This window comes from Microtetraspora fusca (genome assembly GCF_001570365.1).
Lineage (GTDB): Bacteria > Actinomycetota > Actinomycetes > Streptosporangiales > Streptosporangiaceae > Microtetraspora > Microtetraspora fusca.
Window position 1 is genome coordinate 1 of record NZ_BBYK01000042.1, and the last position, 57,671, is coordinate 57,671.

Consider the following 57,671-nt stretch of genomic DNA (forward strand, 5'->3'; position numbering starts at 1 on the left):
TGAGCCTGCTCGTCCACAGAGAAGGGTGGTTCCCGCAGGGGAGCCGCCCTTCTCTGCGTCCTGGGGACGTGCCGTCCCTTTCGGGGCCGTCTCAGCCGACCTTCTCGGTGAGCTTGCCGCCGTCCACGTCGACCACGAGGCACTTGACCGAGGGGTCCCGCTTCCAGGAGGAGGCGTCGGGCGGATAGAGGGAGAAGCTGGCGAGCCGGTCGAGCTTGGGGCTGTCCGACAGGATGCGTGCCAGCCGCTTCTCGCATTCGGACGTCGCCTTGTCGCCCGCCGCGTCCGTGCCCGGCCACGAGTCGGCGGACAGGACGAACTGCGTGATCACCTCGGCGTCGTGCGGCTCGGAACACGGCGTCGCGGTGACGGTGTACGACACCTTGCCGTCGGCGATGCCGTTGAGGCAGTCGCCCTCCCGCAGCTCGGCCACGTTCATGAAGCCGCGACCGGTGATCTCGCCGGAGTCGTCCCGCTTCACCGACGTCATCGCCCCGACGGCCATGATGAGCGTGACGAGCAGCACCCACACGCCGGAGACCGCGAGTCCCGCGATGGCGAAGGCGCGGCCCTGCTCGCCCCGCTTCCTGATCTGCACCAGCGCGATGACGCCGAGGGTGACGGCGATCGGCACGCCGCCGAGAACCCCGAAGACGAGCGACGCCACGGCCAGGCCGTTGGTCTTCGCCGAGGGAGCGCCGTAGGGCGGGGGGTTCCCCGGCGGGTACGCCCCGGGGCCGTAGGGAGCGCCGGCGTAGGGAGCGCCGGCGTAGGGAGCGCCGGCGTAGGGCGGCGGGCCGTACGGGCCGGGCCCGTAGCCCTGGCCTGGTCCGCCCGAGCCGGGCGCCGAAGGATAAGGGGGACCGGAACCGGGCGCCGGTGGATGAGGGGGACCGGAACCGGGCGCCGGTGGATGAGGGACGCCCGAGGCCGGGGGAGGACCCAGGGGAGATTCGTTCACGCGACCCCATGGTGGCCTGCCGTCCTTATCCGCGGCAAGCGGTGAATGTCAGGCACGCGGTCAGGAAGCGCGGTCCACGGCGCCCCTGACGGCCCTCTCGGGTCAGAACCGGGTCGGCACGGCGGCCGCGCAGACGTCCCGCCTCCGTGCCAGCACCTCCGGCACGCGGTCGTTCAAACGCGCCCAATCGGCGATGTCCGCCGACAACAGGTCGAGCATCCGGAGGATGGACGCGTGATCGGCAGTGAGGTGGCGCTGGTGAACGGGTTCATGATGCGCGATCCGGTTCCGGAGCTTGCGGAGGTGGTACAGGTTCACGTGGAGTGGCTTGCGCAGTCCCCGATAGCCGGGAAACACGCGATGGAGAGCGGGTCGCCAGAGCCGCTCCTCGTAGCCGTTGTGGCCGCCGAGTAGGGTGACCCAGAACCCGAACGACAGCTCCGCTATGACATGTCCAGGAACGACCCGTGAACGGCCCTGTTCGGCCAGGGACTTGGCGTCGCGGATCTTGGAGGTCGTGATGGCGTCGAAACGTGCTGATGGGGAGTCCCACCAGTCTCGCCGCTCGTAAAGATCGGTGAGTTCGCGATCGATCGCGTTGCGAAGAGTGATCTCAAGGCAATGCAGCGGGCCGAGAAGCGCTGCCGATATTTCGATGTTCCAGGCATAGAGCCGCAGAGCGGAGGGGAGGTCGCCACGGCTGGCGTTGAGGTAGGAGGTCAGCCTCTCTGGCGAAAGCGCCACCTGGAGCGCGGTTTCGAGGGGAACGTACATTCGCCTTTCCAATCTGTGATCGACGCGCTACTATTCGTTCAGGTGCCCCGGATGAGCCTCTGATTCAAGCTCGCCGGGGCAAGCTTTTTCTTGGGGGATCCCGTCACCCCGGGTCTCGTTCTGTGATTTCGTCGCTACATAAAGTTAGCCCCCCGAACGTGCGTTCGGGGGGCTTTTCGGGCATCCGTATGTGGGCTATCCGGCCAGCTCGGCGGGGAGGTCCTTTTCGTGGACGACGGTCAGCGACGTGACGGCGCGGGTGAGGACCACGTACAGCCGGGCCAGGCCGCGCTCCTCGGCCGCGACGATGTCGGCGGGCTCGGCGACGACGACGTGGTCGTACTCCAGACCCTTCGCGAGGGTCGCCGGGATGACGAGCAGGCGGTGGTCGCCGGTCGAATCGGGTCCGAGGACGGCGTGCTCGACGCCCGCCTCGGACAGGGCCGCCGACGTCGCGGAGACGGCGGAGTCGGCCACGATCACGCCGATGGAACCCGGCTGCGCGAGGGCCCGCTCCGCCGCGTGGACGATCTCCGCGTGCAGGTCGGACGCCCGCTGTACGGAAAGGGAGCCGGCGCCGGGGCGCAGCGAGCGCGGGACGGCGAGTTCGGGCGCGACGGAGGGGAGCAGGCGCGCGGCGTAGTCGAGCACCTCGCGCGGCACGCGGAAGCCCAGCGTCAGCTCGGTGACCTCGCCCGAGGGCTGGCCGAGGTGGTCGAGCACGTCCTTCCACGAGCGGGCGGACCAGGGGGTGGTGCCCTGGGCGATGTCGCCGAGGATGGTCGCCGAGCCGTTGCGGCAGCGCCGTCCGAGGGCGCGCAGCTGCATCGCGGACAGGTCCTGGGCCTCGTCGACCACCACGTGGCCGTGCGAGGGGGTGCGCTCGATGAGGTCGGCCAGCTCGTCGAGGAGGGCGGCGTCCGCCGCCGTCCAGCGCGCCGACTTGTGCGACCGGTACGGCTTGCGCCAGATCAGCGTCTCCTGCTCCTCCGGCGACAGGTCGGACTTGGCGGCGCGGGCGAGGAAGTCGGAGTCGGACAGCAGCCGGAACAGAACCTGCTCGGGCACGAGCTTCGGCCACACCGCGTCCATGACCTGCTTCACGGGGCGTGAGCGGGCCACGGCGTCCTGGACCCGGTCGTCGGGCGACTCGCCACGGCGCTCCATCTGCACGAGTACGGCGTTGGCCAGCCGCTGGGCGAGGGCGGCGCGGCCGGGGCCGTACCGGGTGGTGCCGCGCAGCGAGGCGACGATCTCGCGCACCTCGTAGTCGGCGACGCGGTAACGGTTGACGCCCTTGGTGTAGAGCACGCCCTCCTCGGGCTTGGTGACGTGCAGCCAGAGGGCGCGTTTCAGCACGCCGGCCATCCGGGCGTCGCCCTTGATCGCCGCCACGATCGGGTCTTCGGGATGGCCGTGGTCGCCGAGGACGCCTGTCACGGTGGACTGGTCGACCTTCACCTCGCCCAGGGCGGGCAGCACGGAGGAGATGTAGGAGAGGAACGCGCGGTTCGGCCCGACGATCATCACGCCGGACCTGGTCAGCCGCTCGCGGTGGGTGAAGAGCAGGTAGGCCGCGCGGTGCAGGCCGACGGCGGTCTTCCCGGTGCCCGGCGCCCCCTGGACGCATACGGTCACGCCCAGGTCGGAGCGGACGATCTCGTCCTGGTCCGGCTGGATGGTGGCGACGATGTCGCGCATGGGACCGGTGCGAGGGCGCTCGATCTCCTCGGTGAGCAGCCTGCTCTGCCCCAGCTCGCGCCCGTCGAGGGGTTCGTCCTCGTACGCGGTGAGCGAGCCGCCCTGGTAGCCGAAGCGGCGGCGCAGCGCCACGCCCATCGGCTCGGCCGGGCTGGCCTGGTAGAACGCGCGGGAGACCGGAGCGCGCCAGTCGATCACGAGAGCCCGGCTGTCGTCGTCGTGGACGTGCCTGCGGCCGACGTAGATGGTGTCGGGGAGGTCGTCGGCCGCCGAGCGGTTGAGCCGTCCGAAGAAGAGCGGGGTGTCGGGGTGGTCGGCGAGGGCGGCGACCCGCTGGTCGAGCAGCGCCTGGAGGACCTGCTGCGAGACCCAGTCGCCGGCCGCGTCGGAGGAGAGCGACGCCGCGTGGTCCCGCATATTCCGCAGCGCGGAGCGGGAGAGGGCCAGATGGGCGCGCTCGGCGGCGAGTACGTCGTCCGGCGTGGATATGTCGGGGGCGAGTTGGTGTCCGGGCATGCGAAACTCCTCGCGGGTCGGTGGTGGTTCGCCGCATGGTGACGGCGGGTAGCGAAACGCAGAAGTCTACCGGCGCCCGAATGGGCCCCCAACCGGTTTTCCCGGCCGCCGGTCGGCCGTGTCGGCGGCTCCCGAACGCCGTTCGTGATGATCTCCCGGTAATCGCCTCGACACAGTGCGAAATCGAATAAACCGGCATGGCATCAATGCCGAAAAAACCCCGTAAATCGCGTGTCTCGGGCTAATGATGGGGTATGCCGCGACCGGTTGTGATGGGCACCGGCCGGCGTTGCGAGGGGGTGATGCGGTTGTCCCGAGCCGACGGTATTTCCTGGACCTAAGTCGTGTCTGACAAATCACGCTCTGTTGCGTGCGGCTCGGATGGCGCCTCGCCTCGTCGCCCCACCCACGAAAAGTCCTCGCAGGTTCGGACTTTCCGCGGGGCCCGGGAACGGCGGCCGGAGGCTCTGCTCCGACCTTCTCCTCCGGCTGGTGATGCATCCATCTGGATCCGCGCTCGCTACCGGCAGCATTTGTCAGACACTTCGTGAATCGCTACGGAGCGCGACCGGACCGGACCGACCGGGACGGGTCGTGAACGAAGGGGACGGCCGGGCCGTCCCCTGCCGAGGAACTCCCGGCGAGGGTCACCTCGCCGGGTCCCCCTCCCCCTCGGCCAGCACTTCGTCGGCGTCGATGATCTGGTACGAGTACCCCTGCTCGGCGAGGAAGCGCTGCCGGTGGGCGGCGAAGTCCTGGTCGACGGTGTCGCGGCTGACCACGGAGTAGAACCGGGCGCCCCCGCCGTCGGCCTTCGGCCGGAGCACACGGCCGAGTCGCTGCGCCTCCTCCTGCCGTGACCCGAAGGTGCCGGAGACCTGGATCGCGATGGACGCCTCGGGCAGGTCGATCGAGAAGTTCGCGACTTTCGAGACGACCAGCACCTGGATCTCCTTGTCGCGGAACGCCTGGAACAGGCGCTCCCGCTCGCGCACCCGCGTCTCTCCCTTGATCACCGGCGCGTCCAGATGCTCGCCCAGCTCGTCGAGCTGGTCGATGTACTGCCCGATGACGAGGACCTGCTCGCCCGCGTGCCGCCGTACGAGGGCCTCGGCGACGCGGTTCTTGGACGGGGTCGTGGCGCAGAAGCGGTAGCGCTCCTCGGCCTCCGACATGGCGTAGGCCAGCCGCTCCTCGTCGCCGAGCGTGACTCGGACCTCGACGCAGTCGGCCGGGGCGATCCAGCCCTGGTTCTCCATCTCCTTCCAGGGCGCGTCGTAGCGCTTCGGGCCGATGAGCGAGAACACGTCGCCCTCGCGGCCGTCCTCGCGGACCAGCGTGGCGGTGAGCCCGATCCTGCGGCGGGCCTGCAGGTCGGCGGTCATCCGGAAGATCGGCGCGGGCAGCAGGTGGACCTCGTCGTAGACCACGAGCCCCCAGTCGCGGGCGTCGAACAGCTCCAGGTGCCGGTAGACGCCCTGGCGTTTGGTCGTCATGACCTGGTACGTCGCGATGGTGACCGGCCGGATCTCCTTCTTGGTGCCGGTGTACTCACCGATCTCGTCGGCGGTCAGCGACGTCCGCTTGATCAGCTCCTGCTTCCACTGGTGCGCGGAGACCGTGTTGGTGACCAGGATGAGCGTGGTCGCCTGCGCGTGCGCCATCGCCGCCGCGCCGACGATCGTCTTGCCCGCGCCACAGGGCAGCACGACGACGCCGGAGCCGCCGTGCCAGAAGGCGTCCGCCGCCTCCTTCTGGTACGGCCGGAGCGTCCAGCCGTCCTCGGCGAGCGCGATGGCGTGGTGCTCGCCGTCGACGTAGCCGGCCAGGTCGTCGGCGGGCCAGCCCAGCTTGAGCAGCACCTGCTTGATGTTGCCGCGCTCGGAAGGGTGCACCATGACGGTCTCGGCGTCGATCCGCTCGCCCACCAGGGGCTGGATCTTCTTGGAGCGCAGCACCTCTTCGAGCACCGCCCGGTCGGTGCTGGTCAGCACGAGCCCGTGGGTGGGGTGCTTCTCCAGCCGCAGCCGCCCGTAGCGGGCCATCGTCTCGACCACGTCCACCAGGAGCGCGTGCGGGACCGGATAGCGGCTGAACCCGATCAGCGTGTCCACGACCTGCTCGGCGTCGTGCCCGGCCGCGCGCGCGTTCCACAGCGCGAGCGGGGTCACCCGGTAGGTGTGAACATGCTCGGGGGCGCGCTCCAGCTCGGCGAAGGGCGCGATCGCCTTGCGGCACTCGTCCGCCCGCTCGTGGTCGACCTCGAGCAGCAGCGTCTTGTCCGACTGAACGATCAGCGGTCCGTCATTCAATGCCTGCTCCCTTGTACGGCTACCGCCTATCAAACAAGGGATCGAGCGGAATCACTCCCAGGTTGGCCCAATCGGCCGTCGGCTGGGTCGTGTCCACGAACCTTGGCCGGGTCGGTCACTTCGCCGGAGAGAACCCGCGGTCCTCGCTCCCTTCCGCTCCGCTCCCTCGATCCCGCGCGAACGTTCGCGAACAGCGCATCAGGAAGTGCCGGTCACGGCACTAGTCGAGGTAGCCGTTCACGCCGGCCCAGATGAGCACGCCGAACCCGATGACGAGCAGGACGACGTTGATGCCGATGGAGATCCACGTCCACTTCAGCAGGCGCCGCGACGCGTCCGGCTCGGTGTCGACCTTGCTGAGCGCGACGCCGGCCAGGATGGCGCCCGCGATGCCGCCGAGCGAGACGTAGCAGCTCAGGGCCAGCACGAGGCTGATGACGAGGGCCACGATCGCGTGGGTGCGCGGGCCCTCCTGCCGGGGCGGGTACCCGTAGGGCTGCTGCCCGTAAGGGGACCCGTACGGCCCGCCGTAGCCCTGCTGCCCGTACCCCTGTTGTCCGTAGCCCTGCTGTCCGTACCCCGGCTGCCCGTACGGCTGCTGCCCGTAGGGCCCCTGGCCGTACGGGGAGCCGTACTGCTGGCCGAACTGGGGATCGGTACCGTACGGGTTCTGCGGGCTCTGCCACTCCTGGGGGTTCTGGCCCGGCTGGTCTGGGGTCGTCACCGTCGGTCGATCCTTCGTCGCGTCTCGGTCCAGATTCTCGAGGTCCAGAAATATCACGGTATGGCGCTCCCCGTTCCGGTGCTGAGGACGGCATCGAAACGGGGAGCGCGACGACCACGCGGGACCGGTCGCCAATCCGGACCCACCCGGTCAGCCGGATCATCGCCAATCGGGCATCCGACGGCAACGGATTTACCGTCAGTTCACGTCCGCGATGCCGGTGATGCGGTGCAGCGCGAAGCGGTGGACCGCCGCCCTGGTCTCGTCGTACGCGGTCAGGTAGCCGCCCTCCATCCGGGCCGGCTCAAGGATGCGGCTGGTGGCGTGCCCCTGCGAGTCGAGATAGCCGATCCACACCCGCGTCCCCTGGCGTATCGCCTCCTGGAGGGCGCTGATCGTCGCGGCCGAGGGCGAGCGCGGGACCTGCCCGCGAGGCGCGTCCGTCGGCCCGCGCCGGGCGAGGTGCGCGTCGTCTCCGGCCCTGATCGCACGTACGGCGGCGGCCACCATGTCGGGGTCGGGCGCGATCGCGGCCCCGCCCCGGGCGAGCGGCTGGCCCTCGGTGCGCCGGGCGTCCGCCCGCGCCACCAGCATGTCTCCCTCCAGGGACTCGGCCACGGGCGCGTAGCCCATCGCCCGCAGCGCGTCCACCAGGGTCGCCCGTGACGTCTTGGACGCGAGCACGGTCGGCGCGAGCCTGCGCAGGCGCAGCACCGCCGCGCGCCGGTCGGCCACCACCTCGTCCAGGACCGCCGGGTCGTCGCAGCGGATGTACGCCGAGGCCGTGCCGACCCGGATCCGGCCGTGCCTGCGCGCCACGTCGGTGATCAGATAGCGCAGCGGCTGCGGGACCGGCGTGGCCGAATGCCGCTCAAGCAGCGAGAGCAACTCGTCGGCCGACTGGCCCGCGTCGAGCGCCCGGCGGATCGACCCCTCGCCGAACCGGTACACCGTCGCGCCGCCCTTGGACTCGACGTCCGCCGCCAGGGCGAGCCAGCGGGCGAGGTCGCTGACGAGCGGCCCGGGGGCCACCGCGGTCAGGTCGGCCTGCAACAGCACCCGGTCCACCGGCTCGGGCAGCAGCGGCGCGAGCAGCTCCGCCGGGCCGCCTTGCCCGGCCGCGTACGGCGAGCCGTACGGAGGGAAGGCGCGCAGCAGCGCGCGGCCGTGGCCGGACAAAACACCGAGCCCGGTGACGCCGACGTGCTCGGCCTCGCGCAGCGCGAACTCGGCCAGCCGGTCGCGCTGGGCGACCCGGCGGCGCGGCTGCTCCCAGGCGAGACGGCCGATCACCGACGCCGCCGTGGGCGCGATGCCCGGACCGGCCGCGGCGAGCACCGACAGTGTGCGCAGGCGCACCTCGGAGGCGGCCGACCGACGCAGGTCCGGGTGCAGCGCGTTGATCGGCCGGTCGCGCTCGTCCCGCTCGCCGATGAGGCCGGGGGCGCGGTCCATGCCCGCCCAGGCGGACGCGAGTAGGGCCCATCTGTCCTCGGTCGCCTTGATCCGCCACACGTCGTAGGCGGAGGTGGGCAGCCATTCGCCGTCGACCGACCCGGCGGAGGCGACGAGCCCGGCCGCGTGCGCGACCTCCACCACGAGCCCGGCCGTCCACTCGGGAAGGTCAAGGAGCTGCGCCGTCCGCTTCAGATCCCGTACGGCGAGGCCGCCCGCGCGCAGGACGCCCGGCGGGTCGTGACTCCAGAGCTCGCACAGCTCCTCGACGGTGCGGACGAAGGCGAACGCCTGTCCGGCGGCGGTCCGGTCGGCCAGCGCCTGGTCGCGGGCGACGCCGTCGATCTGGGGCGGCCCGGGGGAGAGGTCCCGGTGGAGGCGCCCCCCGCGCAGGATCAGTGCCACCTCGCGCGGCAGGGCGACGGTCTCCTCGCCGGTCGCCCCCAGGAGGCCGCGGGCGAGCAGCTCCTCGATCGGCGACCGCGCGGTGGCCGTGCGGACCTCGCGCCTGGCCCCGGCGACCCGGCCGCTCGGCGGGCCCCAGGCCAGCTCGTCCAGAGCCGCTCTCGCCTGCGGAGACACCTCGGCGACCAGCCGCTCGACGGTGCCGGACTCGGCGAGCAGCGCCGCCAGCCGCCGTACCGGAGGATCGGGCGCATCTCCCGGGGCGATGTCGGCGAGCAGGGCGGTGAGGGCCTCGGACGGGTGGTGCCGGAACACGTCGGCGGCGGGCGGCCCGAGCCCCGCCGGCGGATCGAGGGCTTCGGTGACCCCCGGCGCGGGCAGCAGCGCCTCGTCCGGGCCGAAGATCAGGCACGCCTCACGCAGCCGGTCCACCGCGTCCCGGAGCGCGGCGTCCAGCGCGTGGCCCCGCCGACGCTCCTCGGCGCGGCTCCCGTGCGGGAGCGCGCGGGCGAGGATCGCGCGCAGGTCCGGGTACGCCACGGGACCGGGCTGGAGGGTCAGCGTCTCGACCACGGAGAGGGAGAACCGGTCGAGCCGGTCGAGCGCGCGGCCGATCGCCGAGGGCGTGCCGGCGCGTGCCGCCAGCCCCTCGATGTGCGGCGGGACCGGCATGATGAGCTCCGGACGGGCCGCCACGAGGGCGCGGAGCTGCTCGTCCGCGCGGCCGCGCAGCCACGCGGTGAAATCACCGCTCATCCCGTCGCTCATCCTTCTCATCGTAGGAGTACGGATACGAGGGTTTCTCCCGTGAAGGCGGCCGGGATCGCGGTTTCCCGGCGGCCGCCACACCGGTGCCGCGCTCGTCCCGCCGCGCCCCCGGGCACCGCCGCGTGGCGGGCTGCCGGATTCAGGGTCGCCGTGTCCCCGGCGGGCTCGCCGTACCGAGGTCCGGACCGCGCCGCGTCCGTCGCGCCCAGGAGGGTCATGGTGGCCGTCGTCCACGTCGCCGACCGGCGTGTCCGCGCCCGGCCCCGCCGTACGGCGTCGGCCAGGCTATATGCCGATGCGGCGCGGTGTCGGGCTTTGGCATCCTTTGTCAGGTGAACTCGGTGGGATTCGACCTTGACCTGACTCTGGCGGACACGCGCGCGGCCATCGGGGCCGTGTATGAGGCGATGCTGCCCAAGTTGGCCTATCCCATCGACGTGGACGTGGTGATCTCACGGCTCGGGCCGCCGCTGGAGGTGGAGCTGGCCCACTGGATGCCGGAGGAGGAGGTGCCCGCCGCGGCGGATCTGTTCCGGGAGCTGTATCCGCAGATCGCGCTGCCCGCCACGGAGCACATGCCCGGGGCGCGCGAGGCGCTCGCGGCGGTCCGCCGGGCGGGCGGCCGCATCATCGTGGTCACCGGCAAGAACGCGCGCGACGCCCGGCGCACCGTGGACATGCTGGGCCTCGATGTGGACGAGGTGGTCGGATCCCTTTTCGGCGCGGACAAGGGACGGGCTCTCGCGACTTTCGGTGCCGGAGCATATGTTGGAGATCACGTAGCCGACATCGAAGCGGCGCGTGCCGGTGGCGCCACGAGTGTCGCGGTGGCAACCGGGGCGTTCACGGCGGATCAACTAGTCGATCATGGAGCTGACGTGGTGCTGGAGGACCTCACCCACTTCGCCGGGTGGTTCGACTCCTGGACCGCCGTTTCCGCGTTGTAAAACACAGCCGTCAAGGCGGTCCACAGGCGCCCTTCGCGGGCATAACCTACATCCATTCCTTTCACGACAGTCTGAACGAGGTCACCCCTGTGCCGAGTGGCAAGGTCAAGTGGTACGACGCCGACAAGGGATTCGGCTTCCTCACCCGCGACGACGGCGGTGAGGTTTTCGTGCATTCATCGGCGCTGCCCAAGGGCGTGGACGTCCTCAAGCCCGGGCAGAAGGTCGAGTTCGGAGTGGCCGAGGGCCGTCGCGGCCAGCAGGCCCTGTCGGTCCGGGTTCTCGAACAGCCGCCGACTCTCGCCAAGACCGCGCGGGCCAAGGGCAAGCGCAAGAAGCCGGACGAGATGGTCGTCATCGTCGAGGACCTGATCAAGTTGCTCGACGACATCTCGACGTCCTATCAGAAGGGGAAGCACCCCGACGCCGCGCACGCGAAGAAGGTCGCGAGCGTGCTGCGCGCCGTCGCGGACGACATCGAGGGTTGACCTTCCGCAGGCCCGGCCGGGACGGCCGCCCGCAGTACGGACTCAGTACGGATTCGTCAGGGGCTTGGTGTCGTCCCGCCGGGGCCGCAGCGGCTCGCGCGGGACGACAGGGGTGATGTCGGAGTCCTCGTGCGGCGTCCACACCGGATCCTGCGGCGTCTCGTCGTCCTGCGGGATCGTCGCGCCGTCGCCCTGGCCGCCGGCCGTCGCGGCCTCGCCGTCCGGCTCCGCCGGTGGCGTCCCGGCGGGCTCGGGGACCCGTCGCGCGGCGGTGGCGAGCCGGCGGCGCCGCCGTATCAGCAGCCAGACGAACGTGGCGGCGAGCGCGGCGGAGACCACGGCGAGCCCGGCCGGGCCGTGCGCGGACAGCGACATGACCAGGCCGGCCAGGCCGCCGAACACCCAGGCGATCTGGAGCAGCGCCTCGGTGATGCCGAACGTGGAGGATCGCACCTCCTCGGCGATCTCCCGCTGCACGATCGCGTCCAGCGCGAGCTTGCCGAGGCCCTGGGCGAAGGCCGCCACCAGCGCCACGAGCACCGCCGTCCACAGGGTGAAGAAGACCGCTGTGACGACAGTGGCGACGGTGGCCAGCACGAGCGTGCCGAGCACGATGACCTGGGGAGAGCGCGACCGCGTCCACGAGGCGACCGCCGCCCCGAGGAAGCCGCCTCCGCCGGCGGCGACCGCGAGCAGGCCGAGGGTGACGTGCGGCGCCAGGCCGGGGATGTTGCCGTCCTGCACGAGGAAGAGCAGGAAGAAGACGAGGAATCCGGCCTGCACGCGGATCGCGGTGTTCGCCCACATGGACTCGCCCACCACCGGCCCGAACTGGAGCAGCTCGCGCCGGAGCAGCCGTGGCCGGGCCTTCCGCTGAGGGCCGCCTTGACCGTGCTCGCTCGGCCCCCGGTCCGCGCCCGCGGGGCCGTCCGGCGCGTCGTACGGGTCGTCGGGGGAGTCAGGGGCGCTGGGGTCGTCGGGAGCGTCGGGGTCGTCGTGGGCGTCGGGGGCGAGGTCGGCGTCGAGATCCGGGGAGTCGACGTGCCGCGGCAGCCGTACGGCGGCGACGCCGGCGACGAGGAAGAGCGCCGTGGTGGCGCGCAGGACCCACTCGGCCCCCAGTAAGGCGGTCAGCCCGGTGGAGACCCCGGCCGCCGCACCGGCGGCGACCAGCGCGAACAGCGCCACCCGGGCGTTGGCCGCGACCAGGGTGATGTCGGCGGGCAGCACGCTCGGCATGATCGCCGCCCGGGACACGTTGTACGCCTTCGACAGGACCAGCACGGCGAGGGCCGCGGGAAAGAGCGTGAGCGCGTCGGACGGCCGGATCGCCGCCGCCATGCCCCAGCACAGAAGTCCCCGCGCGAAGAGCGTCCCCGCCATGACGTAGCGGCGGCCGGAGCGGAACCGGTCGAGCACCGGCCCCACGAAGGGCGCGACCACCGCGAACGGGATCATCGTGACCAGCAGGTAGAGCGCGACCTGGCCGCGAGCTTGGCCGACCGGCAGCTTGAAGAACAGCGCCCCCGCCAGTGCCACGGTGACGAGCGCGTCGCCCGCCGAGTGCGTGGAGGTCAGCTCGATCAGGCGGCCGAGCCCCGTACGGCCGGCCCCCTGGGCGTGGGTGAGCCTCCGTGTCGCCTGCCCGAGCCTCCGTGTCGCCCGTCCCAGGCTCCGGGATCCCTGCCCGATTTTCCGACCCGCGTGCGCGACCGACCGGCCCGCCCGCCGGGAGGCGTCGGCGGTGGCACGCGTCGCGCGATGCAGTCGGTTCCCGGCATTCCCCACGAAGAACGACTCCCTTCCCAGCCTGGGGAATTCCAGTCTTACCCACTGATCAGGGTGTCGTCCGCTCGCGGCGTGGGTGAAAATGGAGTGTGAGTCGCACCCGAACCCGAAGCACCGCAGCGGACCAGGCATGTGTTGCGGCCGTCGAACTGGCCCGCGGGGCCGCCGAGGAAATCGCCCGTCCCCAGGAGGTGGGCGAGCATCTCGGCTTCGACAGTGAGGGCGACCGCGTTGTCACGCACTTCTTCGAGTGTCTTGATCGAGCGTACAAGGGATGGCGCTGGGCCGTGACGGTCGCGCGTGCGTCGCGGGCGCGTGTCGTGACGGTGTGCGAGACCGTGCTGCTGCCCGGAAAGGGCGCGCTGCTCGCCCCGAACTGGGTCCCGTGGAGCCGGCGGCTGCGCCCCGGCGACCTCGGCGTGGGCGATCTGCTGCCGACCGAGGCCGACGACGACCGGCTGGCCCCTGGATTCACCGCCACCGACGACGACTCCGACCGCCAGATGATCTTCGAGTACGGCCTGGGCCGGGCCAGGGTGCTCTCGGCCTTCGGCCGTGATCTCGCGGTGCGCCGCTGGCACACCGGCGACTCGGGCCCGCACAGCCCCATCGCGCACGCGGCGCCGGCCCAGTGCTCCACCTGTGGGTTCTACTGGCCGCTCGCGGGCGCGTTGCGCCTCGGGTTCGGCGTCTGCGCGAACGAGTACGCCCCGGACGACGGGCGCGTGGTCGCCGCCGACCACGGCTGCGGAGCCCACTCCGAGGCCACCACGGTGCCTTCGATGATCGTCGACCAGCCGCCGCCGATCCTCGACGACCTCGGATACGACCTGCTGCCCGCCGAGGCGGAGGAAGAGGAACTCGCCCAGGGCGAGCGGCTGGGCGGCGGCCCCGCCGAATCTGAGGGCTCCGTGGACGAGACCGAGTCCGAGCCTCTCGGCCACTCCTGATCCGGGCCGCTCGGGCCTGCTCCGCCGCCCGCCTCGCGCCGTTCGGGGCCGGGCCCGACGTGCTGCCGGGCGCGGTTCGCCGCTGGTCGCCCACGCGTTTTCCGCCTGATCGCGACGGTACGTGGAAGTGGGCGCCGGTTGGCTAAGGTACGTCCGGACGTGGCGGCGAGATCTGGGACCTGGGGGCTCACGAGATGGACGACTCCTTCGGCACGGCGCGGATGCGCGACACCGTTCTCGCGGCGTGGACGGCCTCTCCCGCCCGGTTCCGCGAGGACGCCAACGCGGAGGAGGACTTCGCGCTCGGCGGTTACCGCGACCGGCTGGTCGTCGAGCTGGCGCAGAACGCGGCGGACGCCGCGCTGCGCGCCGGAGCGCCCGGCCACCTGCGGCTGACCCTGCGCGACGGCGTCCTCCTCGCCGCCAACACCGGAGCCCCGCTGGACGCCGAGGGCGTGGAGGGGCTGTCCACTCTGCGGGTGTCCGGCAAGAAGGACGAGACCGGCGCCGTGGGACGGTTCGGCGTCGGGTTCGCCGCCGTCGTGTCGGTCTGCGACGCGCCGTCGATCATCTCGCGCGGGACCGGCGGCGTCCGCTGGTCCCGTGAGGAGACGGCCGCCCTGGTCGCCGCGCGGCCCGAGCTCGTCGCCGAGCTGGCCGGGCGCGAGGGCCATGTCCCCCTGCTCCGGCTGCCCTTCCCCGCCGAGCCGGCCGACGTGCCGGACGGTTTCGACACGCTGGTACGGCTCCCGCTCCGGGACGAGGCGGCAGAGCGGGCCGTACGGCGCATGCTGCGCGAGGCGGGCCCGGCGCTGCCGCTGGCCATGCCGGCGCTCGCCGTGATCGAGGTCGAGCTGGACGGCGAGACCCGGGTGATCTCCGCCGACGGGTGGCACTCCGTCACCGCCTCCGGCTCCTTCGAGGCCGAGCAGGTGGCCGAGCTGTTCGCCGACCGGCCGACCGAGGAGCGGGCCCGGCCGTACTGGCAGGTCCGCTGGGCGGTGCCGGTGGCGGCGTCCGGCGAGCCGCGCCCGCTGCCGGAGGACGTGCCGCCCGTCGTCCACGCGCCGACGCCGAGCGACGAGCCGCTCGACCTGCCCGCGCTGCTGATCGCCACGCTGCCGATGGCCACCGACCGGCGGCACGCCGCCCCCGGCCCCCTCGCGGACTTCCTGGTCGAGCGGGCGGCCGACGCGTACGTCGAGTTGATGGCGTCGCTGCCGCGCACGCCGCGGCTGCTCGACCTGGTGCCGGGGCTCATCGGCAAGGGCGAGCTGGACGCGCGGATCCGCCGCGCCATCCTGCGGCGCCTGCCGGACGTGCCTCTGCTGCCGGCCGTCTCCGCGCCGGAGGAGGAGCCGCGGGACGGCGGGACGGACGCGGCCGCCCCCGTGCCCCGGACGGAGCTGCCGGACGGTCGCCCCGGGTGGCTGGTGGCCGGACGCGAGGCCAGGGTCGTGGCCGGTCCGCCGGAGTTCCTGGACGCGATCGCCGAGATGGTCCCCGGGCTGCTGCCCGCCGGCTGGCCGGCCCGCCACCCCGCCGTGGCGGCCCTCGGCGTACGACGGGTGGAGCTGGCCGACGTGATCGACATGCTCTCCGGCGACGCCGTGAAGGACCGGGAACCCGCGTGGTGGCGGTCGCTGTACGAGGTGCTGCCCGCGGACGACCCGGAGGCGATCGGCGCGGTTCCCGTGCCGCTCGCGGACGGCCGGCTGGTACGCGGGCCGCGCGGCACGCTGCTCCTGACCGACGGCTCGGCCGCCGGGGCGGGCCCGCTCGACCCGGCCGTCCTGGCGCCGCTCGGCCTGCGCGTCGTGCATCCGGACGCGGCGCACCCGCTCCTGCTGCGGCTGGGGGCGGCCGAGGCGACGCCGCGTACCGTCCTGGAGGATCCGCTCACGCACGCGGCGGTGACCGAGTCGCTGGACAGCGCCGATCCCGAGCCGGTGGCGCAGGCCGTGCTGGCGCTGGTCGACGCGGCCGGGCTGACGGCGGGGGAGGCCCCGTGGCTGGCGGACCTGGCGCTGCGTGGCGCCGACGGCGAGCTGTACCCCGCGGGCGACCTGCTGCTGGCCGACGGCGCGCTGGCCACGCTGATCGACCAGGACGTGCCGTTCGGCGTCGCCGCGCCCGACCTGGTCGAGCGGTACGGCTCGCGCGTCCTGGCGGCGACCGGCGTCCTGGACGGGTTCGCCGTGGTCAACGATGCCGACGTGCTGCTCGACCCCGAGGAGTGCGACCACGATCTCGACCGCGAGGACGAGTGGCTGGAGGCGGTCCTCGACCTGCTGCCCGAGCTCGACGTGCCGCCCGTGGCCCGCGAGTTCACCGCCGTCCGCGACCTCGAGTACGTCGCGGACTGGCCGGCGGCGCTCGCCCTCCTGTCCCGGCCGCCGCTGCGCGCCGCGCTGCAGCCGCTGCGCGTGCTGGTGTCGGGTGAGGTCGTCGAGGTGCCGTCGTACACCGCGTGGTGGCTGAGCGCCCACCCCGTGCTGGACGGCCGGCGGCCCACGTCCCTGCGGCTGCCCGGCGGTGACCCGCTGCTGTTCGGCCTGTACGGCGACGCGCCCGCCGGGGTGGACGAGGTTGCGCTGACCATGATCGGCGTCCGCTCGTCCCTGGCGGACCTGCTGGCGTCGCACGGCGGCCCGGACGAGCTGCTCGAGCTGATGGCCGACCCGTCGATCGAGGTGGACCGCGCGCAGCTCCGTGCCCTGTGGATCGCCCTCGCGGCCGTCGATCCGTCCCGGGTGCGCCCGCCGTCGTCGGTGCGTGCCGTACTGGAGGGGGAGATCGTGGTCGCGGACGCCGAGGACGGCCGCGTCATCGACGGCACGGGCGACGGCGGGGCCGAGAGTGCCGGGGAGCCGGTGGTGGTCGAGGCGCCCGACCTGCTCGCCCTGGTGGCGGAGCGGCCGCTGGTGCTCGCGCCGTTCGACCTGGCCGAGGCGCTGTCGGAGCTGCTCGACCTGCCGCTGGCGGGCGAACTGGTGAGCGGCGCGGTCACGTCGTCCGGCGAGGAGCGCCCGGTGCCCGCGGAGGTGCGCTCGCTGCTGCCGACGGCCCCGTCGACGTACGTCGAGCACGGCGAGCTGCTGGTGGACGGCAGGCCGGTGCCGTGGCGCTTCTACGAGGGGAAGGTCCACGCGTCCGGCGTCGAGGGGCTGGCCCGCGGGCTGGCGTGGGCGTCCGGGCAGTGGGGCGACCGGCTCGCGGTCGCCGCGCTCCTGCGCGACCCGGGGCGGGTCCCGCTGCTGCTCGCCGAGGCGGACCTGGACTCCTGAGGACCTGGATTCCTGTGGGGATGATCTTGGAGCCCCACATCCGGACTTGCTAGGGGCGTCGATCGCGGCGGCGGATGTAGGCGAGGCCGAACAGGCCGAGGCCGAACCCCGCCGCGCAGGTCCACAGCCACCGGGTCTCCTCCGGCCGTGCGATGAGCAGCACGATCAGCGCGACCAGCCACAACGTCGTACCGACGAGGATGGTCGCGGTGTCGTTCGTCCTGATCGGCTGGAGGTCGGGCCGGGGCTGCTGCTTCACGAGACCCAAGCTTAAAGCCCCCGCAAATCGGAGAGCGGGCGGATCCCGCGTGCAGGGGTGCCGGGGAGCGGGAGCGGCTACGGAGTGGAACAGGCATGCCACAGAACCCGTAAAATATGCACAAAACGGTCACGGAACCGTCACACTGACCATCGCCCTCTTCTCGCAGGTCACACGTCCTGCCACTCTTCGCGCGTGAGTAACAGCATGAACCCTCGAGCCACCGGCTTTCTTGATCGTTTCTTCTTCATATCCGAGCGTGGCTCGACCATTGGCCAGGAGGTGCGCGGCGGTTTCGCCACCTTCTTCACGATGGCGTACATCGTCGTGCTCAACCCCATCATCATCGGCACGGTCGCCGACAAGACCCAGCAGGTGCTCGGGGGTGGCACCGTCCCGAACTTCCCGCTGATCGCGGCGGCGACCGCCTTCGCGGCGGGAATCCTGACGATCGCGATGGGCATCTTCGGCCGGGTGCCGCTGGCGATGGCGACCGGCCTCGGCCTGAACGCGTTCGTGGCCTTCGGCATCGCCACCCACATGACCTGGGCGGACGCGATGGGTCTCGTGGTCCTCGAAGGAATCGTGATCGCGATCCTGGTGCTCACCGGATTCCGGGTCGCCGTCTTCAACGCCATCCCGGCTCAGTTGAAAACGGCGATCAGCGTCGGAATCGGCCTGTTCATCGCGCTGATCGGATTCGTCGACGCGGGCTTCGTGCGGCGCATCCCCGACGCCGCGAACACCACCGTCCCCGTGAAGCTGGGCGCGCTGGGCAACGGGTCGCTCACGGGCTGGCCCACGCTGGTCTTCGTCGTCGGCCTGGTCGTGACCGCGTTCCTCATCGCCCGCAAGTTCAAGGGCGCCATCCTCTTGGGCATCGTCGGCACCACGATCCTGGCGATCGTCGTCGAGGCCATCGCCAACGTCGGCCCGCAGGTGGCCCAGGGGCAGCCGGTCAACCCGGACGGCTGGGCGCTGAACGTGCCCAAGCTGCCGCCGACCCTGCTGGAGCTGCCGGACCTGTCGCTGCTCGGCCAGTTCAACCTCTTCGGGAGCTTCTCGAAGATCGGCGGGGTCGCGGCGATCCTGCTCGTATTCACCCTCCTGCTGGCCGACTTCTTCGACACCATGGGCACCGTCGTCGGCGTCGGCCGCCAGGCCGGACTGGTCGCCCCCGACGGCAGCATGGAGCGGACCCGCTCGATCCTGCTGGTCGATTCCCTCGCCGCGGCCGCCGGCGGTGCGGCCAGCGTCTCGTCGAACACCACCTACGTCGAGTCCGCCGCCGGCGTCGGGGAGGGCGCCAGGACCGGTCTGGCCAGCGTGGTCACCGGTGTCCTGTTCCTCCTCGCGATGTTCTTCGCCCCGCTGACCCAGGTCGTGCCGTCCGAGGCCGCGACCCCGGCACTGGTGATCGTCGGCTTCCTGATGATGTCGCAGATCCGGGAGATCGACTTCAGCGACTACGAGATCGCGATCCCGGCGTTCCTGACGATCGTGCTGATCCCGTTCACGTACTCGATCACCGCGGGCATCGGCGCCGGGTTCATCACGTACGTGTTCATCAAGGCGCTGAAGGGCCACGCGCGGCAGATCCACCCGCTGCTGTGGGTCGTCGCCGCGCTGTTCGTCGTGTACTTCACCGTGGAGCCGATCAAGTCCGTCCTCGGTCTCTGACCTGCCTCGCCTCGTCGTACGCTGGCGCCGTACGCACGCGCGACCCCCGCGGTCCATCCGCGAGGGTCGCGTTTTGCGTTTCCTTGACGAACATCCGGACAGTGGAATACCGGTGATGCCGGTATAGTTAGCAAAGGTAATGAGTCATGCTAACGAACCATCCCAAGACAGAGTCGATCGCGAATCTACGTACCGACGCCGGGCTGGCGTCCGCCCTGCGCGTCTCGCTGGCGCGGCTGAATCGGCGGCTGCGCAAGCAGGCCGCGCAGCATTCCTTGACCCCCACCCAGCTCGCGACGCTGGCCGCCGTCGAGCGGCACTCCGCGATGACGCCCGGCGAACTGGCGGAGCACGAGAAGGTGCAACCGCCCTCGATGACCCGCGTCATCGCAAAACTGGAGGAGCGCGGTCTGCTCGCGCGCAGCCCGCATCCCACGGACCGGCGACAGGTCACCGTGAGCGTGACGGAGGCCGGCGCGACGCTCCTCAGGGAGGAGCGGCGGACCAAGGAGGCGTGGCTGGCCCGGCAGTTGAAGGGGTTGACGGCCGAGGAGAAGGCGACGCTGAGAGCGGCGGCGCCGATCCTGGAGAAACTCTCCAAGACCTGACGGCGGCCGGCGAGACGAGCCGGAGCACCGCCGTCGACGAATCGGACGCGGCGGCGGGCCGGACGCGGCACGGCGGCGGGATGTTCCGGTCGCTGCGCAACTACAACTACCGGCTGTTCGCGGCCGGGGGCATCGTCTCCAACGTCGGCACCTGGATGCAGCGGACCGCCCAGGACTGGCTGGTGCTGCAGCTGACCGGCGGCAGCGGGTCGGCGCTCGGTGTGACCGTGGCGCTGCAGTTCCTGCCCGTGCTCCTGTTCGGGCTGTGGGGCGGGATGCTCGCCGACCGCTACCCCAAGCGGCCGGTGCTCATCGTGGCCCAGTCCCTCATGGGCGCGCTCGCCCTCACCATGGGGATCCTCACCCTCACCGGATCCGCCCAGGTCTGGCACGTCTACGTGATGGCGTTCGTCCTCGGTGTCATCTCGTGCGTCGAGGTGCCCACGCGGCAGTCGTTCGTCGTCGAGATGGTCGGCCGCGAGGACCTGTCGAACGCGATCGCGCTGAACAGCTCGACGTTCAACCTCGCCCGGGTGTTCGGCCCGGCGCTGGCGGGCGTGCTCATCTACTGGATGGGCACCGGACCGATCTTCATGCTCAACGCCGCGTCGTTCGCGGCGGTGATCGCCGGGCTCGCGCTCATGCGGAAGTCGGAGCTGTGCACCCCCGAGCCGGTGCCCCGGGCCAAGGGCCAGCTCCGCGAGGGGCTGCGGTACGTCGCACGGAGTCCCGACCTGCTGCTGCCGATCCTGATCGTGGGGTCGATGGCGATATTCACGCAGAGCTTCTCGACCAGCATCGCCCTCATGGCCACCAAGGTGTTCGGCGCGGGCGCGTCCTCGTTCGGCGTCGCGTCCAGCGCGTTCGCCGTTGGAGCGCTCGGAGGGGCGCTGCTCGCCGCCAAGCGGGTCAGGCCGAGCCGGCGCTTCCTGATCATCGGCGCGATCTGCTTCGGCGTGTTCCAGGCCGTCGCGGGCCTCGCGCCGAGCTACCCGGCGTTCCTGGCGTTCCTGATCCCCGCCGGGATGGCCGTGGTGACCGTGAACACCACCGCCAACGCCACCGTCCAGATGGGCGCGTCGCCCGAGATGCGCGGACGCGTCATGGGGATCTACGTCCTGGTCTTCACCGGTGGCGCCCCCATCGGCTCGCCGCTGGTGGGCTGGCTGGCCGAGGTGGCCGGTCCTCGGGTGTCGGTGGTCGTGGCGGGCGTCCTCAGCCTGCTCGGCGTCGGCCTCGCCGTACTGGTGACGCGGATCGTGGCCGCCCGGGTGCGGCCGGAGAAGGCCCTGGAGGGTGTGCCGGGCGAGATGCCCGCTGCGGGGCGGACGCCAGCGGGTTCGCTCACCCGCTGGCGGCTGCGCCGAGCCGCCTGACCGGAGCCGGGGGCCGCCGGCGGGCGCTTCGCCCGCCGGGCCCTCCGGAGCCCTCGCGCGCTGCGGTGCGCGAGAATCGATGGGTGAGCAGGTTGTTCGTGGCGCTGTCACCGCCTGCCGGGGTGCTGGCCGAGATCGCGGCCGAGGTGGGCCCGAGGCGGGTGGAATGGCCGGGCCTGCGCTGGGTGGACGACGCCCTGTGGCACGTCACGCTCGCGTTCCTCGGTGAGGTGCCCGACGACGTGCTGCCCGAGTTGGACGTACGGCTGGCCCGCGCGGCCGCGCGCCATCGGCCCATGAGGGTGTGGTTCGGTTCGGCGGGCGCGTTCCCCTCGCTCGGCAGGGCACGGACCTTCTGGGTGGGCCTCAACACCGTCCCTCCGGACGAGACGGAGGTTTCTCCGAGCGCCGGAAGGCACGGCGGCTCGCGGGACGCGGAAACGCGGGAAAGCCCGCGCGGGCGATCGGGGGCGTTCGCCGAGCCGATGGTGCGGCTGGCGGCGTCGCTCGCCGCCGGGGCCCGGCGTGCCGGGGCGGCGGAGGTGGACCGGAAGCCGTTCCACCCCCACCTGACCCTGGCGCGGTCACGGCACGGCGATGACCTGCGGCCGCTCGTGTCCGCGATGAGCGCGTTCCGTGGGCGCGAATGGGACGCGGACGTCGTCCATCTGGTGCGCAGCCATCTGGGATCCCATGTTCGCTATGAGCAGGTCGCGGTCTACCCACTCGGTGGACGCGATTAGGCTCCAATGCGTGGATCGTCCTCGTCGTTGGTTGCTGCCCACGGTGCTCGCGCTGCTCGTGTTCATCGTGGTGATCGGAGCGTTGCTCCGTTAGTGGAGTGTCCACGAACCTCGGCCGGGTCGGTCACTTCACCGGAAGGAATCCGCGGTCCTCGCGAAGCCCGCTTCGCCGGGCCTCCGCTCCAGTCCTCGCTCCCTCGATCCCGGCTGAACGATTGCGGACAGCGCACAGCTACCAGGCGTACTCCTCCGGAGACGTCTTGAAGCCGGGGAAGATCTCGTCGATGCGGGCGAGCGCCTTCTCGTCGAGCTTGATCTCCAGGGCCTTGATCGTCCCGTCGAGCTGCTCCAGGGTGCGCGGTCCGACGATCGGGGCGGTGACGGCCTTCTGGTGGAGCAGCCAGGCCAGGCCGACGTTCGCCGGGTCCTCGCCGAGCTCGTCGCAGAACGCCTCGTAACGCTCGATCTTGTCGCGGTGCTTCTCCAGCTCCCGGGCGATCACCTCGGACGCGGAACGCCCCTTGTCGATCTTGCGGAGGATGCCTCCGAGCAGGCCGCCCGCGAGCGGGCTCCACGGGATCAGGCCGAGCCCGTAGTCCTCGCACGCCGGGATGACCTCCAGCTCGGCGGCCCGGACGATCAGGTTGTAGTGGGACTGCTCGGAGACCAGGCCCAGCGAGTTCCGGCGGCGGGCCGACTCCTGCGCCTTGGCGATGTGCCACCCGGCGAAGTTGGACGATCCGACGTACAGGATCTTGCCCTGCTGCTTCAGGATGTCCATGGCCTCCCAGAACTCCTCGAACGGGGTGTTCCGGTCGACGTGGTGAGCCTGGTAGAGATCGATGTAGTCGGTCTGCATGCGCTTCAGCGACGCGTCGCAGGCGCGGCGGATGTTGAGCGCCGACAGGCGGCCCTCGTTGGGCCAGTCGCCCATGTCGCCGTAGAGCTTGGTGGCGATGACGGTGCGCTCGCGGCGGCCGCCGCCCTGGGCGAACCAGCGCCCGATGATGTTCTCGGTGATGCCCTCGCCCTTCTTCCACCCGTACACGTTGGCGGTGTCGAAGAAGTTGATCCCCAGCTCGTGGGCGCGGTCCATGATGGCGAAGGAGTCGTCCTCCGAGGTCACGGGGCCGAAGTTCATCGTGCCCAGGCAGAGCCTGCTGACTTGGAGACCTGTGCGGCCAAGCTGTCCGTAATCCATGCCCTCCACCCTAAGAACCTGGAGTGGACTCCAGTCGAGTGCGCCCGGTTCGAGTCGCTCGGGTCGCCATGCCGCGGACCCCTGTGGTTTCGCGTCGACGGAACCATGCGGACGTTCAACGAATGATCGACGTAGCCTCCGGGTGTCCGCGCCGACGGCGTCCGTGCGGGTTCGGTCGGGAATGATTGGCGCATGCGGAGCGGGACGGGGAGATTGCCGATGCGGAGGACAAAGCGCTCGGACGGCGCGGCCAGTCGGCGTCTGATCCGGCTGACGGCGCCGGTGCTCGCCCTCCTGCCGGTGCTCGCGCTGTCCGCCGGAGCGCTGCCCGCCGCCGCGCGCTCCGCTTCTCTTACGGCAGCGGTCCCTCCGGTCGCGGCGGATTCGGCGGTGGGGGACGAGGGGCGGCTGCTGTTCACCTTCACGGACCCGCGCATCGACGAGTCCAGCGGGCTCGCGGTCTCGCCCACCCATGACGGCATCGTCTACACCCACAACGACAGCGGCGACAGCGCGCGGTTCTTCGCCGTCGGCATGGACGGGAAGACCCGGGCCACGTTCCGGCTGGCCGGCGTTGCGGCGCGGGACTGGGAGGCCATGGCCGCCTCCGTGGACCCGGCGACCGGCAAGGGAGTCCTCTGGTTCGCCGACATCGGCGACAACCTCGACGGCGCCTGGCCGGACGTCTCCGTGTACAAGGTGGACGAGCCCGCGACCATGCGGTCGGCGACGCTCCAGGCCACCCGCTACCGCTTCCGCTACGAGGGCGGCGCCAGGAACGCCGAAGGGATGATGATCCATCCCAAGACGGGCCGGCTGTACATCGTGAGCAAGGAGTTCTCCGGCTCCGTCTTCATCGCGCCCAAGGTGCTGCGTACCGACCGGGTGAACCTGCTCAAGCGGGTCGGACCGGCGCCGATCATGGCGACCGACGCGGCGTACGCGCCGGACGGGTCGAGCTTCGTCATCCGCACGTATTTCTCCGCCTCGCTCTATCGCGCGCCGGGCGATCTCGTCACCCGTCTCACGATGCCGCCGCTCAAGCAGGCCGAGTCCATCGCGTACACGCGGGACGGCAAGGCGCTGCTGACCGGCTCGGAGGGGCTCAACAGCCCGGTCTACCGTGTTCCGCTCCCGGTGGACGTGGTCGGGCCCTCCGCGTCGGCGACGCCCGCCGAGGCGGCGGACGCCCCCACCGGTACGGCCGGGGCCGGTGACAAGGGATCGGTCACCGCTTCGGGAGGCGGGCCGGGCAAGGACGAGGGCGGCGGGATCCCGTTCTCGATGGTGGCGCTCTGGGTGGGGACGGCCGTCGGGGCGATCGGCATCATCGCCGCGATCGCCTACCGCACCGCCCGTTGATCGCTGTGTCTATTTGCGCTCGCTTCGCTCGCGCGGGCTCGGGGCGCCGGAAGTCGGCTTGTGCCCTCGTCACGTCCTCACTCCTTCGTCGCTCCGGGCGTCCCTCGGTTACTTCACCGCCGCGCCCCGAGCGTGATGGCTTGGCGGCTCACATCTTGGCGACGAACGGCTCGCCGAGCAGCGCGTGCTCGACCAGCTCGACCGACCGGGCCAGCCGTACCAGGCGGGCGCCCTCGCGGCGGTAGGCGTCGAGCACGGCCTCGACGGCGTGCGGCGGCAGGTGGCCCTTCAGATCCACGGCGGCGCCGCGGTAGCCGGTCCTGGCCGCCTCAATCTCCGCCCGGACGTGGTGGCGGGCCATCCGGGCGAGCGCCAGCGGGTGCCGCCTGAGCACGCCGTACGCGCGGTAGTCGGGCGGGACGGCGTCGAGCAGCCACGCCGCGGCCGTCTCCTCCCAGTCGGGGGTGTCCGGCGGGCGCACCTCCGACGGCCATCCGGTGGGCAGATACACGCTGACCAGCATACCGAACATGAGTTCGATCTAGAGGGCTGTCCCTCGGGGTGTCCTCTGCGCTAACTTGCGATGATGCGCGTTCTGGTGATGAAAGCCGGACAATCATGAAGATCGGCGTGATCGGCGCAGGCATCCTCGGGCTGGCGGTCGCGCGTGAGCTCGCCTCCTCCGGAGCCGAGGTGACCGTGCTCGACAAGGAGAGCCGGGTCGCGGCGCACCAGACCGGGCACAACAGCGGGGTCGTCCACGCCGGCATCTACTACGCCCCGGGATCGCTCAAGGCGCGGCTGTGCCGGGACGGCGTCGCCATGCTGCGCGAATACTGCGCCGAGCACCGCCTGCCGTACGACGAGGTGGGCAAGCTGGTCATCGCCTCGACCCGGGCCGAGCTGCCCGCGCTGCGCAGGATCGCCGAGCGGGCGCGGGAGAACGGCGTTCCGGGCATCGTCGAGCTGGACGCGCTCGGGCTGCGCGAGGTGGAGCCGTTCGCGGTGGGCGCGGGAGCGGTGCATTCACCCACCACCGCGATCACCGACTTCCCGGCCGTCGCCCGCCGTCTCGCCGAGGACGTGGTCGCCATGGGCGGCGCGGTACGGCTGTCGCATCCGGTCAGGGCGCTGTCCGAGACCGCGAGCGGTGTGGTGGTGGTCGCGGGGCGCTCCCGGTTGAGGTTCGACGCGGTGGTGTCGTGCGCCGGACTGGGCACGGACCGGGTCGCCGCGCTCGCCGGGGCTCCGGGGGACGTGCGGATCGTGCCGTTCCGGGGTGAGTACCGGCGACTGAGGGGCGCGGCGCGCGGCCTGGTGCGCGGGCTGATCTATCCGGTGCCCGATCCCCGCTATCCGTTCCTCGGCGTCCACCTGACCAGGCGGATCGACGGCGAGGTCCTGGTCGGACCCAACGCGGTCATGGCTCTCGCGTTCGAGGGCTACCGGTGGCGGGACCTGTCTCCGGGCGATCTGCGGGAGATCCTCGGCTGGCCGGGCACCTGGCGGATGGCCGGGCGGAACTGGCGCACCGGCGTGCGCGAGGTGTACGGCTCGGTGGCCCCGGACGCGTTCCTGACCGCCGCGAGGCGGTACGTCCCCATCCTGGGGCCCGCGGATCTGGAGCCCGCGGAGGGAGGCGTGCGGGCGCAGGCGGTCGGCCGGGACGGGCGGCTGCTCGACGACTTCGCGATCGACGTCCACGGCAGGATCGTGCTGGTCAGGAACGCGCCGTCGCCTGCCGCCACGGCGAGCCTCGCCATCGCCCGACATGTCGTCTTAACGGTGCCTTTAGGATGATGCACCTAGAGTGCTTGATGCCCTGAACGTCATCTTCACGTTGCCTTAAGGAAATTCGGTCAACATGTCATGGTGAGCGAATTCCCAGAAGCCCGGTTGCTGATCGTTGAAGACGAGCCCAACATCCTGGAACTGCTGGCGGCCAGCCTGCGGTTCGCGGGATTCGAGGTCACTACCGCCTCAAACGGAGGCGAGGCGGTCGCGGCGGCCCAGCGCCACCGGCCCGACCTGATCGTCCTCGACGTGATGTTGCCCGACATGGACGGATTCGACATCGTCCGCCGCCTGCGTGGTGGCGGAACGCACACGCCTGTCGTCTTCCTGACCGCTCGGGACGCGACCGAGGACAAGATCCGCGGACTCACGCTCGGCGGCGACGACTACGTCACCAAGCCGTTCAGCCTCGAAGAGGTCATCGCCCGCATCCGGGCCGTGCTACGCCGTACGGCGGGGGACCCGATGGCGGCTCCGCCCCGGCTCACCTTCGCGGACATCGAGTTGGACGAGGAGTCCCACGAGGTGTGGCGCGGCGGCTCCGCCATCCCGCTGTCCCCGACGGAGTTCAAGCTGCTGCGCTACTTCATGGCGAACGCGGGCCGGGTGCTGTCCAAGGCGCAGATCCTCGACCACGTGTGGGACTACGACTTCCGCGGTGACGCCGGCATCGTCGAGTCGTACGTGTCGGTGCTCCGCCGCAAGGTGGACAACACTCACCCCCGGCTCATCCACACCCTCAGGGGCGTCGGATACGTGATGCGAACCCCGCCGTCCGGCACCGTGTGACCGTGGCGGGGAGGTGGTCGGACCGCACGCCGCTGCGGATCAAGCTGATCGCCGCGATGTTGGCGCTGGTCGCCGTAGCCCTCGCCGTCATCGGCGTCGGCAGTGTCTCGATGCTCAGCGGCTATCTCGTGGACCGGGTGGACGCGCAGCTCGACATGGTCGTGCACGACGTCGGCAGGCAGATGAAGCGCAAGCCGGTGGAGCTCGTCCGGCTGCGCACGCCCCCGGACGGCTGGATCGCCGTCTACGACCACGAGGGCACCCTGATCGCCACCCAGGCGGGGATGTCCGTCGAGGACATTCCCGGGCCGCGTTCGCCCGCCCACGACACGGACGTGCCGCAGACCGTCCCCGCCCGGTCGGGGAGCGGCACGTGGCGGGTGCGCGTCGTGATGGAGCCCGAATCCGGCAGCGCGCTCGTCGCGATCGACCTGGCGTCCGTCCGGCAGATCACCACCCGGCTCGCGCTCATCGAGCTGCTCGGCAGCCTTCTCGTCATGGCCGTGCTCGTCGTGGTCGGCATAGTGACCGTACGGCGCAGCCTGCGCCCGCTGGCCGAGATCGAACGGACGGCCGAGGCCATCGCGGGCGGCGACCTCAGCAGCCGCGTCCCCGACCGTCATCCGCGTACCGAGGTGGGACGGCTGTCCCGCTCGCTCAACGGGATGCTCTCCCAGATCGAGGCGGCGTTCCAGGCCAAGGCGTCGTCGGAGGCCGCCGCCCGCGAGTCGGAGGAGCGGATGCGCCGGTTCGTCGCGGACGCCTCTCATGAGTTGCGCACGCCGCTCACCTCCATCCGCGGGTTCGCCGAGTTCCACCGGAGGGTGCCGGGCAACGACACCGGCCGCCTGATGCGGCGGATCGAGGACGAGGCCGCCCGGATGGGCCTGCTCGTGGACGACCTGTTGCTGCTCGCCCGCCTGGACCAGCAGCGTCCGCTCCAGGAGCACCCGGTGGACCTGCTCGCCATCGCCGCCGACGCCGTCTACGACGCGCGGATCCTGGCGCCGGACCGCGACATCTCCCTCCTGGTCGAGTCCGACATCGCCCTGATCGTCGAAGGTGACGAGGTACGGCTGCGCCAGGTCGTCGGCAACCTGATGAACAACGCCATGACCCACACGCCCCCGGGCACGCCGGTGACCGTACGCGTCGGGACGGCCGGCGAGCGGGCAGTGGTCGAGGTCGCGGACAAGGGCCCCGGCATGACGGCCGAGCAGGCGGAGCGCGTGTTCGAACGCTTCTATCGGGCCGACCTGTCCCGGGCGCGCAAGGACGACGCGGCCATGCGGGCGGCCGGGGGGAGCGGCCTCGGGCTGTCCATCGTCTCGGCGATCGTCCGCGCGCACGGCGGCCGCGTGACCGTGGAGACGGCGCCCGGCGCGGGAGCGGCCTTCCGCGTCGTGCTCCCGCTCACCCCCGAGGTCCTCACCCCCGAGGACGCCCGGGACGAGGAACCGGACCCGGCCGAGGAGACCTCGCCCGCTTCTCAGGCGACCCGCACCGAGTAGTCCCCGAAGTCCGCCACCACCTCCAGGGTCCCGCCCAGGGCGACGACATAGGACCGGACGACGTCCATCCCGCCCACCTGGCCGTGCTCGATTTGGGACACGCGCGCCTGGCTGATGCCCATCCGCGCGGCGAGGAGCTTCTGGGAGACGCCCAGGCGCTTGCGCATCTCGGCCAGTTGAGCACCGCGAAGCTCCGCGCGAAGTTGCTCGCGTCCAGCCTCGCGTCCGGCGACTCGCTCCGGCGAGTCCCAGTCAGGGTCGATCTCGCGGATCTTGGCCTTGGTATCGGACCACCTGACGAACTCGCTCATCGCTGACCTTCCTTGTCCTTCTCGGCGCGGTATGCCGCGTAACGCTCCTCGGCCAGTGGGATCGCTGTCCGGTACCAACGGTTCCATTCCCCCGATTTGTCACCTGCGACCAGCACGATCGCTTCGCGCGTCGGGTCGAACACGAAGAGCAGGCGGATCTCTGCATCGCCGGGAACTCGGGGACGTAACTCTTTGAGGTTGTGCAGGACACGAGAGTGGTGGATCCGGTCGACGAGAGGGCGGCCGAGCTTCGGACCTTGCAAGGCAAGCTCGTCCAGCGCCTGTTCGATCTTTTATGCGGTGGCGGGGTCGTTCTTGCAGATGTCGAGAAACCAGCCGTTCACTTCGGCGTGCAGCACGATTTCCCAGGCCATGCTGCGAATATAACAGATCCTTATATCGAGGGTGGAGGTGTTACGGCAAGGAGCTCTCCGTACGCACGGTGGTTCGGTCGGACGTTCGCCGAGGGCTGCCACCGCCGGGCTTATGACGGTCAGGGGGAGGGGGGCGATGTGGGGGACAGGCCGGGGAAGCTTCCGTCGGGGAAGGTGCCCGCGCCCGCCGTGCCGTCCGGTACGACCACCTCGTCGCCCTCGCCGAGACCGTCGACGATCTGGACGTACTGGTCCCCTTCGACACCGATACGCACCTGGCGGCGGACGTCCTCGCCGCCGACCCGTACGGTCACCGTCGCCGTCCCGCCCGGTCCGGTCTCGACCGCACGCGCGGGGACGTAGACCGCGTTCTCGGCCGCGCCGGTCGTCACCGACACGTACGCGGTCTGGCCGACGAGCAGGTTCTTCGGCGCGCTGGACAGGGCGACGCGTACGCCGTACCGGACGAGCTGGTTGGTCGTCGTCGCGGTGACGTCGATGTGGGTGATGGTCCCGGCGAACTCCTGCCCGGGGTGGGTGTCCACGGTCACCGAGGCTCGCTGGCCGACCTTGAGCTTGCCGATGTCGGACTCCGTGAACAGCGCGTTCACCTGGAGCTCGTCGAGGTTGCCGAGGGTGATGAACGCGGCGCCCGCGTTCGCCGTGTCCCCGGCCTTGCCGCCGACGCTCATGACCGTGCCCCTGGACGGTGCCTTGATGGTCACTCCGGCCAGCGCCTCCTTGGCGCCCGACAGCTCGCGCTTGGCGGTGGTGACATCGGCCTCGGCCTGCTCCACCGACACAGCCGCGCCCCCGGAGGGACCGCCTGCGTTGCGACCCTCCCCGACGGAGCCACCCGCGCCTCCGGAGCCGCCCTTGGCTGAGCCTCCCCCGTTGGAGGTGCCGCCGTTGGAGCCGTTGGAGGCGGTGACGCGGCCGGCGGTCGGCTTCCCGGTATCGGTGGTGGACATCCCGTCGCCGGTCGCGCAGTTCGCGGCCGAGCCCGCCGTCGCGGACGGCTTCGCGGACGCGTTCCCGGCGTCGGTCCCCGCCGCCGAGCCGCCGCCCAGGATGCCGCCCGAAGTGCCGCCGGCCGGGTTCCCGCCGACGGTGAGCATCTTGACGATGGTCTCGATGATGCCCTGGGTGATCGTCACCGTTTCCCTGACGGTCACCCGCTCGGTGACGACGACCGTCTGGGTGACGGTGACCGTGGGGACCGGCTCCGGCGCCTGGCTCGGCTCGGGCTGAGGCGCCTGGGACGGTTCTGGGGTGGGCTCGGCCCCCGAGGCCGTCGGCTCCGGATGCGTGCCCCGTGCGGGCCGCCGTGCTTCGGATCGCCCAGATCTGCCGGTCCCGGCCGTTTCGGCCTCGGACGCCGCTGCGCCGGACGATCCGTCCCCACTTCGGGGCCCGCCTCCCCCTGAGGAGCGCCGCACGGCGTCGCGTACGGGCTCGGACGTGGTGGTGATCGTGGTCGTGGCGATCGGCGTCGGCTTCGACGTCGTCGTGGAGATGGGCGTCGGACGCGAGGTGGTCGTCGAGATCGGCACCGGCGCTGTCGTCACCAGTGGAACGGGGGTCACCACGACCGGGTCGGCCGCCGAGGCCGAGGGAGCGGCCGAGGAGGGCCGGGGCGAGGCCGACGCGCCCTTTCCGGGCGGGCAGGAGGCCGTGGCCGCGGGAGTGGGGCCGGTGGAGGGAGCGGCGGACCGCTGGGCCACCGTCCGGTTCGGCGTGGAGGTGGCGGAGTTCGTGGAGGAGCTCTCCGCCTTCTCCGCGTTGTCGAGCGCCTCGTACGCGGCCGAGAGCGCGGCGCGGGCGGCGAGGTAGTTCTCCCTGGCCTCGGTCGCGTCCACCCGGGCGAGGGCCTGTCCCGCCCGTACTTTCTGGCCGGGCTTCACGTACACCTTCCGCACCACGCCCGAGGCGCCGAAGGACAGGTCGCGGCTGTGCGCGTCCACCGTGTTGCCGCTCGCGGAGACGACGGAGGTGACGTCGCCGCGTCTGGCGGCCACCAGCTCGATCCTCGCGGTGGGGGCGGCACCGTCGCCGCCGCCGAGGAGGTAGACGCCGCCGCAGGCGAGTACGGCGCAGGCGAGAACCAGACCTCCTGTGCGAAGGACCCTGGGCGGAACAGTCATGCGGAAAATGGTGGTGGCGCCAGGTCATACCAGGCTCAGCCACGCCTGAGAGTTGTCTGTGTACGGCCTCGTCACCGGCCGTTTCCCGAGCTCGATATCCGCCCAAATCGCCCCACGGGAGCGGAGCGCGCGGGAGTCAGGACCGCAGGGAAGGCCAGTGGAGCGGGCTTCGCGAGGACCGCAGCTTCCGTCGAGCGCGGCGAAACCCCCAGCTCGTCCCGTGGAACCCGTGTCGCCGGACGTCAGGCGCGTACGGGCGGAGTTGTCAGCAAAGCTTCAGGCACGTCCGAAGTTGGCCCAAGCCCGGCCCGGCAAGGTGAAGGCCCGTGAAGCTGTCCACCAGGCGCAGGGCGCTCATCGTGAACGGCACCCTCGGGGTGCTGGTGGCGGGTGGCGCGGTCGCCGCCTACCTCTCCCTCGCGGGCCCTGTCGGCCCGGCGAGCGCGTCCGGCGCCTCGACCGTGACCGTGGGGCGGGGAACGGTCCTGGACTCGGTCTCGGCCTCCGGCTCCCTGGAGAGCGCTCGGAGCGCGTCGCTCAACTTCCGTACCAGCGGGACCATCTCCTCGATCAGTGTCAAAGAGGGCCAGAAGGTCAAGAAGGGGCAGGTGCTGGCGCGGCTGGACGGCTCCTCGCAGCGCGACGACCTCGACGCCGCGTCCGCGAGCCTCAGCGTGGCCAAGGAGCAGAACGAGAGCCAGGCGACCGCCTCCAGCTACTCGCAGTACGTGAAGGCGCTCAACTCCTACAAGAGCGCCAAGCGGGCCCTGGCGGAGACCGTCCTCACGGCGCCGTTCAGCGCCACGGTCACCGCGATCAACGGTGTGGTCGGGGACGGCGCCGGGTCTTCGCTGGGCGGCGGCGGCGGGGCCTCCTCCGGCGGTGGAGCGTCGTCGGGCGGCGGCGGGACCGGCGCGTCGGGTGGGAGCTCGTCGGGCTCCGGGCTGATCGAGCTGATCGACACCTCGAAGATGCAGATCGTCGGCGACTTCACCGAGTCCGACGTCACCAAGCTGAAGGTCGGTCAGGCGGCCACGATCTCCTTCGACGCCCTGTCGGGGGTGACCACCCAGGGCAGGGTCAGCATCATCAACCCGGTCGCCGCCACGAGCAACAACGTCGTGCAGTATCCGGTGACCGTCACGCTCACCGAGATCCCCGACGGCGTACGGCTGGGCCAGACGGCCACGGTCCAGGTGGTGGTCGGCAAGGCGGAGAACGTCCTGACCGTGCCGACCTCGGTGATCACCACCGCTGGAGGCCGTACGAGTGTCACCGTGCTGCGGGACGGGCGGCAGGTCGCCCGGCCCGTGGAGGTGGGTGTCGCGGGCGACGGCGTCACGGAGATCAAGTCCGGCGTCGAGGAGGGCGACCAGGTGGTCCGTCCGGCCGTCACATCAGGCGGGACCGGCGGATTCTCCGGAGGCGGGGTCCGCCTGCAGGGAGGCTTCCCCGGTGGCGGTGGGATGTCCGGCGGCGGTGGGATGCCCGGCGGCATGACCGGACGCGGCGGCGGATCGGGCGCCGGGAGATGAGCAGCCCGATGGACGGCCCGATGGACGGAGATCGGCACGGATCCGCGAGCCGGTGGGCGGGCGGGCCGATGAGCGAACCCGCCGAGGGCGCGGCGACCGCGGGCGACCCGGTCCTTCTCATCCGCGATGTCACGAAGGTCTACGGCGAGGGGGAGGCGACCGTACGCGCCCTGCGCGGCGTCTCGCTGACCGTCGAGCCCGGCGACTACGTGGCGATCATGGGGGCGTCCGGCTCCGGCAAGTCCACTCTGATGAACATCATCGGGTGCCTGGACGTGCCGACCGCCGGGACGTACCTGCTCGGCGGCGTGGACGTGGGCGCGCTCGACGAGGTCAGGCAGGCCCGCGTGCGCAACCGGCGCATCGGGTTCATCTTCCAGTCGTTCAACCTGATCCCTCGGATGACCGCGCTGGCGAACGTCGAGCTCCCGCTCGCGTACGGCGGCGTGCGGGCGGCCGAGCGGCGCAGACGGGCGCTCGCCGCGCTGGGCCTGGTCGGGCTGTCCGACCGGGTGGGACACCAGCCGAACGAGCTGTCCGGCGGCCAGCAGCAGCGCGTCGCGGTCGCCCGCGCGCTCGTCACCTCACCGACGCTGCTGCTGGCCGACGAGCCCACCGGCGCCCTGGACAGCACGTCCACGAGAGACGTCCTGGCGATCTTCGATCGGCTGAGCCTGGGCGGCAGGACGATCGTCGTGATCACCCACGAGGACGACGTGGCCGCGCACGCCAAGCGGGTCGTCCGGCTGATGGACGGCCGGATCGTGGACGACCGCAGGCAGGCGCCGGTGGACGGGCCGCCGCCGCTGATCGGCGACCGACCCGCGACGGGAGCGATGAGCGAGCGATGAACGTCCTGGAGATCACCCGGTTCGCCGTACGCGGCCTGACCGCGAACAAGATGCGCAGCATCTTGACGATGCTCGGCATCCTCATCGGCGTCGCGGCGGTGATCCTGCTCGTCGCGGTCGGCCAGGGCTCGTCGGACGTGATCAAGCAGCGCATCCAGAGCCTGGGCGCGAACACGCTCACCGTCTCCGCGTCGTTCTCGGGCGGGTTCGGCGGCCCGGCGGGGCGCGGCGGCGGTGGCGCGGCCGGCCCGCGCACGCAGGCGCGCGGCCTCACCCTTGAGGACGCCCGCGCCATCGCCTCCTCGGGCGACGCGCCCTCCGTCAAGAGCGTCTCGCCGCTCGTGACCTCCTCGTCCGCCACGACGACGTACGAAGGAGCGAGTCACAGCATTTCCCAGGTCGTCGGTACATATCCGAGCTATTTCGAGGCGACCAACAAGTCGGTGACCTCGGGGGCGTACTTCACGAACCAGGACGTCACGGCGGTCCGCAAGGTCGTGGTCATCGGGAAGACGGTCGCCGACGAGCTGTTCGGCCAGGTCGATCCGGTGGGCAAGAAGGTCAACATCCAGGGCGCCGGGTTCACGGTCGTCGGGGTGCTCAAGGAGTCGGGCTCGACCGGCGGCCAGGACGCCGACGACGTCGCCGTCGCCCCGCTGCCCGCCGTGCAGCAGAGCCTGACCGGGTATGGCTCGCTGGGCGGCATCGTCGTGCAGGCCACGAGCGCCGAGACGACGGACGCGGCCGAGGCGGAGATCACCGCGATCCTCGACCAGCGGCACGAGATCACGGGGAGCGCGACCGCGGACTACCGGATTCTCAACCAGGCCAGCCTGCAGGAGACGGTGACCGAGGCGACCGGGACGTTCACCGTGCTGCTCGCGGCGGTGGCGGCGATCAGCCTGCTCGTCGGCGGCATCGGCATCACGAACATCATGCTCGTCACCGTCACGGAACGGACCCGCGAGATCGGCATCCGCAAGGCGATCGGCGCTCCCCGGGGCGCGATCCTCGGCCAGTTCCTCATCGAGGCGACCCTGCTCAGCCTGGTCGGCGGCCTGCTCGGGGTCGGTGTGGCCGTCGCCGGGAGCCGGTTCACCATCGCCGGGGTGCAGCCGGTCATCGTTCCGCAGTCGATCGTGCTGGCTCTCGGCGTCTCGGTCGCCATCGGCCTGTTCTTCGGCAGCTATCCCGCCAACCGCGCCGCCAAGCTGCGCCCGATCGAGGCACTGCGCTTCGAGTGACCCCGCGTGGTGACCGAGACGAGCACCAGACCAGGAGATGAGATGAGCAGAGCGAAGGCCGGGGCGCACGGGCCCGAGGCCGAGATGCCGGCGGCGGAGTTGCTGGACACCTCGCCGTTCGGCGACGAGCCCGAAACGGAGCCTGAGGCGCGGCCGGCCAGGCGGGGGATGTCGAAGGTCACCCTCGTGCTCGGCGCCGGCGTGGTGCTCATGGCGGGCGTGCTCATCGGCATCCAGGCCCAGAAGGCGTGGGGGACCGCGTCCCCGTCCGGCGCCGCGTCCATGACGGGGACCGGCGCCGCGCGCGGGCTCGCCGGGGGCTTCGGCGGCGGCACGGGCCGCGGCTTCGGCGGCGGCATGCCCGGTGGCTTCCCCGGGGGCGGCCAGGGCTCCCAGCGGGGCCAGGGCTCGCAGGGGCAGGACGGTCAGGGCCCACAGGGGCAGGGCGGTCAGGACCAGCCCGGCAGAGCCGGATCGTCCGGCGGCATGACCGTCGGCACGGTCAAGCTCGTGGACGGCGCCAAGGTCTACGTCCAGACCGCGGGCGGCACCATCGTCACGGTCAGGACCGGCGGCGACACGAAGGTGCAGGTCACCAAGGCCGGAAAGGTCGCCGATCTCAAGGTCGGCGGCCAGGTCGTCGTCACCGGCCCCACTGACGAGGAAGGCGCGGTGGACGCCACCTCGGTCGTCCAGAGCTCCAGGAACCGCTAGCGAGAGCCGGCCCGTACGCCCCCCCGCCGGCCCTGGCGGCAGGGACGCGGACCGGCCCCCGAAGGGAGAACACCAGATGAAACCGGAGGCACGCCTGCTCGTCGTGGACGACGAGCCCAACATCAGGGAACTGCTCTCCGTGAGCCTGAGATACGCCGGTTTCGAGGTGGTGACCGCCTCCGACGGCCGGGAGGCCGTCCAGCTCGCCGAGCGTGTACGGCCCGACCTGATGGTGCTGGACGTCATGCTGCCCGACATGGACGGCTTCGCGGTCAGCGGCCGGCTCAGGGACGCCGGACGGCGGATCCCGGTGGTGTTCCTGACCGCGCGGGACGCCACGGGAGACAAGGTCGCCGGGCTGTCCCTGGGCGACGACTACGTGACCAAGCCCTTCAGCCTGGAGGAGGTCCTCGCCCGGATCCGGGCGGTGCTGCGCCGTACGCGCGGGGAGGGTCCGCACTCCAGCAGGCTGCAGGTCGCCGACCTGGAGATGGACGAGGAGGCGCACCAGGTCTGGCGCGGCGGCCGGCAGGTACGGCTCTCGCCCACCGAGTTCAAGCTGCTGCACTACTTCATGATCAACCAGGGGCGGGTGCTGTCGAAGGCCCAGATCCTCGACCACGTGTGGCACTACGACTTCGGCGGCGACCGCAACGTCGTGGAGTCGTACGTCTCCTACCTGCGACGGAAGATCGACACGGTGGATCCCAAGCTCATCCACACGCTTCGCGGCGTGGGCTATGTCCTCCGTGCGCCCCGTCGCTGAGATCAAGCGGCGGCTCGCCCGCACTCCTCTCTGGCTCCGCCTGGTCGGGGCCACGCTGCTGCTGGTGACGCTCGCGGTCGCGCTCACCGGCGGCTTCGCCGTGCAGTTGCTGCGCGGCTATCTGATCGACCGGGTGGACCGGCAGCTCACGGTCTTCACCCGACTCAAGGCCGCCCCGCAGGGGGACCAGGACCGGGTGACGCCGACTCCCGGCGGGACGCGGCCCCAGCGGCAGCCGGGCTTCTACTACATCGTCCTGCTGGACGCGCAGGGCAACGCCGTACGGACCGTGCAGGAGCCCCCGAACGTCGATCCGCCCGTCCTGCCCCGGCTCACGGCCGGCGTCACCGAGCGGATGCGCCGTACGCTGTTCACCGCCGACTCGCACTCCGGAGGGCGGTGGCGCGTGGTCGCCATCGGCGAGCCGGGCGGCGTCACCCGGGTCGTCGCGGTCAGCCTCGCCGACATCGACGGGACCGTCTCCCAGCTCGTCGTCATCGTGGCCGGGGTCGGCTTCGGGGTGCTCGTCGCGCTCGGCCTGGCCTGCTACTGGCTCGTACGGCGCAGCCTGCGCCCCCTCGGCGAGATCGAGCGCACGGCGCAGGCGATCGCGGGCGGTGACCTCTCCCGGCGGCTCCCGCTGCGGCACCGCCGTACGGAGATGGGACGGCTGGGCCGGGCGATCAACGGCATGCTGTCCCAGATCGAGTCGGCGTTCCGCGACCGCGAGAAGTCGGAGGCGATGGCGCGCCAGTCCGCGTACGACGCGCGGCGGTCCGAGGAGCGGATGCGCCGGTTCGTGGCCGACGCGTCGCACGAGCTGCGCACCCCGCTCACGTCGATCCGCGGGTTCGCCGAGCTGTACCGGCAGGAGCGCTCCCAGGACCCGGCGGTGGTGCTGCGCCGGATCGAGGACGAGGCGGCGCGGATGGGCCTCCTCGTGGACGACCTGCTGCTGCTCGCCCGGCTGGACCAGCAGCGCCCGCTGGAACGGCTGGCCGTGGACGTGCTCAGCCTGGCGGCGGGAGCCGTGCTGGACGCGCAGACGCTCGCACCGGAACGCGAGATCGACTTCGTCCGGCTGGACGGCTCCGACGGCCCGGTGAAGGCGCTGGGCGACGAGCACCGGCTCCGCCAGGTGATCGGCAACCTGGTGGGCAACGCCCTGCGGCACACCCCGCCCGGCACGGCCTTCCGGGTCGGGGTGGGGACGCTGCCCGACGACGGCTCCGGAGGCGGCGGGACGGTCCTGATCGAGGTGGCCGACGAGGGGCCGGGCCTGCGCGAGGAGCAGGCCGAGCGCGTCTTCGAACGGTTCTACCGCGCGGATCCGGCGCGCAGCCGCGCCGACACGGGCGGGACGGGGCTCGGGCTGTCCATCGCGGCCGCCATCGTGGAGGCGCACGGCGGCACCATCACGGCCGAGTCCCCGCCGGGCGGGGGAGCCGTCTTCCAGGTCCGCCTCCCGGCCTGCTGAGACGCGTCCGGACCCCCGCGACTCCGGTTGCCGGACCGGCTTACACACACCGCATCGCCTTTTGCCCGGCTTTGTGCCAGAAAGTTCTTGTATTTCGGCATTTAGCGGGGGCCGGTGCGGGAAGGTCCGTGGGTATGCCGGGCGGTACGGGGCTGCTCGAAGCCCTTGCAGCGCTGCGACGTCAACTCGACCACGACCTGTTCCCCCTGGAGATCGGGGACGTCGCTGCGGACCGGCGCGCCCTCAAGGAGCTGACCGGGCAGCTCGACGACTACCTGCTGCCCCGGCTGACCGCCATCGACGCGCCCCTGCTGGCCGTCGTCGGCGGGTCCACCGGCGCGGGCAAGTCCACCCTGGTCAACTCCATCGTCCAGGCGGACATCACCGAGCCCGGCGTGCTCCGGCCGACCACTCTCGCGCCCACCCTCGTGGCCGGTCCCGAGGACGCGGACTGGTTCATGTCCGGCCGCGTGCTGCCCACTCTGCCCCGGGTCACCGGGCCGGGGCCGGGCCAGCCGGGCACCCTGAAGGTGGCCGTGGTGCGGGCGCTCACGCCGGGGCTGGCGCTGCTCGACGCCCCCGACATCGACTCCGTCGTCACCGCCAACCGCGAGCTGGCCGCGCAGCTCCTCGCCGCCGCCGACCTGTGGTTGTTCGTCACCACCGCGGCCCGCTACGCCGACGAGGTCCCCTGGAGCTTCCTGCGCAGCGCCCGGGAACGCAGCACCGCCCTCGCGATCGTGCTGCAGCGGGTCCCGACGGAGGCGATGGCCCCGATCACCGCCGACCTGGAGCGCCTGCTCCGGGAGAACGGGCTGGCCGGGACGCCCCTCTTCGGCATCCCCGAGCTGGTCCTCCCGTCGGAGCGGGCCAGGTTGCCGGCCGAGGCCGTACGTCCGGTCACCGACTGGCTGGGCGCCCTGTCGGCCGACGCGCGATCCCGCGCCCGGGTGGTACGCCAGACGCTGTCCGGCGCCCTGGACAGCCTCGTCGTCCGGGTGCCCGTCCTCGCCTCGCACGTGGAACAGCAGCGGCAGGGTGTCGCGAGCCTGCGCGACGTCGCCGTGAAGTCGTACGACTCGGCGATGTCGGCCTTCAACGAGGGGATGCGCGACGGCTCGCTGCTCAGGGGCGAGGTGCTCGCCCGCTGGCAGGAATTCATCGGCACCGGCGACCTGATGCGCGCCCTGGAGTCCCGGGTCGGCTGGGTCCGCGACCGCGTCGTCGCCTTCATCAGGGGACGTCCCGCCCCCGACCGGGAGCTGCGGGTGGCGCTGGAGAGCGGCGTCGAGGCGCTGATCCGCTCCTCGGCGGAAGGCGCCGCCGAACGCGTCGTGGAGTCGTGGCTGTCCATGCCCGCGGGCCGTGACCTGCTCGAACGCGCGGGCGTCGCCACGGCCGGACGGCTCGGCCGCGCGTCGCCCGATCTGCGCGCCACCGCCGCCGCGGAGGTGCGCGCCTGGCAGGGAGAGGTGCTCGACCTGGTACGCACCGAGGGCGCGGACAAGCGGATCGCGGCCCGGGCCGCCTCCTACGGCGTGAACGGCCTCGGCCTGCTGCTCATGTTCGGCGCCTTCGCGTCCACCGGCGGCATCACCGGCCTGGAGATCGGCATCGCGGGCGGCACCAGCGTGGTGAGCCAGAAGCTCCTTGAGGCGATCTTCGGCGACCAGGCGGTGCGCATCCTGACCTACGAGGCGCGCCAGGCCCTGGGCCGACGGGTCCGGGGCGTCCTGGACCGGGAGCTGGCCCGGTTCACCGACCTGCTCGACGGCCTCGTCCCGGACGAGGAGATCCCGGAGCGGCTGCGGGCCGCCGCCAGAGTCGTGGAGGAGCGGAAGCGGGAGATACCGGTCGCGGCGGTCCCGGGCGGCGGGGAGAGCGGGCCCTCCGGCGGTACGCGGTGAGGCTGAAGCGGAGAAGGGGCGCGGTCTCCCTGGACGACCGGCTCACGGCGCTCGCGGAGGCGGCCGATCTGGCGGAGGGGCGGCTCGGGCACCCGCTGGTCGAGCGGGCCAGGGCCGTGGTGGCCCGGGCGGGCACGCGCAGCGGGCTCTCCGTGGACCACACCGCCGTCGCCCTCGCCGGAGCGACCGGCAGCGGCAAGTCGTCGCTGTTCAACGCGCTGGCGGGCACGCCGCTCGCCGACGTGGGGGTGACCCGGCCGACGACCGCGCACGGCCAGGCCGCGCTCTGGGACGGGGGCGGTGCGGGGCCGCTCCTGGACTGGTTCGAGGTGCCCCGGCGGCACTCGGTGGACGGCGGCGACCTCTCCGGGCTCATCCTGCTCGACCTGCCGGACCACGACTCGATCGAGCTGGCCCACCGGCTCGAGGTCGATCGCCTGGTCGCCGTCGTGGACCTGCTCGTGTGGGTGCTCGACCCGCAGAAGTACGCGGACGCGGCCGTGCACGAGCGGTATCTCCGGCCGCTGGCCCGGCACCGGGACGTCATGCTGGTCGTGCTCAACCAGATCGACCGGCTGCCGCGTCCCGCCGTCGGCCGCTGCCTGGCGGACCTTCGCGCGCTCCTGGCCGCGGACGGCCTGTCCGGCGTGCGGATCGTGGCCGTGTCGGCGCTGACGGGCGAGGGCCTGCCGGAGCTGCGCGAGGCGCTGTCCAGCCTGGTGTCCCGCCGTACGGTGTGGGCGGCGCGGCTCGCCGCCGACGTCGCCGCGGCGGCCACCGTCTTGGCCGGGGTCGAGGACGGCGCTCCCGAAGCGGCCCCCGGCGCGGCGACGCCGTTCCGGAGACTCGGTACGGTGCCGCCGCAGCGGCGGGCGGCCGAGCGCTCCGCGCGTTGGCAGACCGGCGAGCGGCCGAGGCGGTGGGGGCGGCCGCCGCGCCGGCCGGGAGAGGCGTCCCCGGAGATCCCCACGGTGCCGCCCCCCGGGCTCCCCGAAGGGAGGCGGCGGACCGGGCCGTCGCCCGGCGCCCTGGAAGAGGCGTTGGTCGAGGCCCTGCAAGAGGCGGCGGCGGTGCCGTTGGTCGTCCAGTCCGTGGCCAAGGCGCACCGGCACCGGTCCGTGGCGGCGACGGGGTGGCCGGTGACCCGCTGGCTGCGGAGGCTGCGCCCCGACCCACTCCGCCGGCTCCACATCGGAGGCATCCCCGGTACGCCGGGACGGACGTCCGTGCCCGCGGCGACCGCCGTCCAGCGGTCGCAGGTGGACACCGCGATCCGGGAGGTGGGCGCGCAGGCCGCCCGGGAGACGCCCGAGCCGTGGGCGGCGGCCGTCCGGCACGCGGCCCGCTCGCACCGCGGCGAGCTGGCGGACGAGATCGACATGGCCGTGGCCCGGACGTCCCTCGGCGTGTCGCGCCGGCCGCGGTGGTGGCGGGCCGTTGGAGCGCTGCAGTGGTCGGTCTTCGCCGTGCTGGTGGCCGGGGCCGCCTGGCTGCTCGCGCTGTTCGCCGTCGCCGCGCTCATGCTGCCCCCGCCGCCCACGCCCAAGGTGGGCGAGGTGCCGTGGCCGACGGTGCTGCTGGTCGGAGGCGCGATCGTGGGGGTGGCCGTCGCCCTGGTGAGCCGGCTGGCCGCCTGGGTGGGCAGCCGGCGCAGGGCGCGCCGGGCCGCCCGCGTCCTGCGCGCGAGCATCGCGGCGGTCGCCCACCGCCTGGTGCTCGTCCCGGTGAGCGAGGAACTGGACCGCTACCGCCGCTTCCTCGCGCTCATCACGATCGCGCGATCACGCTGAGCGGCCCGCGCGACCTGCTCTCACGCTCACGTGTCCGTGGCGCGGTCGGCCTGCCTGCGGGCGGCGTCCAGCGGGTCGGGCAGTGGGTTCTTCGCGGTCTCGATCTGCCGTGGGCGACCGGCGGTCACCTCGCTGTCCTCGGCCGCCGCCTTCGCCTCCGCGGCGGCGCGCTCGGCTTCCTTGACGGCCTCGGTCCCGGCGGTACGTTCCCGCTGGTCGGGCTCGCGGGTCGCCGCCGAGCGGGGCAGCGCCTCGGTGAACGCCCGGGAGACGCCCTGCAGCGCCGAGGTGACCTCGCTCGGGATCACCCAGAACGTGTTGCCCTGGCCGTTGGCGAGCTGCGGGAGGACCTGGAGGTACTGGTAGGCGAGCATCTTCGGGTCGGGGTCGTTGCGGTGCACCGCCTGGAACACCTCGTCGATCGCCTGCGCCTGGCCCTCGGCCTTGAGGATCTGGGACGTACGCTCACCCTCGGCGCGCAGGATCGCGCTCTGCTTCTCGCCCTCGGCGGTGAGGATCTGCGACTGCCGGAGACCTTCGGCGGTGAGGATCGCGGCGCGCTTGTCCCGTTCGGCGCGCATCTGCTTCTCCATCGCCTCCTTGATGGTCTTCGGCGGGTCGATCGCCTTGATCTCGACGCGGTTCACCCGGATGCCCCACTTGCCGGTCGCCTCGTCGAGCACGCCGCGCAACTGGCTGTTGATGGTGTCGCGCGAGGTCAGCGTCTTCTCCAGGTCCATGCCGCCGACGACGTTGCGGAGCGTGGTCACGGTGAGCTGCTCCACGCCCTGGATGAAGTTCGCGATCTCGTACGCCGCCGCCCGCGGGTCGGTGACCTGGAAATAGAGCACGGTGTCGATGTCGACGACCAGGTTGTCCTCGGTGATCACCGGTTGCGGCTTGAACGAGACCACCTGCTCGCGCAGGTCGATCAGTGGCCGCACCCGGTCCACGAAGGGGATGATGAAGTTCAGGCCGGGGCCGAGCGTGCGGTTGTACCGGCCCAGCCGCTCCACGTTGCCCGCGCGGGCCTGCGGGACGATCCGGACGGCTCGCAGCACGGTGGCGACCACCAGCACGGCGACGACGATTCCCGCGATCAAGGACCACTCCATGCTCACTCCTGCGTTCAGTCCCGTGGGTAGACGAGGGCGGTCGCTCCCTCGATCTCGATGACGTCCACCGTGGCGCCCGCCGGGATGACGAGGGTCTCGTCGTAGGAGCGGGCCGACCACTCCTCACCGCCGATGCGTACCCGGCCGTCCCTGGCGGTCACCTCCTGGGTCACGTACGCGGGCCGGCCGACCAGCGCGGGGACGCCGAACTTGCGGGACGGCGGCTGCGTGAGGTGGCGGCGGGCGATCGGGCGGACCCCGGCGATCCCGGCGATGGAGGCGGCGATGAAGACGACGAGCTGGAGGCCCATGGGGACCCCGAGGGCGGCGACGCCCGCCGTGAGCAGCGCCGCGACGGCGATCAGTCCGAGGGCGGCGGTCAGGGTGAAGATCTCGGCCACTCCCAGGCCGGCGGCCAGGATCAGCCATATGATCCACGAGTCCATTTTTTCGCCTCCAAAGCGATAAACGGATCCCGTTTCGTAGGGGTTCCTGCTTTTACGTTAACTCTGTATGGGCGACACCTGATGTTTCAAGATTCGGTGGAATCATCGGGCTGATGAACGCGCGCACCGGTCCCGGCTCGCGGAGCGCGCTGCCCTTCAGCCACTCGTACCAGGAGAGTTGCCAGTAGCCCCAGCCGTTGTTCCACTCCAGCTCGCGGTCGGTGCCCGTGACGATGACCGGATCACCGCGCAGCGCGTTGTCGTAGAACCACGTGGCCTGGTCGGGGCGGGCGTTCACGCAGCCGTGGCTCACGTTGGCCCGACCCTGCGCCCACACGTTGTTCTTGGCGTGCACGTATTCGCCGCTGTTGGAAATCCGCACCGCGTGGCCGATCATCACGTCGTAATACTCGGGATCACCTTTCTTGCGGCCCGGCGAGACCATGCGGACCGGATCGCCCTTCTCCATCGTCAGGTGGATGCCACTGGTGGTGGTGTACTCCCTGGTGGTGGCCATGCCGGCGCTGATGGCCATGTGCTGGGCGACCACGCCGTCCCGGCGCACCACCATCTGGTGGGCGCGCGTGTCGACCGTGCTGACCATGCGCCGCCCGACGGAGAACGCGGTCGTGCGGTCCGCCGTGCCGTACGTGCCGGGGGCGGCGCGTACGCCCGCGAGGTGGGCGGTGAAGACGACGCTCTGCCGGGCCGGCCACAGCTTCCTGGTGCGGAACACGACCTGGCTGTCGCCGAACCAGTGCCACGCGCCGTCCACCGGCCCGCTGTACGACGTGGAGTACGCCCGGGTGTCCTGCTGGCCGTACGCCGCCGGGGTGTCGAGCGGGGCGGCACGGACCTCCAGGGCCCGCTCAACCGCCCGCCGGTCCTCGACGGGCCGGTCGAACGTCAGGATGATCGGCATCCCCACGCCGACGGTCTCCTGGTCGTTCGGGGTGACGGAGAGAACGTCGAACGCGTGCCGCGGGCGCAGGGTGCGGAACCGGCCCGTGATGCGGGTGGTCGCGCCGCCGGAGGCGGCCGCCGTGGCGTTCACGACGTACTGGGTGTCGGGCGCCAGCATCCAGTCGGAGCGCCACACGGTGTGGGAGGCGTTGAACGTGCCCGGCACGGCGACGTCGCCCGCGTACGCGCTGAGCGCGGTCAGCGTGCCGTCGTGCGCCGTGACGACCAGCCCCTTGTCCGGCCGGGCGGCCGAGGCGTCCGGCGCGGGAGACATCGTGATGCGCGGCATCGCGCGCGGACGCTCCGGTGGGGGCAGGGCCGAGCACGCGGCGAGGAGGAGCAGCGCCGCCGTCGCGAGGAGAGCCGTCGTCCACGCCGCGAACCGCATCCGCCGCCTGCCTCCTCGGTGCCCGATCCAGGTGCCGCGCCGTGGACCTTCCCGGCTCGCCGCGTCCGCCGGGGCGGCTCCTCACGGCGGCGCCGGGTCACCGGGGCACCCCGGCGGACCCTCGCCGTGACGAGGATCCACGGGACGCCTTCGTCGCGCTGAGTAGCAGTATAGGTGCGGATCGTAGCCCTACGTCGCCGGCGTGATCCTCCCGGTAACCTCTCCAAGCGCGATGCCGCCCGGCGCGACCGCGCTGATCGTCACGGTGTCGCCGTCCTCCAGGAAGGAGCGCGTGGTGCCGTCGGCCAGCTTGATCGGCTCGGCGCCGTTCCAGGTCACCTCGATGAGCGAGCCGAACGCGCCCTCGCTGGAGATCGTCCCGCTGGCGAACAGGTCGCCCGTGCGCAGCGACGCGCCGTTGACGGTCATGTGGGCGAGCATCTGGTCGGGTGTCCAGTACATGCCCTGATAGGACGGGGTCGAGATCGTCTCGCCGTTCAGCTCGATCCGCAGCGCGAGGTCGAGGCCCCACGGAGCGTCCCTGCGCAGGTAGTCCATGGGGGCCGGGTCCTGCTCGCGCCCGGCGACCCGGGCCGGGCACAGGGCCTCGAGCGGCGTGATCCACGGCGAGATCGAGGTGGCGAACGACTTGCCGAGGAACGGGCCGAGCGGCACGTACTCCCACGCCTGGATGTCCCGTGCGCTCCAGTCGTTGACCAGGGTGACCCCGAAGACGTGGTCGTCGAACGCCCGGGCCCGCTCGCCCAGCCGGGTCGGCGAGCCCACCACGAAGCCGAGCTCGGCCTCGATGTCCAGCCGCACCGAGGGGCCGAACGACGGCCCCGGCATCCGCTGCCCGCACGGCCGCCTGATCGGGGTGCCCGAGACGACGACCGTCCCCGCGCGCCCGTGGTAGCCGACGGGGAGGTGCCGCCAGTTGGGCTTCAACGGCTCCTCGTCGGGGCGGAAGATCCGCCCCAGGTTGGACGCGTGCTCCAGCGAGGCGTAGAAGTCCACGTAGTCGGCCACCTCGACCGGCAGGTGCATCGTGACCTGGTCGAGCGGGACCAGGTGCGGTTCGACGACCGCCCGGTTCCCGCCCGCCTCGTCGGCGCGGTCGGCGGCGAGGAGCGTCCGCAGCCGGGCACGCGTCTCCTGCCATGCCGTACGCCCCCGGGCGAGGAAGGGGTTGAGGCTAGGTGCGGCGAACACCTCGTCGTGCAGCACGGGCGCGAGGTCGAGCACGTGGTCGCCCACGCGCACGCCGACCCGGGGCGCCTCTCCCGGGCGCGAGAAAACGCCATAGGGCAGGTTGTCCAGGCCGAAGAGCGACTCGTCCGCCCCCGGCACCCAGCTTCGCGTCACCGTCGTCCTCTCCGTCGGAGCTGTGTTGTGTGTCCCGGTCGTTCTACCCCGCCGGTCAGCGGCGGGGGGCCCACGTCCAGGCGTACGCCGGATCCTCGCACGCCAGGGCGGCCGCGCCCAGGTCGAGCGGGCGGAACGTGTCGATCATGACGGCCATCTCGGTCGTCTCCTTGTGGCCCTGCCGTACGGCCTCGACGACGGCCTCGACCGCGCCCGGCTGCGGCCCGTGCGTGAACCCGGCCGGGTGCAGCGAGATCGAGCCGACGTCGATGCCCGAGCCCCGCCGCGCGCTGTAGTCGCCGCCGACGTAGAACATCAACTCGTCGGAGTCGACGTTGTGGTGGTTGTACGGGATCGGCACCGCGTCCGGATGGAAGTCCAGCGGCCGGGGGCAGAACGAGCAGATCACGAAGCCCGGGCCCTCGAACGTCTGGTGCACCGGCGGCGGCGCGTGCGTCCGCTTCACGATCGGCTCGAAGTCCTGGATGTTGAACGCGTACGGGTAGAGGTAGCCGTCCCACCCGACGACGTCGAAGGGGTGGTGGGCGTAGGTCAGCCGGGTGAGCCCGCCGCGCGTCCGGACGAGCACCTGCACCTCCTCGCCGTCCACGAGCAGCGGCTCGGTGGGCGCGCGCAGGTCGCGCTCGCAGTACGGCGCGTGTTCGAGGAACTGGCCGTACGCGGACAGGTAGCGCTTGGGCGGGCGGATGTGCCCGGCCGCCTCGACGACCAGCGCGGTGACCGGGCCCTCCGGGACCCAGCGGTGGATGGTGCCGGTCGGGATGACGACGTAGTCGCCCTCGCCCGCCTCGATCACGCCGTACGTGGACTCGAACCGAGCCCGGCCGCTCGCGATGTAGACGCACTCGTCGCCCATCGAGTTGCGGTAGAGGTCGCTGGGCGCGTCGGTCGCGACGTACGACATGCGGACGTCGGAGTTGCCGGCGAGCGGCTGCCGCCCGGTGACGAGGTCGCCCGTGGCGGCGAGGTCCTGGGTGCGGAAGTGCCGCGGAGAGAGCGGCAGGTTCGGCGTGAGGCCGGGAGCGGCGAGATCGACGGCCTCCGCCTTCACGATCGCCGTCGGCAGGTGGCGGTGGTAGAGCAGCGACGAGTCGGACGAGAAGCCCTCTTCGCCCATGAGCTCCTCGGCGTAGAGCCCGCCATCCGGGCGGCGGAACTGGACATGGCGCTTGCGTGGCACATCGCCCACGACACGGTAGTACGGCATTGGCCCTCCGCGCGTACGGAATGCGGACGTCGGTGTCCTCTATACGTACGACGATCCGGCATAGGCGTGGAGATGTCAAACCCTTTGGGCCACAAAAAGATGATTCATCCCGGCGTTGCGGCGGCGACGGTCGGCGATGCCCCTGCCGTCGATGTCAGGCAGGGAGCACCCCGGCCTTCCGACGGCTGATCGCCGGAGCGGTGAAAGCACGCTGCTGTCAGCGAATCAGCGCCCGCGCACAGCCGTCTCCACCGCTTGTGGATAACCGCGGGGACGGGATCACTGGGCGAGGGTGCGGGCGAGGTCGCGGGCGGCCTCGACAACGCGGGGACCGACCGCGTCGACGTCGAGCAGGCCGAAGGTGACGACCCCGACGGAGGCCTCCAGCCAGGGAAGCCCGCGGAGGGGGACGGCGATCCCGCGCGCGCCCTCCTGCAACTGCCCTTCGGTGACCAGGAACGGCCGGGCCGCCGCCGTCTCCGGCTCCGCCTCGCCGCCCGCCGGACGGGAGCCCGGGTGCGCCTGTACCCGGGCCGTCTCCTCGCGGAGGGCGAGGATGGCGAGCCCGGCGGCTCCGCGGGTGAGCGGGTGGCGGGAGCCTTCCCGGTAGGCGAGGTGCATGTCGGTCCACGACGGCTCGACCACGGCCACGGCGACGCCGTCCTCGCCCTCGGCCACGGTCAGATGCGCGGTGGCGCCGACCTGCTCGGCGAGCGCGCGCAGCGCGGGCAGCGCCGCCGCGCGCAGCAGGGGTTGCACGGCCTGCGCCATCACGAGCACGCCGAAACCCAGGTGGACCCGCCCCTGCGCGTCGCGCCGGGCGAACCCCTCATTCTGCAAGGTGGTGAGCAGCCGGTAGACGACGGGGCGGCTCAGCCCGAGCTCCTGGGCCAGCTCCGTGGGGGTGCGCCCCCGGTTTCCGTCGGCGAGCAGCCGCAGCAACCGCAGCCCGCGCTCCAGCGTCTGCGCCGATTCCGCCGCCATCATGGTGCGATTATCGCCACTCCACCCGCCGGGCCGCCCTCCGCCCTGGCGGCCCGGGGCGATGTATGGCGATGACGCGGTCAGGCGAGCGGGCGGCCGCTCTGGAGCCAGGCGCCGAACTCGTCGATGTTGATGAGGCCGTCGCCGTCGGTGTCGACCTTGTCGATCACAGCCTGCGCGCTCTCCACGGTGATCCGCTCGCCGAGCACCTCCATGAGGCGCACCAGCTCTCCGGCCGAGATCAGGCCGTCGTCGTCGCTGTCGACGAGGTCGAACGTCGCCGCGTACTCGCTCATGTCTCTTCTCCTCGTCCGGCGGCTCGTCGGCGTCCGAGAGCGTTTCCGGCTGTGGGTTCTGGTTGGCGAGCAGCACGATAGCCGGACAAGTCGCGATCGGAGCCGTTTTGCGGCAAGCCCGGATCGGTGTCTCCGCCGTCCCCCGGCCCCGACCGTTGGGCCCTGGCGTCAGGGAGCGCCGTGTCGTCGCCCTGCCGATCAGGAGAGGGCGCGCCGGGCCCGGCTCTGGGGCCGGGCCTGGACGGTGAGGGGTCAGGGGCGATCGCGTGCCTGCGATGCGAGGCCCGCGCCTGTCGTGGAGCCGCCGCTCAACGGCCGATCTGGGAGAGGAGCCACGGCCGCAGGACCGGCAGGACGTGGGTGGGCTGCATGGCCTGCGTGTGGTCGAGCCCGTCCAGGACGCGTACGTCCCATCCGAGGTCTTCCAGTTCGGCGTGTCGTTCGATGATCGGACCGGCCAGGCTGACGTGGACGTCGCCCCAGCGTTCTCCGTAGGAGATCTCGTCCGCCGAACCCACGAAGCACAGGCGGGGGCAGCCGATCCGGGGTTGGGCGGCTTCGTCGTCGAAGCCGCGCAGTGCCTGGTACAGGGTGACGAACTGGCGGGCCTGCGGTTCTGAGATGGTCACCTCGGCGGTGTCCCAGTCGAACTCGTCGGCCGTCTGCGCGTCTCCGGCCTGTTCCGCGGGCTCCTGCCGGTCCTGCGGGGTGTGCGTGGCCGCGGCCGCCAACTCGTGCGTGGCGACGGTGACCTTCAGCATCCCGTCATAGGGCCCGCCCAGGGGCGGGAACCCGCCCATGACCAGCGCGGACAGCCGGTCCGTGCGGATGGCCAACTGGAGCCCGCTGAGGGCCAGCCACGAATATCCGTAGTAGGCGAACCGGTCGGCGCCGACCGCGTCGGCGACCGCCAGCAGATCCGCCGCGATGGCGTCCGGCGTCAGGGTGTCCGCCTTGGGGGTGGCCATGACGTGGCCCTCGTAGTCGAACGCGGCGACCCGGAACGCGTCGCCGAGCCCCTCGACGAGGGAATGGCCGAGCGCCGGGTCCATGCCCCACTTGCGCATCTCGTCGGCCTTGGGGCCTTCGGCCGGTCGCGGGTTGACCGGGAGCAGCACCGTGGGGCCGGCGCCGTGGACCTCGATCTCGATCGTGCTTCCGTCGTGCAGTTTCGCTTGGGGCATGGGGGTTCTCCGCTCATACGCCGCCAGGAGAAGCTAACTCCATATGGCATAAACTGTTGACGAGGAAGACCATACCTTATGCCATAAGGAGTTGTTGTCGTGACCGTCTTCGCAGGCCAGGGAGATGCGGCCCGATCGATGGCCTTGTTGTGGGGCGGGCAGGATATTCCCGCAGCCCAGGCCGGTGGCCCGCGCAAGGCGCCGGGGCCCAGACGCGCGCTGAACATCGACATGATCGTGGAGGCGGCGATCGCGGTGGCCGACGCGGATCCCATGACGGCCGTCTCGCTGCGCGCGGTGGCCGACCGGCTCGGCTGCACCTCCATGGCGCTGTACACCTACGTGCCGAGCAAGGCAGAGCTCCTGGACCTGATGTACGACCGCGCGCACGCCGAGCTGTCCGCCCACCACGACCTGAGCGGGGGATGGCGCGCGGCGGTGGCCTCCTGGGCGGGGGAGCTGAGGGCGTTCTACCTGCGGCACCCGTGGGTGCTGCAGGTGTCCCACGCCCGCCCAGTGCTGGGCCCGCACGAGCAGGCCGTCATGGAGACGCTGGCCGGCATCGTCTTCCAGACGGGGCTGCCCGCCGCGACGCTGCGCGGCGTCGTCGCCGCGCTGTTCCACTTCGTGCGCGGGAATGCCCAGGCCGCCGCCGAGTCACGGATCGCCGCCGCCGCGACCGGGATGTCGGACGAGGAATGGTGGGCCGGCCGCTCCGCCCTGCTGGGACGCCTCGCCCCCGACTTCGCCGAACGCTTCCCCATGTCGATCCGGCTCTCGGCGCGTGAGCGGGACACCGCCCGCCGCGACGGGGCCACGTACGTCGAGGACCAGGCCGACGAGGCCTTCGCCACCGGGCTGGCCGTCCTCCTCGAAGGAGTCGACGCCACCAGGAAGACCCTGCCGCCCCCGCCCTCCGCGTCGGCGTAGCCCCAGGCGCGGCGGTGGCTGGCCTGAGGAACGAGCGGGCTGAGGAACGAAGCCCCGAGCGACGAGGGAAGACATCGCCTAAGGGGCGCCCGAGCCCGCGCGAGCGGAGCGAGCGCCATCAAACGCGGCGAAGCCGCTAGACACTGGCCACAGAGCATGGGTGGCGACCGAATATGCTGGCGCTACGTCAGTTTCATATCCCTAGAGGGAGAACTTTGCGATGTACAAGGAATTCGCCGGCGAGGTCGTGATGTGGCTGATCCCCGTCGTCGTCCTTCTGGGGCTTGCCGTCCTGGTCACCGCGACGGCCTGACACGAGCGTCTGAAACCCGGCAGTACCCCAGCACATCCCCGGCGGGCCGTCGCCCGCCGAAGAGGCCGAGCCCTGCGAGGGCCCGGCCTCTTCACATTTCCCGGATGTGCCGCGCCCTCCGGTCACCACGCCGGCCCGGCTCCTGCCACGCGGTCCGATCAGTGCCGTGGGGCCGTGGGGCCGTGGGGCCGTGAGGCCGTGAGGCCGTGGGGCCGGGGTGCCCAGGTATCAGGGTGTCGGGCACGGCGGTCGGCCTGCCGGCGCGAGCGCCCAAGGTAGGAAAAGTCTGGCAAGATCGTTTCTGTGAAGTTAGGAGCGACATGCCGACGATTGCGGAAGCCGTAGCCGACCACCCTTATCCGCTGATCCGCGGAGGAGGCCTCTTTCTCATCTTCATCGGCCTGGGCTGCCTGGGAAGCTGGGCGTTCAACAAGTACTGGCTCCCGTTCCTGATCGGCGGATTCGTCACGGGGTTCACGGCGAGCGGTCTCAGCGCGCTGTTGCCCAGCCTCGGCAGCCCGTCGTTCGCGCAGATCGCCGGGCTGGTCGGCGCGATCGTCATCGAGATGGGCCTTATCTATCTGGCCCTCACGAAGACCAAGAACGCGGATGAGCGGACGCAGATCCTGACCATCCTGTTCGTGGTCGGCCTGCACTTTCTGCCGATGGGCCTCGCCCACGGCCCGCTGATCGCGATTCTGGGAGTCCTGATCGCGATCAACGCGTTCCTCGGCCTGCGCCTGGCCCGCGTGCCCGCCCCCGCGTTCGGTGTCACCGACGCGCTGCTCAAGCTCGGCTTCGGCGGCGTGATGCTCTTCGCCTATCCGGCCCTGACGTTCACCTGACGTCCGCCGTGGCCCAGAGCGCCGGCCCACCCACACGGTGCTGAAGGAACGGCCGGACCGAAAGTTCAGAGACGGAAGTCGTCGGCGTGGTCCCGCGCCCATTCCGCGAACGTCTGGGCAGGCCGCCCGGTGAGCTTCTCGACGATGACAGAGGTCTCGGGGACGACGTCGACGCCCTCCGTCCACGCGCGCATGATCGCCTCCACTCCCATCGCGGGCATCGTCCTGCCCAGGTCGGCGCGCGCCTGTTCGGGGGTGACCACCTCGATCGGGATCGGCCTGCCGATGGCCGTACCGATGTGCCCGACCTGCTCGCGCAGGGTGAGCGCCTGCGGCCCGTACAACGTGTACGCCTGTCGTCCGTGCCCCCGCTCGGTCAGCGCCGTGACCGCGAGCGCGGCTATGTCCCGCTCGCTGACCGGAGCCGTCAGCGCCTCCGGGTACGGCAACCGCACCGCCTGCCCCTCCTTGATCGCCCGCATCCACCACCATCGGGTGTTGGTCGCGAACATCCCCGGCCGGATGAAGGTCCAGGACAGCCCGGACTCCTGCAGGGCCGACTCCACGACCCGATGGTCCCGAGCGATCGGATTGCGGTCGGCGCCGGGCTGCACGATCGCCCCGGACGACAACAACACCACGTGCCGGACCCCGGCCGAACGGGCGGCCGCCACGAACTCGTCGATGCCCGCGGGTTTGGCGTAGAGAAAGACCTGTGACGCGCCCTCCAGTACGGCGGGCAACGTTTCCGGCATATCCAGATCCGCCGCCACATGGGAGGCGTCCGGCGTTCTGCTCGTCAGCCGGACCGGCACGCCCGAAGCGGTCAGACCTGCGGCGACATGGCGGCCGACGCTCCCCCGGGCGCCGAAGACAACCGTGACCATCGTGTGGGGCCTCCTCTGATCCTCGGTGAGCAGCTTGACGAGTCGGGTGGGCAGGACCCGCCGGGTCTCGGGTGACGGCGAGTCGCCTCCGAGGATGTCCCGGACGAACCGCGGCACCGTGGTGGGCGCGAAGATGATCGCATAGGCGGCATTTCCGAGCGTACGGGGGGCGGGTGTCAACGGAACGGCCCGGCCCACCCGAACCCCGGTGCCCACTGTCGCGACGGGTGAACGGAGGGTGAGCTCACTTCCCCCTATTGGTGGCTCAACCATGACAATCTCCGCGATTTCTGCATGTCACTCAACAGATCACAAAATTGGTCAGTCCGACGACCTTGATTCGGACGATTTGATCATGTGATACTGCCGCCAGGTGTCGATGATGACTGAGGGCATCTCGTAGCGTCATGCGGCTTGTGAGGCAAGGAAGAACCGGAGGTACCGCGGGCTGAAGAACGTCATGGCGGCCTGAACCGAGTACCGACCACGTACCGACCCACGTCAAAGCGCACTGGATGACGCGCCGACGGACTGTCCCGCGTCGCCTGAGCCGTCCTTGCCGGTCGGCGGGTGACCGCGGGTGCATGTGCGCCGGATGTGAATTCCTGCTGGGAGAACGCCCAAATGTCAACAGACGTCGTCGCGCCCCCACCCGAGGCGAGGACCCTGCCCTTCTACCGGGCCCTGGCCAAGTACACCCGCGACCCTATCCGGGCCTTCGAAGAGGCGGGGAAGCAGGCCGAGGGCAGGATCGTCCGGCTCAACATGGGCCCCTTCAAGCCCTACCTGGTGACGCACCCCGACCACGTCCAGCACGTGCTGCGCGGAAACTGGTCGAACTACGTGCGCGAGGGCATGTTCTGGGACCCGCTGACCTCGCTGTTCGGCGACGGCATCTTCTCCGACGGCGCGGGCTGGCAGGAGAGCCGCAAGATCGTCCAACCGCTGTTCACCACCCGGTACATCGACTCGCTCACCGAGCGCATGGCGTCGATCCTCGCCGAGCAGATCGAGGAGGAGATACGGCCGGGGGTGCCCTTCGACGCCTTCACCATGGTGTCGAAGATCGTCCACCCCACGATCGTCCGGCTCTTCTTCGGCGACAAGATCTCGCGTGAGGACATCGCCCAGCTCGTCCCCGCGTACGACACGGCCGTGACGTCGAAGGCGATCAGGCTGGTGCTGCCGTTCGTGCCCGAAGGTGTCCCGCTGCCCGGGGACAAGGCGTTCGAGCGGTCCATCAAGACGATCGACGAGGTCGCGTACGCGCGTATCCGCGAGGTCCGCCGCAACCTGGACGACGACCAGGACATCGTCTCGGCGCTGTGCCGTGCCCGCAAGGACGAGCCCGGTGAGGCCGGCGACCGGAAGATCCGCGACGACCTCGTCGGCATGCACGGCGCCTCCACCGAGACGTCGGCGACGGCACTGACGTGGATCTGGCCGGTGCTCGACGCCCACCCCGAGATCGCGCAACTGGTTTACGAGGAGGTCGACCGGGTGGTCGGCGCGGGCCCGATCAGCCCCGCGCACCTGCCGGAGCTGCGCTATCTCCGGATGTTCCTGAACGAGATGCTCCGCCTGTACCCGGTGGGCTGGATCCTCCCCCGGAAGGTGGTGGCGGACGACGTCATCGGCGGGGTCCAGGTCAGGGCCGGCTCGACCGTCGTGCTCAGCCCCTACCTGACCCACCGGCTGCCGGAGTTCTGGGACCGCCCGCTGGAGTTCGATCCCGAGCGGTTCGATCCGGAGAGGGAGGACCGCCGACACCGCTACGCCTACTTCCCCTATGGCGGCGGGCCGCACCAGTGCCTCGGGCCGTCCCTCTTCATGATGGAGGCCCTGCTGCTGGTGGGCGGGATCCTGAGCAGGTTCCGACCGGTTCTCGGCAACACGACCCCGATCGTGCCGAAGCTCGCCTCGACCCTGCGCCCCAACCAGAGCGTCCAGATGACCCTCGTGCCGATCGAGCGTTCCTGATCATGCACGAGCACCACCTCCGTACGGCGGGGAGCGCGGGCACGGCCGCGAAGGGGTTCGCGGCGGCGGCCGAGATGGGGCGGATCGCGGCGCTCGCCGCCGCGGGCGGGCGCGACCTGCGAAAGTGCGCGGACGCGTACGGCGACCTGTTTCTCGGGAAGCCGTTCGACCCCGGCTTCTTCGCCGCGCTGGCCCACGTCGGCGCGGCCGGCTCGCCCTGGGAGACGGCGGACCGGCTGCGGATCGTCAACCGCGCCGCGCTGTGGGTCTTCGCCGTCGACTGGCTGATCGACGTGACGGCGAAATCCGCCGACGACGTCGATCGGATCGTGCGCGACTGCCTCGCCGCGGCGAACGGCACGGCGGAGGCGGCCACGCCGCTCACCCGGCTTCTCGTCGACATCCGGGACGAGCTGGCCTCCGTGCCCGCGTTCGCGACCGGCGGCCCGGTCTGGAACGCCCAACTCGAACGCATGCTGATGGCGATGGCCCGCGAGTGGCACTGGAACGCGGCGCGCGCCGAGACGGCCGACCCGGAGACAAGGGACGGCGAGGCGGCGGAGCGGGAGCCGATCCTGCCGGACCTGGAGGAGTACCTCGGCAACGCCGACGGCACCGGCTCCTCCTTCGTCAATGTCTCTCACTGGATCTTCACGGGCGGTCCGTGGACGCTGGAGCACCTCGACGAGCTGATGGCGATCAGCGCGGAGGTCCAGCGCTATCTCCGGCTGCTCAACGATCTCGCCACCTATCGGCGGGACGTCGGCTGGGGAGACGTGAACGTGCTGATGCTCGGCGTCGATCGCGCCGAGGTGTCGGAGCGGATGGCGCGGCTCGCGGAGCGCACCGGAGAGCTGCTCGAACCGCTGCGGGACGTGTGCCCGCGCACGGTCGCCTACCTGGAATGCCAGGTCGGCTTCAACACCGGGTTCTACGGCGGCGCGGATTATTGGGGTGAGATGTGAGCATCGGCGACCTGGTTGTTCCGGAAAGCGCGGAGGCCCTCGCCGACGCGGCCGACGAGTTACTTGTCGGCCTCATGGCCCGGCCGTGGGGACAGGCCTCCCCGTCGGTGTACGAGACCGGTCGCCTGGTCACACTGACCCCCTGGCTCGCGGGGCACGCCGAGCGGGTCGAGTACCTGGTGCGCACGCAGCGCCAGGACGGCACCTGGGGCGCCAGGGACGGGTACGAACTCGTCCCCACCCTCAGCGCGACGGAGGCGCTGCTGTCCGACCTGCTGCGCGGCGACGGGACCCATGACGGGAGCGCCGGAGCGGCGGCGGGTCCCGGCGCGGTCGCCGACGCGGTGCGCCGGGGACTGGAGGCGCTGCACGACCGGCTCGGCGGCACCTCTTCGGACCCGGCCGCGACGGCCCGGCCGGCGCTGGACGCCTCGTCCCTGCCGGACATGCCGGCGCTGGACATGATCGTGCCGTCCCTCGTCCTGGCGATCAACGAGCATCTCAACGAGCTGGAGCGCACCCCGGGCGCGGTGGTCGAGGCGGGCGGGCGGCGGCTCGGCCTGCCGTACGGCATGGGCATGGAACGGCTGGCGAAGGTGCGGGCGCTGGTCGCCTCGGGCGTGGACCTGCCGGAGAAGCTGGTGCACGCCCTGGAGATCGCGGGCGAGGTGGCCGGCGGCGCCGCGGCGGTCCGCCCCACCCCGATCGGGAGCGTGGGCGCGTCACCCGCCGCCACCGCCGCCTGGCTGGGCGACCGCGGCCTGCTGGACACCACCGACCGCTCGCTGCGGCACCTGGAGGCGGTCGCGCGCCGGCACGGCGGTCCCGTCCCGGTCGGGTTGCCGATCACGGTGTTCGAGCGCGGGTGGGTGCTGAGCTGGCTGGCCCGCGCCGGCATCGACATCGACGCGCCGCCGGAGATGCTCGCGGACATGCGGGCGGCGATCGGCCCGTCGGGGACGCCGGCGGGGCCGGGCCTGCCGCCCGACGCCGACACCACATCCGTCGCGCTGTACGCGCTCGCCCTGCTGGGCGTGCCGTGCGAGCCGTCCGGGCTGCTGGCGTTCGAGACGGGCACGCACTTCTGCACCTGGCCGGGGGAGGACGGCTTCTCCGTCAGCGTCAACGCCCACGCGCTCGACGCCTTCGGCCAGTACGTCCGCGCGCTCCCGGACGACGCCGCGCGGTACCTGCCGTACGTCCAGAAGCTGTCGGCGCTGGTGCGCGACCACCAGCGGCCGGACGGGAGCTGGGACGACCGGTGGCACGCCTCGCCGTTCTACGCGACGGCGTGCTGCGCGCTGGCCCTGGGCGACTTCGGCGGCGAGGAGTCGGCGGAAGCGGTACGGCGGGCCGTGCGCTGGGTGCTGTCCACACAGCGCCCGGACGGCTCCTGGGGCCGATGGGAGGGGACGGCGGAGGAGACCGCCTACGCCATGCAGGTCCTGCTGCTCTCCCGCCTCCACGGGCAGGGAGCCGCGGCGGCGGAGGTCACGGAGGCGGCGGCGCGGGGCTACGCGTTCCTGCTGGAGGCCGGGGCCGACGCCGACGATCCTCCGCTCTGGCACGACAAGGACCTCTATCTCCCGGTGGCCATCGTGCGCGCCGCGGTGCTCGCGGCGCTGCACCTCGCTCGGACCGATCCAGTTGTTATGGAGTGGTACGGACAGTTATGATCTTGTCACCATGCTCAAAGGTGACAAATACTGACCTATTCGGACATTAGGTCTATAAATGCATAGTCGCCTTGAGGGGATTTAATATCTTTTGCTAGGGTACCCCGGGTGCGGTGCGGCAATATTGGCGTGCCCATGTCGCGGCATAAAGTGGCATTCAGGGTAATTGCCGAGGAAATGTGCCGCGGGATTCTCACATATTGAGGTACCTATGCGCTTCCGCAATTCGCGTGTAAAGACCAAGGTCACGGCCTTGCTCGTGTCGCTCACCGCGCTGTGGGCGTTCGCGGCGTGGGTGACGCTGCGGGAGGGCGTGGACCTGCTCGGTGCGACCACGATCGACAGCACCCTGGTCGAGCCCAGTGAGCCGCTCGTTTTCGAGTTGCAGCGCGAGCGGCGGATCTCCCTCGGGCGTCTCGGAAACGCCGGGGCGTACTCCCGGCAGGAACTGCAGGAGCAGCGGGCCCGCACCGACAAGGCCCGGGCGGAGTACACGAGCTCGGCCAAGAGCGGGAACATCTCGTTCGCCGCGAGCGACGCGCTCCAGGAGAACGTCCGCGGCACGCTCCGCCTGCTCGACGGCCTGGCCGCGAC

The 57,671-nt window shown here is 71.6% G+C and carries 48 protein-coding genes (1 of these 48 running past the window's edge); 26 read left to right on the top strand and 22 right to left on the bottom strand.

Annotated features, from left to right (window positions below; translation table 11 throughout):
* Positions 1-91 precede the first annotated feature (91 nt).
* The 6 genes from AWQ68_RS09250 to AWQ68_RS09275 all read right to left on the bottom strand — a co-directional run bounded on the left by AWQ68_RS09250 (position 92) and on the right by AWQ68_RS09275 (position 9,616).
* Positions 92-667 (bottom strand): DUF4190 domain-containing protein, encoded by a 576-nt coding sequence (locus tag AWQ68_RS09250; protein ID WP_066937803.1) that lies wholly within the window; start codon positions 665-667, stop codon positions 92-94.
* Between the two features lie 396 nt (positions 668-1,063).
* Positions 1,064-1,735, bottom strand: coding sequence for an Abi family protein (locus AWQ68_RS09255; RefSeq protein ID WP_066937806.1), 672 nt, complete (start codon positions 1,733-1,735; stop codon positions 1,064-1,066).
* A 195-nt stretch (positions 1,736-1,930) separates the two neighbouring features.
* Positions 1,931-3,952 carry a HelD family protein gene (locus tag AWQ68_RS09260; protein WP_066937808.1) on the bottom strand — a complete coding sequence of 674 codons (2,022 nt, stop codon included), beginning with the start codon at positions 3,950-3,952 and terminating at the stop codon, positions 1,931-1,933.
* 647 nt (positions 3,953-4,599) lie between these two features.
* Positions 4,600-6,264 (bottom strand): DNA repair helicase XPB, encoded by a 1,665-nt coding sequence (locus tag AWQ68_RS09265; RefSeq protein ID WP_066937810.1) that lies wholly within the window; start codon positions 6,262-6,264, stop codon positions 4,600-4,602.
* Positions 6,265-6,484: 220 nt separating this feature from the next.
* Complete coding sequence (locus AWQ68_RS09270) at positions 6,485-6,988, bottom strand: hypothetical protein (RefSeq protein WP_066937813.1); 504 nt, start codon at positions 6,986-6,988, stop codon at positions 6,485-6,487.
* A 198-nt stretch (positions 6,989-7,186) separates the two neighbouring features.
* Complete coding sequence (locus AWQ68_RS09275) at positions 7,187-9,616, bottom strand: helicase C-terminal domain-containing protein (protein ID WP_245655822.1); 2,430 nt, start codon at positions 9,614-9,616, stop codon at positions 7,187-7,189.
* Positions 9,617-9,921: 305 nt separating this feature from the next.
* Between AWQ68_RS09275 and AWQ68_RS09280 the strand changes: the two genes are divergently transcribed.
* Positions 9,922-10,563 (top strand): HAD family hydrolase, encoded by a 642-nt coding sequence (locus AWQ68_RS09280; protein WP_245655823.1) that lies wholly within the window; start codon positions 9,922-9,924, stop codon positions 10,561-10,563.
* An 89-nt stretch (positions 10,564-10,652) separates the two neighbouring features.
* Positions 10,653-11,051 (top strand): cold-shock protein, encoded by a 399-nt coding sequence (locus AWQ68_RS09285; protein ID WP_066937818.1) that lies wholly within the window; start codon positions 10,653-10,655, stop codon positions 11,049-11,051.
* A gap of 42 nt (positions 11,052-11,093) precedes the next feature.
* On the opposite strand, the gene AWQ68_RS40615 is transcribed toward AWQ68_RS09285, so the two are convergent.
* Positions 11,094-12,839, bottom strand: a complete 1,746-nt coding sequence (locus tag AWQ68_RS40615) for an MFS transporter (RefSeq protein WP_245655824.1) — start codon at positions 12,837-12,839, stop codon at positions 11,094-11,096.
* A gap of 89 nt (positions 12,840-12,928) precedes the next feature.
* Between AWQ68_RS40615 and AWQ68_RS09295 the strand changes: the two genes are divergently transcribed.
* Both AWQ68_RS09295 and AWQ68_RS09300 read left to right on the top strand, forming a co-directional pair.
* Positions 12,929-13,789, top strand: a complete 861-nt coding sequence (locus AWQ68_RS09295; RefSeq protein WP_066937821.1) for a DUF3027 domain-containing protein — start codon at positions 12,929-12,931, stop codon at positions 13,787-13,789.
* 194 nt (positions 13,790-13,983) lie between these two features.
* Positions 13,984-17,076, top strand: coding sequence for a sacsin N-terminal ATP-binding-like domain-containing protein (locus tag AWQ68_RS09300; RefSeq protein ID WP_066937822.1), 3,093 nt, complete (start codon positions 13,984-13,986; stop codon positions 17,074-17,076).
* Positions 17,077-17,125: 49 nt separating this feature from the next.
* Here AWQ68_RS09300 and AWQ68_RS09305 read toward each other — a convergent pair whose 3' ends face one another.
* Positions 17,126-17,335, bottom strand: a complete 210-nt coding sequence (locus AWQ68_RS09305; protein ID WP_245655825.1) for a DUF2530 domain-containing protein — start codon at positions 17,333-17,335, stop codon at positions 17,126-17,128.
* Between the two features lie 207 nt (positions 17,336-17,542).
* Here AWQ68_RS09305 and AWQ68_RS09310 point away from each other — a divergent pair, with 207 nt between their 5' ends.
* The 4 genes from AWQ68_RS09310 to AWQ68_RS09325 all read left to right on the top strand — a co-directional run bounded on the left by AWQ68_RS09310 (position 17,543) and on the right by AWQ68_RS09325 (position 21,742).
* Positions 17,543-19,015: an NCS2 family permease gene (locus AWQ68_RS09310; RefSeq protein WP_066937826.1), complete on the top strand. Its 1,473-nt coding sequence runs from the start codon at positions 17,543-17,545 to the stop codon at positions 19,013-19,015.
* Positions 19,016-19,161: 146 nt separating this feature from the next.
* Positions 19,162-19,623: a MarR family winged helix-turn-helix transcriptional regulator gene (locus AWQ68_RS09315; RefSeq protein ID WP_066937828.1), complete on the top strand. Its 462-nt coding sequence runs from the start codon at positions 19,162-19,164 to the stop codon at positions 19,621-19,623.
* Positions 19,624-19,703: 80 nt separating this feature from the next.
* Positions 19,704-20,999, top strand: coding sequence for an MFS transporter (locus AWQ68_RS09320; RefSeq protein WP_084463810.1), 1,296 nt, complete (start codon positions 19,704-19,706; stop codon positions 20,997-20,999).
* A gap of 83 nt (positions 21,000-21,082) precedes the next feature.
* Positions 21,083-21,742, top strand: a complete 660-nt coding sequence (locus AWQ68_RS09325) for a 2'-5' RNA ligase family protein (RefSeq protein WP_066937830.1) — start codon at positions 21,083-21,085, stop codon at positions 21,740-21,742.
* A gap of 232 nt (positions 21,743-21,974) precedes the next feature.
* Here AWQ68_RS09325 and AWQ68_RS09330 read toward each other — a convergent pair whose 3' ends face one another.
* On the bottom strand, positions 21,975-22,943 hold the full coding sequence (locus AWQ68_RS09330; protein ID WP_066937833.1) for an aldo/keto reductase: 969 nt from the start codon (positions 22,941-22,943) through the stop codon (positions 21,975-21,977).
* 219 nt (positions 22,944-23,162) lie between these two features.
* Here AWQ68_RS09330 and AWQ68_RS09335 point away from each other — a divergent pair, with 219 nt between their 5' ends.
* Positions 23,163-24,305 (top strand): hypothetical protein, encoded by a 1,143-nt coding sequence (locus AWQ68_RS09335; protein ID WP_066937836.1) that lies wholly within the window; start codon positions 23,163-23,165, stop codon positions 24,303-24,305.
* A gap of 148 nt (positions 24,306-24,453) precedes the next feature.
* Here AWQ68_RS09335 and AWQ68_RS09340 read toward each other — a convergent pair whose 3' ends face one another.
* Positions 24,454-24,837 (bottom strand): hypothetical protein, encoded by a 384-nt coding sequence (locus AWQ68_RS09340; protein ID WP_373281513.1) that lies wholly within the window; start codon positions 24,835-24,837, stop codon positions 24,454-24,456.
* Between the two features lie 86 nt (positions 24,838-24,923).
* Between AWQ68_RS09340 and lhgD the strand changes: the two genes are divergently transcribed.
* From lhgD to AWQ68_RS09355, 3 genes are all read left to right on the top strand, one after another.
* Positions 24,924-26,105: an L-2-hydroxyglutarate dehydrogenase gene (gene lhgD / locus AWQ68_RS09345; protein ID WP_066937839.1), complete on the top strand. Its 1,182-nt coding sequence runs from the start codon at positions 24,924-24,926 to the stop codon at positions 26,103-26,105.
* Between the two features lie 69 nt (positions 26,106-26,174).
* On the top strand, positions 26,175-26,888 hold the full coding sequence (locus AWQ68_RS09350) for a response regulator transcription factor (protein ID WP_066937842.1): 714 nt from the start codon (positions 26,175-26,177) through the stop codon (positions 26,886-26,888).
* A gap of 2 nt (positions 26,889-26,890) precedes the next feature.
* Positions 26,891-28,399, top strand: a complete 1,509-nt coding sequence (locus AWQ68_RS09355; RefSeq protein ID WP_281217602.1) for a sensor histidine kinase — start codon at positions 26,891-26,893, stop codon at positions 28,397-28,399.
* Here the strand turns inward: AWQ68_RS09355 and AWQ68_RS09360 are convergent.
* The 3 genes from AWQ68_RS09360 to AWQ68_RS42235 form a co-directional block, all read right to left on the bottom strand.
* On the bottom strand, positions 28,378-28,710 hold the full coding sequence (locus AWQ68_RS09360; RefSeq protein WP_066937849.1) for a helix-turn-helix domain-containing protein: 333 nt from the start codon (positions 28,708-28,710) through the stop codon (positions 28,378-28,380). The genes AWQ68_RS09355 and AWQ68_RS09360 overlap by 22 nt on opposite strands.
* Positions 28,707-29,000: a type II toxin-antitoxin system RelE/ParE family toxin gene (locus AWQ68_RS40620; RefSeq protein WP_306306804.1), complete on the bottom strand. Its 294-nt coding sequence runs from the start codon at positions 28,998-29,000 to the stop codon at positions 28,707-28,709. Before AWQ68_RS40620 ends, AWQ68_RS09360 begins: the two co-directional genes overlap by 4 nt.
* Positions 29,001-29,203: 203 nt before the next feature.
* Complete coding sequence (locus tag AWQ68_RS42235) at positions 29,204-31,228, bottom strand: efflux RND transporter periplasmic adaptor subunit (RefSeq protein WP_157545074.1); 2,025 nt, start codon at positions 31,226-31,228, stop codon at positions 29,204-29,206.
* Positions 31,229-31,554: 326 nt separating this feature from the next.
* On the opposite strand from AWQ68_RS42235, the gene AWQ68_RS45675 reads away from it, so the two are divergent.
* The 8 genes from AWQ68_RS45675 (at position 31,555) to AWQ68_RS09410 (ending at position 41,512) form a co-directional block, all read left to right on the top strand.
* Positions 31,555-32,763, top strand: a complete 1,209-nt coding sequence (locus AWQ68_RS45675; RefSeq protein ID WP_066937855.1) for an efflux RND transporter periplasmic adaptor subunit — start codon at positions 31,555-31,557, stop codon at positions 32,761-32,763.
* 68 nt (positions 32,764-32,831) lie between these two features.
* The gene (locus AWQ68_RS09380) at positions 32,832-33,614 is read left to right on the top strand and encodes an ABC transporter ATP-binding protein (protein ID WP_066938651.1); all 783 of its coding nucleotides are present in this window, start codon (positions 32,832-32,834) and stop codon (positions 33,612-33,614) included.
* On the top strand, positions 33,611-34,858 hold the full coding sequence (locus AWQ68_RS09385) for an ABC transporter permease (RefSeq protein WP_066937863.1): 1,248 nt from the start codon (positions 33,611-33,613) through the stop codon (positions 34,856-34,858). Before AWQ68_RS09380 ends, AWQ68_RS09385 begins: the two co-directional genes overlap by 4 nt.
* 42 nt (positions 34,859-34,900) lie before the next feature.
* Positions 34,901-35,572, top strand: coding sequence for a hypothetical protein (locus AWQ68_RS09390; RefSeq protein WP_066937864.1), 672 nt, complete (start codon positions 34,901-34,903; stop codon positions 35,570-35,572).
* Between the two features lie 76 nt (positions 35,573-35,648).
* Complete coding sequence (locus tag AWQ68_RS09395; protein ID WP_066937866.1) at positions 35,649-36,338, top strand: response regulator transcription factor; 690 nt, start codon at positions 35,649-35,651, stop codon at positions 36,336-36,338.
* Entirely contained in the window at positions 36,322-37,815 is a 1,494-nt protein-coding gene (locus AWQ68_RS09400) for a sensor histidine kinase (protein WP_245655826.1), read from the top strand. The genes AWQ68_RS09395 and AWQ68_RS09400 overlap by 17 nt, the downstream gene beginning before the upstream one ends.
* A 134-nt stretch (positions 37,816-37,949) precedes the next feature.
* On the top strand, positions 37,950-39,722 hold the full coding sequence (locus AWQ68_RS09405) for a GTPase family protein (RefSeq protein ID WP_174554095.1): 1,773 nt from the start codon (positions 37,950-37,952) through the stop codon (positions 39,720-39,722).
* The gene (locus AWQ68_RS09410) at positions 39,719-41,512 is read left to right on the top strand and encodes a YfjP family GTPase (RefSeq protein ID WP_066937875.1); all 1,794 of its coding nucleotides are present in this window, start codon (positions 39,719-39,721) and stop codon (positions 41,510-41,512) included. Before AWQ68_RS09405 ends, AWQ68_RS09410 begins: the two co-directional genes overlap by 4 nt.
* A 26-nt stretch (positions 41,513-41,538) precedes the next feature.
* On the opposite strand, the gene AWQ68_RS09415 is transcribed toward AWQ68_RS09410, so the two are convergent.
* From AWQ68_RS09415 to AWQ68_RS09450, 8 genes are all read right to left on the bottom strand, one after another.
* Entirely contained in the window at positions 41,539-42,627 is a 1,089-nt protein-coding gene (locus tag AWQ68_RS09415; RefSeq protein WP_066937878.1) for an SPFH domain-containing protein, read from the bottom strand.
* A 14-nt stretch (positions 42,628-42,641) separates the two neighbouring features.
* Entirely contained in the window at positions 42,642-43,073 is a 432-nt protein-coding gene (locus AWQ68_RS09420; protein WP_066937885.1) for an NfeD family protein, read from the bottom strand.
* Positions 43,074-43,125: 52 nt separating this feature from the next.
* Entirely contained in the window at positions 43,126-44,424 is a 1,299-nt protein-coding gene (locus tag AWQ68_RS09425) for a L,D-transpeptidase (RefSeq protein ID WP_066937888.1), read from the bottom strand.
* Between the two features lie 189 nt (positions 44,425-44,613).
* Complete coding sequence (gene fahA / locus AWQ68_RS09430; protein ID WP_066937890.1) at positions 44,614-45,789, bottom strand: fumarylacetoacetase; 1,176 nt, start codon at positions 45,787-45,789, stop codon at positions 44,614-44,616.
* Between the two features lie 55 nt (positions 45,790-45,844).
* Complete coding sequence (locus tag AWQ68_RS09435) at positions 45,845-47,017, bottom strand: homogentisate 1,2-dioxygenase (protein WP_066937894.1); 1,173 nt, start codon at positions 47,015-47,017, stop codon at positions 45,845-45,847.
* A 279-nt stretch (positions 47,018-47,296) separates the two neighbouring features.
* A complete protein-coding gene (locus AWQ68_RS09440; protein WP_245655827.1) occupies positions 47,297-48,004 on the bottom strand; it encodes an IclR family transcriptional regulator in 708 nt (235 codons plus the stop codon).
* A 77-nt stretch (positions 48,005-48,081) separates the two neighbouring features.
* The gene (locus tag AWQ68_RS09445) at positions 48,082-48,297 is read right to left on the bottom strand and encodes an EF-hand domain-containing protein (RefSeq protein ID WP_066937900.1); all 216 of its coding nucleotides are present in this window, start codon (positions 48,295-48,297) and stop codon (positions 48,082-48,084) included.
* A 308-nt stretch (positions 48,298-48,605) separates the two neighbouring features.
* Positions 48,606-49,481, bottom strand: coding sequence for an alpha/beta fold hydrolase (locus AWQ68_RS09450; protein WP_066937904.1), 876 nt, complete (start codon positions 49,479-49,481; stop codon positions 48,606-48,608).
* A 99-nt stretch (positions 49,482-49,580) separates the two neighbouring features.
* Between AWQ68_RS09450 and AWQ68_RS09455 the strand changes: the two genes are divergently transcribed.
* A complete protein-coding gene (locus AWQ68_RS09455) occupies positions 49,581-50,411 on the top strand; it encodes a TetR/AcrR family transcriptional regulator (protein ID WP_066937910.1) in 831 nt (276 codons plus the stop codon).
* A 546-nt stretch (positions 50,412-50,957) separates the two neighbouring features.
* A complete protein-coding gene (locus tag AWQ68_RS09460) occupies positions 50,958-51,569 on the top strand; it encodes a DUF6609 family protein (RefSeq protein ID WP_245655828.1) in 612 nt (203 codons plus the stop codon).
* 65 nt (positions 51,570-51,634) lie between these two features.
* On the opposite strand, the gene AWQ68_RS09465 is transcribed toward AWQ68_RS09460, so the two are convergent.
* Complete coding sequence (locus tag AWQ68_RS09465; RefSeq protein WP_218006822.1) at positions 51,635-52,636, bottom strand: NAD(P)H-binding protein; 1,002 nt, start codon at positions 52,634-52,636, stop codon at positions 51,635-51,637.
* A gap of 444 nt (positions 52,637-53,080) precedes the next feature.
* Here AWQ68_RS09465 and AWQ68_RS09470 point away from each other — a divergent pair, with 444 nt between their 5' ends.
* From AWQ68_RS09470 to AWQ68_RS09485, 4 genes are all read left to right on the top strand, one after another.
* Positions 53,081-54,436 carry a cytochrome P450 gene (locus AWQ68_RS09470; RefSeq protein WP_084463813.1) on the top strand — a complete coding sequence of 452 codons (1,356 nt, stop codon included), beginning with the start codon at positions 53,081-53,083 and terminating at the stop codon, positions 54,434-54,436.
* A 2-nt stretch (positions 54,437-54,438) separates the two neighbouring features.
* Positions 54,439-55,401: a terpene synthase family protein gene (locus AWQ68_RS09475; protein ID WP_066937915.1), complete on the top strand. Its 963-nt coding sequence runs from the start codon at positions 54,439-54,441 to the stop codon at positions 55,399-55,401.
* A complete protein-coding gene (locus tag AWQ68_RS09480; RefSeq protein ID WP_218006823.1) occupies positions 55,398-57,077 on the top strand; it encodes a prenyltransferase/squalene oxidase repeat-containing protein in 1,680 nt (559 codons plus the stop codon). The genes AWQ68_RS09475 and AWQ68_RS09480 overlap by 4 nt, the downstream gene beginning before the upstream one ends.
* Positions 57,078-57,288: 211 nt before the next feature.
* Positions 57,289-57,671, top strand: the start of a protein-coding gene (locus AWQ68_RS09485; protein WP_066937917.1) for a sensor histidine kinase. 2,065 nt of this gene lie beyond the right edge of the window; only the first 383 of its 2,448 coding nucleotides appear in the window; the start codon lies at positions 57,289-57,291; its stop codon lies off the right edge, out of view.

Excerpts from the sequence above, each read along its gene's own strand:
- AWQ68_RS09445 (WP_066937900.1), bottom strand. The coding sequence starts at position 48,297 with ATGAGCGAGTACGCGGCGACGTTCGACCTCGTCGACAGCGACGACGAC.
- AWQ68_RS09435 (WP_066937894.1), bottom strand. The coding sequence starts at position 47,017 with ATGCCGTACTACCGTGTCGTGGGCGATGTGCCACGCAAGCGCCATGTC.
- AWQ68_RS09405 (WP_174554095.1), top strand. The coding sequence starts at position 37,950 with ATGCCGGGCGGTACGGGGCTGCTCGAAGCCCTTGCAGCGCTGCGACGT.
- AWQ68_RS09275 (WP_245655822.1), bottom strand. The coding sequence starts at position 9,616 with ATGAGCGACGGGATGAGCGGTGATTTCACCGCGTGGCTGCGCGGCCGC.
- AWQ68_RS09310 (WP_066937826.1), top strand. The coding sequence starts at position 17,543 with ATGAACCCTCGAGCCACCGGCTTTCTTGATCGTTTCTTCTTCATATCC.
- AWQ68_RS09450 (WP_066937904.1), bottom strand. The coding sequence starts at position 49,481 with ATGCCCCAAGCGAAACTGCACGACGGAAGCACGATCGAGATCGAGGTC.
- AWQ68_RS42235 (WP_157545074.1), bottom strand. The coding sequence starts at position 31,228 with ATGACTGTTCCGCCCAGGGTCCTTCGCACAGGAGGTCTGGTTCTCGCC.
- AWQ68_RS09255 (WP_066937806.1), bottom strand. The coding sequence starts at position 1,735 with ATGTACGTTCCCCTCGAAACCGCGCTCCAGGTGGCGCTTTCGCCAGAG.
- AWQ68_RS09350 (WP_066937842.1), top strand. The coding sequence starts at position 26,175 with ATGGTGAGCGAATTCCCAGAAGCCCGGTTGCTGATCGTTGAAGACGAG.
- AWQ68_RS09390 (WP_066937864.1), top strand. The coding sequence starts at position 34,901 with ATGAGCAGAGCGAAGGCCGGGGCGCACGGGCCCGAGGCCGAGATGCCG.
- AWQ68_RS09470 (WP_084463813.1), top strand. The coding sequence starts at position 53,081 with ATGTCAACAGACGTCGTCGCGCCCCCACCCGAGGCGAGGACCCTGCCC.
- AWQ68_RS09340 (WP_373281513.1), bottom strand. The coding sequence starts at position 24,837 with ATGTTCGGTATGCTGGTCAGCGTGTATCTGCCCACCGGATGGCCGTCG.
- AWQ68_RS09475 (WP_066937915.1), top strand. The coding sequence starts at position 54,439 with ATGCACGAGCACCACCTCCGTACGGCGGGGAGCGCGGGCACGGCCGCG.
- AWQ68_RS09420 (WP_066937885.1), bottom strand. The coding sequence starts at position 43,073 with ATGGACTCGTGGATCATATGGCTGATCCTGGCCGCCGGCCTGGGAGTG.
- AWQ68_RS09415 (WP_066937878.1), bottom strand. The coding sequence starts at position 42,627 with ATGGAGTGGTCCTTGATCGCGGGAATCGTCGTCGCCGTGCTGGTGGTC.
- AWQ68_RS09315 (WP_066937828.1), top strand. The coding sequence starts at position 19,162 with ATGCTAACGAACCATCCCAAGACAGAGTCGATCGCGAATCTACGTACC.
- AWQ68_RS09385 (WP_066937863.1), top strand. The coding sequence starts at position 33,611 with ATGAACGTCCTGGAGATCACCCGGTTCGCCGTACGCGGCCTGACCGCG.
- AWQ68_RS09395 (WP_066937866.1), top strand. The coding sequence starts at position 35,649 with ATGAAACCGGAGGCACGCCTGCTCGTCGTGGACGACGAGCCCAACATC.
- AWQ68_RS09440 (WP_245655827.1), bottom strand. The coding sequence starts at position 48,004 with ATGATGGCGGCGGAATCGGCGCAGACGCTGGAGCGCGGGCTGCGGTTG.
- AWQ68_RS09425 (WP_066937888.1), bottom strand. The coding sequence starts at position 44,424 with ATGCGGTTCGCGGCGTGGACGACGGCTCTCCTCGCGACGGCGGCGCTG.
- AWQ68_RS09300 (WP_066937822.1), top strand. The coding sequence starts at position 13,984 with ATGGACGACTCCTTCGGCACGGCGCGGATGCGCGACACCGTTCTCGCG.
- AWQ68_RS09330 (WP_066937833.1), bottom strand. The coding sequence starts at position 22,943 with ATGGATTACGGACAGCTTGGCCGCACAGGTCTCCAAGTCAGCAGGCTC.
- AWQ68_RS09320 (WP_084463810.1), top strand. The coding sequence starts at position 19,704 with ATGTTCCGGTCGCTGCGCAACTACAACTACCGGCTGTTCGCGGCCGGG.
- AWQ68_RS09260 (WP_066937808.1), bottom strand. The coding sequence starts at position 3,952 with ATGCCCGGACACCAACTCGCCCCCGACATATCCACGCCGGACGACGTA.
- AWQ68_RS09360 (WP_066937849.1), bottom strand. The coding sequence starts at position 28,710 with ATGAGCGAGTTCGTCAGGTGGTCCGATACCAAGGCCAAGATCCGCGAG.
- lhgD (WP_066937839.1), top strand. The coding sequence starts at position 24,924 with ATGAAGATCGGCGTGATCGGCGCAGGCATCCTCGGGCTGGCGGTCGCG.
- AWQ68_RS09335 (WP_066937836.1), top strand. The coding sequence starts at position 23,163 with ATGCGGAGGACAAAGCGCTCGGACGGCGCGGCCAGTCGGCGTCTGATC.
- AWQ68_RS09380 (WP_066938651.1), top strand. The coding sequence starts at position 32,832 with ATGAGCGAACCCGCCGAGGGCGCGGCGACCGCGGGCGACCCGGTCCTT.